The 57,671-nt window shown below is 71.5% G+C and carries 44 protein-coding genes, 2 tRNA genes and 1 pseudogene (2 of these 47 only partly in view); 25 read left to right on the top strand and 22 right to left on the bottom strand.

The window, feature by feature from the left end:
- From ABZ826_RS00480 to ABZ826_RS00440, 9 genes are all read left to right on the top strand, one after another.
- Positions 1 to 1,118 carry the 3' portion of a 6-phospho-beta-glucosidase gene (locus ABZ826_RS00480; protein ID WP_361439915.1) on the top strand. It extends 148 nt beyond the left edge of the window, so 1,118 of the gene's 1,266 nt are visible here — the last part of the coding sequence; the start codon falls outside the window, past its left edge; the stop codon is at positions 1,116 to 1,118.
- Entirely contained in the window at positions 1,109 to 2,083 is a 975-nt protein-coding gene (locus ABZ826_RS00475; RefSeq protein ID WP_361439912.1) for a BadF/BadG/BcrA/BcrD ATPase family protein, read from the top strand. Before ABZ826_RS00480 ends, ABZ826_RS00475 begins: the two co-directional genes overlap by 10 nt.
- Positions 2,084 to 2,496: 413 nt before the next feature.
- A complete protein-coding gene (locus ABZ826_RS00470; protein ID WP_361439909.1) occupies positions 2,497 to 3,786 on the top strand; it encodes a hypothetical protein in 1,290 nt (429 codons plus the stop codon).
- Positions 3,787 to 3,797: 11 nt separating this feature from the next.
- Positions 3,798 to 4,856, top strand: a complete 1,059-nt coding sequence (locus ABZ826_RS00465) for a glutamate ABC transporter substrate-binding protein (protein ID WP_361439906.1) — start codon at positions 3,798 to 3,800, stop codon at positions 4,854 to 4,856.
- A 102-nt stretch (positions 4,857 to 4,958) separates the two neighbouring features.
- Positions 4,959 to 6,284: a hypothetical protein gene (locus ABZ826_RS00460; RefSeq protein ID WP_361439903.1), complete on the top strand. Its 1,326-nt coding sequence runs from the start codon at positions 4,959 to 4,961 to the stop codon at positions 6,282 to 6,284.
- 61 nt (positions 6,285 to 6,345) lie between these two features.
- On the top strand, positions 6,346 to 9,102 hold the full coding sequence (locus ABZ826_RS00455; protein WP_361439900.1) for a tetratricopeptide repeat protein: 2,757 nt from the start codon (positions 6,346 to 6,348) through the stop codon (positions 9,100 to 9,102).
- Between the two features lie 2 nt (positions 9,103 to 9,104).
- Entirely contained in the window at positions 9,105 to 10,409 is a 1,305-nt protein-coding gene (locus tag ABZ826_RS00450) for a protein phosphatase 2C domain-containing protein (RefSeq protein ID WP_361439897.1), read from the top strand.
- A gap of 132 nt (positions 10,410 to 10,541) precedes the next feature.
- Positions 10,542 to 11,900 (top strand): VWA domain-containing protein, encoded by a 1,359-nt coding sequence (locus tag ABZ826_RS00445; RefSeq protein ID WP_361439894.1) that lies wholly within the window; start codon positions 10,542 to 10,544, stop codon positions 11,898 to 11,900.
- Positions 11,901 to 12,010: 110 nt separating this feature from the next.
- Positions 12,011 to 13,204, top strand: coding sequence for an FHA domain-containing protein (locus tag ABZ826_RS00440; RefSeq protein ID WP_361439891.1), 1,194 nt, complete (start codon positions 12,011 to 12,013; stop codon positions 13,202 to 13,204).
- A gap of 113 nt (positions 13,205 to 13,317) precedes the next feature.
- Here the strand turns inward: ABZ826_RS00440 and ABZ826_RS00435 are convergent, their stop codons facing one another.
- Entirely contained in the window at positions 13,318 to 14,244 is a 927-nt protein-coding gene (locus ABZ826_RS00435) for a methyltransferase domain-containing protein (RefSeq protein WP_361439888.1), read from the bottom strand.
- Between the two features lie 167 nt (positions 14,245 to 14,411).
- Between ABZ826_RS00435 and ABZ826_RS00430 the strand changes: the two genes are divergently transcribed.
- The 6 genes from ABZ826_RS00430 (at position 14,412) to ABZ826_RS00405 (ending at position 24,916) form a co-directional block, all read left to right on the top strand.
- On the top strand, positions 14,412 to 14,816 hold the full coding sequence (locus tag ABZ826_RS00430; RefSeq protein ID WP_361439885.1) for a globin: 405 nt from the start codon (positions 14,412 to 14,414) through the stop codon (positions 14,814 to 14,816).
- 172 nt (positions 14,817 to 14,988) lie between these two features.
- Complete coding sequence (locus tag ABZ826_RS00425; protein ID WP_361439882.1) at positions 14,989 to 18,306, top strand: ABC transporter permease; 3,318 nt, start codon at positions 14,989 to 14,991, stop codon at positions 18,304 to 18,306.
- Between the two features lies 1 nt (position 18,307).
- On the top strand, positions 18,308 to 21,115 hold the full coding sequence (locus tag ABZ826_RS00420) for an FtsX-like permease family protein (RefSeq protein WP_361439879.1): 2,808 nt from the start codon (positions 18,308 to 18,310) through the stop codon (positions 21,113 to 21,115).
- Positions 21,112 to 22,068 carry an ABC transporter ATP-binding protein gene (locus ABZ826_RS00415; RefSeq protein ID WP_361439876.1) on the top strand — a complete coding sequence of 319 codons (957 nt, stop codon included), beginning with the start codon at positions 21,112 to 21,114 and terminating at the stop codon, positions 22,066 to 22,068. Before ABZ826_RS00420 ends, ABZ826_RS00415 begins: the two co-directional genes overlap by 4 nt.
- A gap of 113 nt (positions 22,069 to 22,181) precedes the next feature.
- Positions 22,182 to 23,723, top strand: a complete 1,542-nt coding sequence (locus tag ABZ826_RS00410) for an alpha/beta hydrolase (protein ID WP_361439873.1) — start codon at positions 22,182 to 22,184, stop codon at positions 23,721 to 23,723.
- Positions 23,720 to 24,916, top strand: a complete 1,197-nt coding sequence (locus ABZ826_RS00405) for a serine hydrolase domain-containing protein (protein ID WP_361439870.1) — start codon at positions 23,720 to 23,722, stop codon at positions 24,914 to 24,916. The genes ABZ826_RS00410 and ABZ826_RS00405 overlap by 4 nt, the downstream gene beginning before the upstream one ends.
- A 66-nt stretch (positions 24,917 to 24,982) precedes the next feature.
- On the opposite strand, the gene ABZ826_RS00400 is transcribed toward ABZ826_RS00405, so the two are convergent.
- From ABZ826_RS00400 to ABZ826_RS00370, 7 genes are all read right to left on the bottom strand, one after another.
- Positions 24,983 to 25,672, bottom strand: coding sequence for a hypothetical protein (locus ABZ826_RS00400; protein WP_361439867.1), 690 nt, complete (start codon positions 25,670 to 25,672; stop codon positions 24,983 to 24,985).
- On the bottom strand, positions 25,669 to 26,091 hold the full coding sequence (locus ABZ826_RS00395) for a thioesterase family protein (protein ID WP_361439864.1): 423 nt from the start codon (positions 26,089 to 26,091) through the stop codon (positions 25,669 to 25,671). Before ABZ826_RS00395 ends, ABZ826_RS00400 begins: the two co-directional genes overlap by 4 nt.
- A gap of 5 nt (positions 26,092 to 26,096) precedes the next feature.
- Positions 26,097 to 27,761, bottom strand: a complete 1,665-nt coding sequence (gene ettA / locus ABZ826_RS00390) for an energy-dependent translational throttle protein EttA (protein WP_361439861.1) — start codon at positions 27,759 to 27,761, stop codon at positions 26,097 to 26,099.
- A 229-nt stretch (positions 27,762 to 27,990) separates the two neighbouring features.
- The gene (locus ABZ826_RS00385; RefSeq protein WP_361439858.1) at positions 27,991 to 29,400 is read right to left on the bottom strand and encodes an LAETG motif-containing sortase-dependent surface protein; all 1,410 of its coding nucleotides are present in this window, start codon (positions 29,398 to 29,400) and stop codon (positions 27,991 to 27,993) included.
- 272 nt (positions 29,401 to 29,672) lie between these two features.
- Positions 29,673 to 30,362 carry a single-stranded DNA-binding protein gene (locus tag ABZ826_RS00380; RefSeq protein WP_361439855.1) on the bottom strand — a complete coding sequence of 230 codons (690 nt, stop codon included), beginning with the start codon at positions 30,360 to 30,362 and terminating at the stop codon, positions 29,673 to 29,675.
- A gap of 100 nt (positions 30,363 to 30,462) precedes the next feature.
- Complete coding sequence (locus ABZ826_RS00375) at positions 30,463 to 32,427, bottom strand: GTPase (RefSeq protein ID WP_361439852.1); 1,965 nt, start codon at positions 32,425 to 32,427, stop codon at positions 30,463 to 30,465.
- Entirely contained in the window at positions 32,424 to 34,076 is a 1,653-nt protein-coding gene (locus ABZ826_RS00370) for a dynamin family protein (RefSeq protein WP_361440416.1), read from the bottom strand. Before ABZ826_RS00370 ends, ABZ826_RS00375 begins: the two co-directional genes overlap by 4 nt.
- Positions 34,077 to 34,404: 328 nt before the next feature.
- Between ABZ826_RS00370 and ABZ826_RS00365 the strand changes: the two genes are divergently transcribed.
- Positions 34,405 to 34,477, top strand: a tRNA-Arg gene (locus ABZ826_RS00365).
- A gap of 204 nt (positions 34,478 to 34,681) precedes the next feature.
- Here the strand turns inward: ABZ826_RS00365 and ABZ826_RS00360 are convergent.
- Positions 34,682 to 35,011: a hypothetical protein gene (locus ABZ826_RS00360; protein WP_361439849.1), complete on the bottom strand. Its 330-nt coding sequence runs from the start codon at positions 35,009 to 35,011 to the stop codon at positions 34,682 to 34,684.
- Positions 35,012 to 35,246: 235 nt separating this feature from the next.
- Here ABZ826_RS00360 and ABZ826_RS00355 point away from each other — a divergent pair.
- Positions 35,247 to 35,471: pseudogene (locus ABZ826_RS00355) on the top strand (hypothetical protein); the annotation flags it as partial.
- Positions 35,472 to 36,733: 1,262 nt separating this feature from the next.
- Here the strand turns inward: ABZ826_RS00355 and ABZ826_RS00350 are convergent.
- The 3 genes from ABZ826_RS00350 to ABZ826_RS00340 all read right to left on the bottom strand — a co-directional run bounded on the left by ABZ826_RS00350 (position 36,734) and on the right by ABZ826_RS00340 (position 40,809).
- A complete protein-coding gene (locus tag ABZ826_RS00350) occupies positions 36,734 to 37,195 on the bottom strand; it encodes a hypothetical protein (protein WP_361439846.1) in 462 nt (153 codons plus the stop codon).
- A gap of 1,089 nt (positions 37,196 to 38,284) precedes the next feature.
- The gene (locus ABZ826_RS00345) at positions 38,285 to 39,046 is read right to left on the bottom strand and encodes a hypothetical protein (RefSeq protein ID WP_361439843.1); all 762 of its coding nucleotides are present in this window, start codon (positions 39,044 to 39,046) and stop codon (positions 38,285 to 38,287) included.
- Between the two features lie 257 nt (positions 39,047 to 39,303).
- Positions 39,304 to 40,809, bottom strand: coding sequence for an FG-GAP and VCBS repeat-containing protein (locus tag ABZ826_RS00340; RefSeq protein WP_361439840.1), 1,506 nt, complete (start codon positions 40,807 to 40,809; stop codon positions 39,304 to 39,306).
- Between the two features lie 204 nt (positions 40,810 to 41,013).
- On the opposite strand from ABZ826_RS00340, the gene ABZ826_RS00335 reads away from it, so the two are divergent.
- Positions 41,014 to 41,223: a hypothetical protein gene (locus ABZ826_RS00335; protein WP_361439837.1), complete on the top strand. Its 210-nt coding sequence runs from the start codon at positions 41,014 to 41,016 to the stop codon at positions 41,221 to 41,223.
- 64 nt (positions 41,224 to 41,287) lie between these two features.
- Here ABZ826_RS00335 and ABZ826_RS00330 read toward each other — a convergent pair whose 3' ends face one another.
- The 4 genes from ABZ826_RS00330 to ABZ826_RS00315 all read right to left on the bottom strand — a co-directional run bounded on the left by ABZ826_RS00330 (position 41,288) and on the right by ABZ826_RS00315 (position 47,212).
- Positions 41,288 to 41,737, bottom strand: coding sequence for an anthrone oxygenase family protein (locus ABZ826_RS00330; protein ID WP_361439834.1), 450 nt, complete (start codon positions 41,735 to 41,737; stop codon positions 41,288 to 41,290).
- 184 nt (positions 41,738 to 41,921) lie between these two features.
- A complete protein-coding gene (locus tag ABZ826_RS00325; RefSeq protein WP_361439831.1) occupies positions 41,922 to 43,508 on the bottom strand; it encodes a von Willebrand factor type A domain-containing protein in 1,587 nt (528 codons plus the stop codon).
- 132 nt (positions 43,509 to 43,640) lie between these two features.
- Positions 43,641 to 44,516 carry an ABC transporter permease gene (locus ABZ826_RS00320; RefSeq protein WP_361439828.1) on the bottom strand — a complete coding sequence of 292 codons (876 nt, stop codon included), beginning with the start codon at positions 44,514 to 44,516 and terminating at the stop codon, positions 43,641 to 43,643.
- On the bottom strand, positions 44,513 to 47,212 hold the full coding sequence (locus ABZ826_RS00315) for an alpha/beta fold hydrolase (protein WP_361439825.1): 2,700 nt from the start codon (positions 47,210 to 47,212) through the stop codon (positions 44,513 to 44,515). The genes ABZ826_RS00320 and ABZ826_RS00315 overlap by 4 nt, the downstream gene beginning before the upstream one ends.
- Before the next feature lie 204 nt (positions 47,213 to 47,416).
- Between ABZ826_RS00315 and ABZ826_RS00310 the strand changes: the two genes are divergently transcribed.
- Positions 47,417 to 47,983: an AAA family ATPase gene (locus tag ABZ826_RS00310; protein WP_361439822.1), complete on the top strand. Its 567-nt coding sequence runs from the start codon at positions 47,417 to 47,419 to the stop codon at positions 47,981 to 47,983.
- A gap of 59 nt (positions 47,984 to 48,042) precedes the next feature.
- Here the strand turns inward: ABZ826_RS00310 and ABZ826_RS00305 are convergent, their stop codons facing one another.
- A complete protein-coding gene (locus tag ABZ826_RS00305) occupies positions 48,043 to 48,765 on the bottom strand; it encodes a DUF981 family protein (RefSeq protein WP_361439819.1) in 723 nt (240 codons plus the stop codon).
- Between the two features lie 123 nt (positions 48,766 to 48,888).
- On the bottom strand, positions 48,889 to 49,494 hold the full coding sequence (locus ABZ826_RS00300; protein ID WP_361439816.1) for a DUF4291 domain-containing protein: 606 nt from the start codon (positions 49,492 to 49,494) through the stop codon (positions 48,889 to 48,891).
- A gap of 398 nt (positions 49,495 to 49,892) precedes the next feature.
- Here ABZ826_RS00300 and ABZ826_RS00295 point away from each other — a divergent pair, with 398 nt between their 5' ends.
- The 6 genes from ABZ826_RS00295 to ABZ826_RS00270 all read left to right on the top strand — a co-directional run bounded on the left by ABZ826_RS00295 (position 49,893) and on the right by ABZ826_RS00270 (position 53,835).
- Positions 49,893 to 50,621, top strand: a complete 729-nt coding sequence (locus tag ABZ826_RS00295; protein ID WP_361439813.1) for a VC0807 family protein — start codon at positions 49,893 to 49,895, stop codon at positions 50,619 to 50,621.
- A gap of 318 nt (positions 50,622 to 50,939) precedes the next feature.
- Entirely contained in the window at positions 50,940 to 51,872 is a 933-nt protein-coding gene (locus ABZ826_RS00290; protein ID WP_361439810.1) for a helix-turn-helix domain-containing protein, read from the top strand.
- Positions 51,869 to 52,291 carry a hypothetical protein gene (locus tag ABZ826_RS00285; RefSeq protein WP_361439807.1) on the top strand — a complete coding sequence of 141 codons (423 nt, stop codon included), beginning with the start codon at positions 51,869 to 51,871 and terminating at the stop codon, positions 52,289 to 52,291. Before ABZ826_RS00290 ends, ABZ826_RS00285 begins: the two co-directional genes overlap by 4 nt.
- Before the next feature lie 119 nt (positions 52,292 to 52,410).
- Positions 52,411 to 52,501: transfer RNA gene (locus tag ABZ826_RS00280), tRNA-OTHER, on the top strand.
- Between the two features lie 117 nt (positions 52,502 to 52,618).
- Positions 52,619 to 53,620, top strand: a complete 1,002-nt coding sequence (locus tag ABZ826_RS00275; RefSeq protein ID WP_361439804.1) for a DUF2156 domain-containing protein — start codon at positions 52,619 to 52,621, stop codon at positions 53,618 to 53,620.
- A gap of 47 nt (positions 53,621 to 53,667) precedes the next feature.
- Entirely contained in the window at positions 53,668 to 53,835 is a 168-nt protein-coding gene (locus ABZ826_RS00270; protein WP_361439801.1) for an ABC transporter ATP-binding protein, read from the top strand.
- A gap of 352 nt (positions 53,836 to 54,187) precedes the next feature.
- Here the strand turns inward: ABZ826_RS00270 and ABZ826_RS00265 are convergent, their stop codons facing one another.
- The 4 genes from ABZ826_RS00265 to ABZ826_RS00250 all read right to left on the bottom strand — a co-directional run.
- Positions 54,188 to 55,309, bottom strand: coding sequence for an FkbM family methyltransferase (locus ABZ826_RS00265; protein WP_361439798.1), 1,122 nt, complete (start codon positions 55,307 to 55,309; stop codon positions 54,188 to 54,190).
- A 73-nt stretch (positions 55,310 to 55,382) separates the two neighbouring features.
- Entirely contained in the window at positions 55,383 to 56,201 is an 819-nt protein-coding gene (locus ABZ826_RS00260) for an AfsR/SARP family transcriptional regulator (RefSeq protein WP_361439795.1), read from the bottom strand.
- Between the two features lie 316 nt (positions 56,202 to 56,517).
- Positions 56,518 to 57,567 carry an acyl-CoA desaturase gene (locus tag ABZ826_RS00255; RefSeq protein ID WP_361439792.1) on the bottom strand — a complete coding sequence of 350 codons (1,050 nt, stop codon included), beginning with the start codon at positions 57,565 to 57,567 and terminating at the stop codon, positions 56,518 to 56,520.
- A gap of 38 nt (positions 57,568 to 57,605) precedes the next feature.
- Positions 57,606 to 57,671 carry the end of a beta-ketoacyl-[acyl-carrier-protein] synthase family protein gene (locus ABZ826_RS00250; protein ID WP_361439789.1) on the bottom strand. Its footprint extends 1,179 nt past the window's final position, so only the last 66 of its 1,245 coding nucleotides appear in the window; its start codon lies beyond the right edge, outside the window; it ends in the stop codon at positions 57,606 to 57,608.

The following is a 57,671-nucleotide window of genomic DNA, read 5'->3' as shown; positions in this document are numbered from 1 at the left end:
GGCGGATCTTCGCCAAGCAGGGCCACCCGGGGCGGATCGTCACCACCTCGGACCTCGACGCGGGCGTCGCCGACGCCGACGCCGTCCTGCTCCAGCTGCGCGTCGGCGGCCAGGCCGCCCGCAACCAGGACGAGACCTGGCCGCTGGAGTGCGGCTGCGTCGGCCAGGAGACCACCGGGGCCGGCGGTCTCGCCAAGGCGCTGCGCACCGTCCCGGTCGTCCTGGACATCGCCGAGCGGGTCCGCCGCACCAATCCGAACGCCTGGATCATCGACTTCACCAACCCGGTCGGCATCGTCACCCGGGCGCTGCTCCAGGCCGGGCACAAGGCCGTCGGCCTGTGCAACGTGGCGATCGGCTTCCAGCGGAAGTTCGCCCGGCTCCTCGACGTCACGCCCGCCGAGGTGCATCTCGACCACGTCGGACTCAACCATCTGACCTGGGAGTTCGGCGTCCGCCTCGGCGGCCCGGACGGCGAGAACGTCCTGCCGGGGCTGCTCGCCGAGCACGGCGACACCATCGCGGGCGATCTGCGCATGCCGCGCGCGATCGTCGACCGGCTCGGCGTCGTCCCCTCGTACTACCTGCGCTACTTCTACGCGCACGACGAGGTCGTACGGGAACTCGGCACCAAGCCGTCCCGGGCGGCCGAGGTGGCCGCGATGGAGAAGGAACTCCTGGCCATGTACGGCGACCCGGCGCTGGACGAGAAGCCCGCGCTGCTCGCCAAGCGCGGCGGCGCCTTCTACTCCGAGGCAGCCGTCGACCTGGCGTCCTCGCTGCTCGGCTCGGGCGGTTCCGCGGTGCAGGTGGTCAACACCCACAACAAGGGGACGCTGCCGTTCCTGCCGGACGACGCGGTGATCGAGGTGCAGGCCAGGGTCGACGGGACGGGTGCCACGCCACTCGCCGTACCCGAGCTGGACCCGCTGTACGCCGGTCTGCTCGCCAACGTGACGGCGTACGAGGACCTCGCCCTGGAGGCGGCGCTGCGCGGCGGTAGGGACCGGGTGTTCAAGGCGCTGCTCGCGCATCCGCTGATCGGCCAGTTCGAGTACGCCGAGGCGCTCACGGACAAGCTCATCGCGCACAACCGGGAGCACCTGGCGTGGGTGTGAACGCTTCGGTCCTCGCGATCGACGCGGGGAACAGCAAGACCGATGTGGCCCTGATCGGTGCGGATGGAACGATTCTGTCGACGGGCCGCGGCGGTGGCTTCCAGCCGCCGGTCGTCGGGATCGAGGCGGCCGTCGACGTTCTCGGTGCGGCCGTCGGACAGGCGCTGGAGCTGTCCGGCGTGCCGGCCGTTGCCGTCACGCATGTGTCGGCCTGTCTCGCCAACGCCGACCTCCCGGTGGAGGAAAAGCAGTTGGCCCAGGCGCTGGGGGCGCGTGGCTGGGGCGCCACGGTCGAGGTGCGCAACGACACCTTCGCGATCCTGCGCGCGGGGGTGGACGAGCCGCGGGGTGTGGCCGTCGTCTGCGGCGCGGGTATCAACTGTGTCGGCATGGTCCCGGACGGGCGGACCGCGCGCTTCCCGGCCATAGGCCGGATATCCGGTGACTGGGGCGGCGGTGCGGGGCTGGCCGAGGAGGCGATGTGGTTCGCCTCACGGGCCGAGGACGGCCGCGGTGAGCCGACCGAGCTGGCCCGTACGCTGCCCGGACACTTCGGCCTCGGCTCGATGTACGCGCTGATCGAGGCGCTGCATCTGGGGCACGTCGAGTTCGAACGGCGGCACGAGCTGGCTCCGGTGCTCTTCGCGACCGCGGCGGCCGGTGACCCGGTGGCGGGCGCGCTGGTGGACCGGCTGGCGCAGGAGGTCGTCGCGATGGCGTCGGTCGCACTGGGCCGGCTCGGTCTGCTGGACGAGGAGGCACCGGTGGTACTGGGCGGCGGGGTGCTGGCGGCCCGTCACCCGCAGCTGGACGGCAGGATCGCCGAACTCCTCGCGGTACGTGCCCCGAAGGCGGTGGTCCGGGTGGTGACGGAGCCACCGGTGCTCGGGGCCGCGCTGCTCGGCCTGGACCGCACCGGGGCGGGCGCCCCGGTGCACGAGAGGCTGCGTGCGCAGTACGGCTGATCCGGCCCGTCTCCTCCCAGGGGCGTCCGCGGCGTTTCGCGCCGCGGACGCCCCTGGTGCAAGGGAACCGATCAGTTGTCCCGGACGTGTTCATGAGTGGGGAGTTCGGTCCGCTCAGGGGATTGATCCGCCGATCGGCTTGATCGGCGGCGCAGGCCTTGATCGAATGCGAAGGGACGCACCGTGGATCGACGCGGGATCCAGGCGTTCCTGGTGTGGAGGTCGGTCCCTGCGGCCATACTTCTGGCCGGGTACCAGTCCTCCGATCGGCCGGGGGCCGGGCCACCGTCCGTGACCGAGGGGGAGGTCGAGTGACATACCCGCCGAATGTACGCACGGCGCCTGACCACGCGCGGTCGCAGCCGCCCGCGCCCGCGACCGCACCCGTTCCGCCCCGGCGCGGCGCCTGGTCCGTGACGTCCGAACGGCTCCGGGCCGCGGCGACGACCGAACCGGGCAGGCTCCAGATCATCGGGGCCGTACTGGCCCTGCTCGTCGTCGCGTTCGGGGCCGTGGCGGCGTTCGAGATCGCCGACCGGGCGGCCGCCGCCGACGACGTGGTGAACCGCAGCCAGCCGCTGAGCGCCGACGCGGCGGACATCTACCGTTCGCTGGCCGACGCCGACACCGCGGCGGCGAGCGGATTCCTCGCCGGGGCGCAGGAGCCGCGCGCCGTCCACGACCGGTACGACAAGGACATCAAGGAGGCCTCCCGGCTGCTGGTGAAGGCCGCGGCCAACACGGACGCCTCGACGACGTCCGGGCACGAGATCACCACGCTCAACGAGGAACTCCCCCGGTACACGGGGCTGATCGAGCGGGCCCGCGCCAACAACCGGCAGGGCCTGCCACTGGGCGGCGCCTATCTCCGGTACGCGAACCAGAGGATGACCGTCATCCTGCTGCCGGCCGCCGAACGGCTGTACACGGCGGAGACCGGCCGGCTGGACCAGGACAACGACTCGGCCAGGGCCTGGCCGTTCTTCTCGCTCGGGCTAGGTGTCGTGACACTGGGCGGACTGCTCTGGGCGCAGCGGCGCAACTACCGCCGGACGAACCGGGTCTTCAACCACGGGTTGCTCGTCGCGACGGCCGCGTCCACCGTGGTGCTGCTGTGGCTCGCGGTGGGGCACACGGTGGCGCGGTCCGAACTGCGAAGCGCCGATGTACACGGACAGCAGTCACTCGATGTTCTCAACCACGCGCGGATCGACTCGCTCAAGGCGCGCGCCAATGAGAACCTCACTCTCGTCGCCCGCGGCGCGGTGCTCACCCCGGACGGCAAAAACGACAAGTACGAGACCGACTACAACACGGGCATAAAGGCCCTCGGTGAAGAGCTGGGGAAAGCCAGGAAGCTCGCCGACGACTCCCAGGGGAGCGGGCCGGTGGCGAACGCCATCAACGGTGTCTCCGAGTGGCAGGGCCGCCACCGGACCGCCCGCACGACCGACGACAGCGGCGACTACGAGGGCGCGCTGAAGCAGATCACCGGACCGAAGGACTCGACGGGTGAGTCCTTCAACCGGGTGGACGAGGCGCTGAAGCAGGCACTCGCCCATGAGCAGGGCGAGTTCAGCCGAGCCGCGGAGAACGGGCGCGCGGCGCTGGGCGGGCTTCCGGCCGGGGCCGCCGCACTTGCCGCGCTGGGTGCCCTCGCCGCGATCGTCGGGGTCAACCGCAGGCTCTCGGAGTACCGGTGAGAGGGGGAGCGATGACCAGGAAGCGCACAGGCGTGAGGGCCCGTGCCGACTTTCCCGCCCGCGGCAGGCTGCGCGGCTGGGGCGGGGTGACGGGCATGGCCATGGCCTGTGCGGTGACGGCCTCGCTCACCCTGCTGCCGCTCTCCCACGGCGGCGCCGACGCCTTCCTCGGGGACACCCCGGGACCGGGTGCGGCACAGGCCGTGCAGACCCGGTCCGGCAACTGCACGGACCCGGAGGCGAGCCTGCCGCCGTCGAACGACAGCGGCCCGAGCATCGAGAAGATCAAGGCGCGCGGAAAGCTCATCGCCGGTGTCGACCAGAACAGCTTCCGCTGGGGATACCGCGATCCGGAGACCGGCAGGATCGAAGGCTTCGACATCGACCTGGTGCGGGCCGTCGCCAAGAACATCCTGGGCGATCCCGACGCGGTGATCTTCCGGGCCATCCCCACCAATCAGCGGATCGCCGCCCTGGAGAACGACAAGGTCGATGTCGTCGTCCGGACGATGACGATCAACTGCGCCAGGCTGGAGCAGGTCTCGTTCTCCACCGCCTACTTCCAGGCCGGGCAGCAGGTCCTGGCGCCGAAGGACTCGTCGATCACCGGGTTCGACACATCCCTGGCCGGCAAGCGGGTCTGCACCGCCGAGGGCTCCACCGCGTACGAGGCGCTGCAGAAGCAGTCGTTCGGCTCGGTCTTCAAGGACGAGCACGACGGCACCGACACGGACGAGGACCAGCTGACCGTCCCCAACCAGCTGGACTGCCTGGTACGGCTGCAGCTGGGTGAGGTCGACGCGATCGTCACGGACAACGCGCTGGCGGCCGGCCAGGCCGCCCAGGACCCGGCCGTCGAGCTCAAGGGCGACAAGCCGTTCACCACCGAGTACTACGGCGTGGCGACGAAGCGCGGTGCGAACGATCTGGTGGCCCGGGTCAACCAGGTACTGGTCGACTACCGCGGGGGTGGTGCGAACAGCAGCTGGATGAAGTCGTACCGGAAGTGGCTGGAGGCCGGTCTGCCGGGGATATCGGCGCCGCCGGCACCCAAGTACCGGAGCAACTAGTGCCGGGCCGGCCGGAGTGCGCGACGGCGCGGTCCCGGTCGGCGAGGCAGTGGCACTGATCCCGCCGGGCCCGTCCCGGCAGGAAGAGCGGAGAGGTGATCGATGGGCGTCGCGGGCCCCTTCCCCGGCCACGCGGGGAGGCTCCCCGGCCCGGTCATGGACCGGGACGAGGCGGACCGTGCGCTGGCCCGGCTGGGCGCGGAGCACGAGGCGATCGAGACCTCGCTCCTCGCCCTGCAGGACCACGCGGGCCGCCGGCTCCTGGAGGGCGCCGACCTGACCGGCGTCACCAAGGAACGCTGGGCCTCCACCGAGCAGTCGATCACGCTGCTGTGGGGGTATTTCGACGCCTACGCGGGTGCGCTGGCCGAGGCCCGCGCGGTGCGGGCCCGCCGACGCCACCCCAACCGGGACGACCTGGTGGCCCTCACCGAGCTGCTGCGCGGCCAGGGGGTCATCGTGGCGCACGCGGCCGGCCGCCCCGATCCGTCGGTCACCGGCCCGGCCAAGCTCTCCGAGCGGTTCACGCTGGAGGAGCTGGTCGCCCGGATGAACGAGCTGTACGCCCGCTCGCTGGACATGGTCGTCGCCTCCGACTCCGTGTGGTCCGCGCTGCCCGCGCGGATAGATCTGCTCGCCGCCGAGCTGCACCGCACCCGCTCGCTGGCGCACTCCGTCGGTGTGCGGCCCGGTGAGCACCCGGCGGGTGACGATCTGGAGGCGATCACCCAGGAGCTGACCACGCTGCGGGTGCAGGTGATCTCCGATCCGCTGGCCTTCTGGCTGTCGGGGCCCGGCAGTTCGGCGCCGGGCGGCGGACGCCCCGACACGACGCGATACGACCGGGCGGCCCGCGCCCTGGACGACGTACGCCGCGAGATCGAGGCGGTGCTCGCGGTCCGGCAGGACGCCGAACAGCGCCTGGTCCAGCTGCGTGACGTCCTCTCCCGCGCGGACCGGACCCTGACCGAGGCCCGGTCGGCGCGCGGCGAGGTGCTGGCGAAGATCGCCGCCTCGGAGGTGCCCGCGGTCAGCGGTCCGGCGACCGCGCTCCAGGAGCGGCTGGCCGCCGCGTCGGAGTACCGCAGGCATGCCCAGTGGCACCGGCTCTCCCCGCTCCTGGAGACGCTGGAGCGGGAGGCGGAGGAGGAGTTGTTGCGGGCCCGTGAGTCGTTGACCGCGGTCACGGCCCCGCTGGCCGTGCGGGCGGAGCTGCGCGGCAGGCTCGACGCGTACAAGGCGAAGGTCGCCCGGCACGGTCTGGCCGAGGACCCGCTGCTGATCGAGCGGTACGACGCGGCGCGCCGGATGCTGTGGAGCGCGCCGTGCGATCTGCGGGTCGCCGCGCAGGCGGTGCTGCGCTACCAGGAGGCGGCGGCCGAACTGCTGTCGCAGCGCCGGACCCCGGGACCGGAGGACCGGCGATGAGTTCAGGTGTGCGCAAGTCGGACGGGCCGCCGCGGCGGCGGGGCGAACAGGGGGACGGACCATGAGTACGCAGTGCCAGCGCCCCGCGTGCGAGGGCAGTTACGAGGACGTGGGCGGCGGTGAGCTGTACTGCGACACCTGCGGTCTGGCTCCGGTCGTCTCCCCGAGTGGCATGGTGAGTTCGCCGCCCACCGGGATCGCGGGCGGCGGCGCGAGCAGCAGGGGCAGCAGCAGCTCCCGGGCCTCCTCGCGGTCCTCGTCCCGTTCGTCGACCTCGCGGCGTTCCGTTTCGGGGCGGCTCTCGCGCTCGTTGTCCGGTGGCGCCACGTCCCGTTCGGTGTCGGTGCGTTCCTCCGGTTCGTCCTCGGGGGCGTCCGGCCGGGGCAGGCTGGGCGCGGGTCTGGTGCAGGTGCCGGACGTGCCGCGGCCCGATCCGCGCTCGGCGGTGATGGAGAACCCGGAAGTGCCGGAGCGGAAGCGTTTCTGTTCGCGTTCCGACTGCGGGGCCCCGGTGGGCCGGGCCCGTGGTGAACGGGCGGGCCGCACGGAGGGGTTCTGCACCAAGTGCGGCCACCCGTACTCCTTCGTGCCCAAGCTGCACGAGGGCGACATCGTGCACGGCCAGTACGAGGTCGCGGGCTGTCTGGCGCACGGCGGGCTCGGCTGGGTCTATCTCGCGGTCGACCGCGCGGTGTCGGACCGCTGGGTGGTCCTCAAGGGCCTGCTCGACACCGGTGACCAGGACGCCATGGCTGCCGCCATCTCGGAGCGCCGTTTCCTCGCCGAGATCGAGCACTCCAACATCGTCCGGATCTACAACTTCGTCGAGCATCTCGACCAGCGCACCGGCTCGCTCGACGGCTACATCGTGATGGAGTACGTCGGCGGCAAGGCGCTCAAGGAGATCGCGAACGAGCGTCGCACCCCGGCCGGGAAGCGCGATCCGCTACCGGTCGAGCAGGCGTGCGCGTACGGCATCGAGGCGCTGGAGGCGCTCGGGCATCTGCACAGCCGCAACCTCCTGTACTGCGACTTCAAGGTCGACAACGCGATCCAGACCGAGGACCAGCTGAAGCTCATCGACATGGGCGCGGTGCGCAGGATGGACGACGAGGAGTCGGCCATCTACGGCACGGTGGGGTACCAGGCGCCGGAGGTCGCCGAGGTCGGCCCGTCGGTCGCCTCCGACCTGTACACGGTCGCGCGGACGCTCGCGGTGCTCACCTTCGACTTCCAGGGCTACACCAACGTCTTCGTGGACTCGTTGCCGGACCCGGACAACATCGAGGTGTTCCGGAGCTACGAGTCGTTCTACCGATTGCTGGTGCGGGCCACCGACCCTGATCCGGCGCGGCGGTTCGCCTCGGCGGCGGAGATGGCGGAGCAGCTGACGGGCGTGCTGCGCGAGGTGGTGTCACTGCAGACCGGTCGGCCGCGGCCTGCGCTGTCGACGCTGTTCGGCACGGAAGTGCGGGTCACGGACACGCAGTTGTTCGCCGAGCTGACGGACGATGTGTCACGGCTGGGGGCGCGGGCCGCCGCCCCGGCGTCGTCCGGGCACTTCGGGCGGCAGCGGAAGGGGGCGGGGACCGGCGCGCAGCCGGGCCCGGCCCCCGTGCCGGGCGGTGGGCCCGGTGTGGGGCCGGGGCCGGGCACGCTGCCCGCGGGTGCGCCCGCCGTGCCCGGGTATCCCGCGGCGGGCGCGGCTGCGCCGACCGCGCCGCCCACACACCTGCGCTCCGGCAACGGGCCGGGCCCCGGCGGCGCGGCTCGCCCGTACGCGCAGACCCGGGCCGCGATTCCTGGCCCCCGCGTCCCGGTCGCCGATCCCGGTGCGCCGTCGGGGCCGTACGTCCCGGACGTACCCAGGCCGGCCGGGCTCGACGCACGGGCCACCTCGCTCGCGCTGCCCGTGCCCCGGGTCGACGCGAGCGACCCCAACGCGGGTTTCCTCGCCGGGCTGATGGCCACCGCTCCCGCCGAACTGATCGCCGCGCTCAACGCCGTACCCGCGGCGTCGCTGGAGACCCGGCTGCGTGAACTGCGCGCCCGTCTGGAGATGAACGACCTCGGGGCCGCGGGGCAGACCCTGGCGGAGCTGGAGGACCGGTTCCCGGACGACTGGCGGGTCGTCTGGTACCGCGGAATCACCTCGCTGGTCATCGGCGACAACGAGAACGCGGCGCTCTCCTTCGACGCGGTGTACGACGCGTTTCCCGGTGAGCCGGCGCCCAAGCTGGCGCTCGGGATCTGTGCGGAGGTGCTGGGCCAGCTGGACAACGCGGCCGAGTACTACCGCCTGGTGTGGACGACCGATCCGAGCTTCGTCAGCGGCGCATTCGGCCTGGCCCGGGTGCAGATCGCCGCCGGGGACCGTGCCGCGGCCGTGCGGACGCTGGAGTCCGTGCCGGAGGCGTCGATCCATTACACGGCGGCCCGGGTGGCGGCGGTGCGGGCGCGACTGCGTGAACGGGCCCCGGACGAGCCGCTGATCGCCGATCTGACGGCCGCCGCCGAACAGATCTCGGGACTGGCCGGTTTCGGCCTGGACGCGGTGCGCCGCGAGCAGTTGTCGACCGAGGTGCTGGGGAAGGCGCTCGACTGGGTGCTTTCCGGGAGTCCCGCGGCTCCGCAGTCGCACGCGCCTGCCGGGTCGAACGGGCCGAGAACGCTGCTCGGCAGTGAGGTGAACGAGCGCGGCCTGCGTTTCGGGCTGGAGCGCTCGTACCGGATGCTCGCCCGGCTTGCGGAGCCCGGCGACGAGAGGATCGAACTGGTGGAGCGGGCCAACCGTTTCCGCCCCCGGACGTGGGTGTGAAAATGTCGCAGAAGCCCCAGGAGACGGCCCTGTCGAAGTGCCCCGGCTGCGAGGAGCCGCTGGAGCCGGGGGACCTGTTCTGCGGTGCGTGCGGGTACGACCTCTCGGCCGTGCCCGCGCCGCCTCAGGACCGCCCGACGATCGCCATGACCGCGTCGGCGGAGAACGGCGCGGCGGCCCGCCCGCCCAAGGCCCGGTCCGACGAGCCGGGCGGATCGGGCGACTTCGAACTGGCCGCACCCGGGGCGGCGCCCGCGCCCGCACCGCTTGCCGGGGCATCGGCGCCCGCGTCCGCACCGGTCGCACAGGCCTCGACGCCCGCGCCGGACCCCCGTACGTCCGCCGCCGACCTGTCCGCACCGCCGCCGGGCGGCACCAAGCTGTGCGTGGCCTGCCGCGCCGGCCGGGTCGACACCGACGGCTACTGCGAGAACTGCGGTCATGCCCAGCCGCGCGAGCGCGACCACATGGAGCAGGAGCTCGGTTCGGTGGCCGCCGTCAGCGACCGGGGTCTGCGCCATCACCGCAACGAGGACTCGTTCGCGGTGTCGACCACCGCCCTGCCCGACGGTTCGCCGGCGGTCGTCGCGATCGTCTGCGACGGTGTCTCCTCGGCGAGCCGCCCCGACGAGGCGTCGGCGGCGGCCGCGAGCGCCGCCAACGAGGCGCTCCTGGAGTCGCTGCCGCGCGGCACCCATCCGCAGCAGGCGATGCACGAGGCGATCGTCGCCGCGGCCGAGTCGGTCAACTCCCTGGCCCAGGAGCCCGGTCGGGCCAAGGAGCACGATCCGCACCGCCATCAGAACGCCCCGGCGTGCACCCTGGTCGGCGCGGTCATGGCGGCCGGTCTGCTGGTCGTCGGCTGGGTCGGCGACAGCCGCGTCTACTGGGTGCCGGACGACCGCACCAGTCCGCCCGCCCGGCTGACCGAGGACGACTCCTGGGCCGCGCAGATGGTGGCGGCGGGCCTGATGAGCGAGGCCGAGGCGTACGCGGACGAGCGCGCCCACGCCATCACGGGGTGGCTCGGCGCCGACGCGTACGAACTGGAGCCGCACACCGCGTCCTTCAAACCGGACCGGTCCGGTCTCGTGGTGGTGTGCACGGACGGGCTGTGGAACTACGCGGAGTCGGCGGCGGAGATGGCCGCGGCGGTGCCCGCCGACGCGCAGTCGCGGCCGCTGCACGGCGCCCAGGTGCTGGTGGGTCACGCGCTCGACGGTGGGGGCCACGACAACGTAACAGTGGCTCTGCTGCCGTTCGCCGTGCCGCCGCAGGGGGCAGGATCGGCCTGCGGCACCACATGAGTCCCGTTCCGTAACGCTTGGTTCCAGTTCCGTCCGCCCCTTCCGTCCACGCCGCCTTCGACCGCCTTCACCCGCTTTTCTTCTCTCACAGCTGTCTTCATCTGACACCTGGAGTCTCAAGGAGCCGCTCAGATGGCCAACTTCTCCAAGTCGAACGTGCCCCAGTTCTCCGTCGAGGTGTACCAGAACGAATATCTGCCGGAGGGTGGTCGCGAGGTCAACGCGATCGTCACGGTCACCTCGACCGGGGGCGGCACCACCGGCGGTGTCCCGCTGTCCGGTGCGGCGGCGAAGCCCACGCGCGTACCGGGGCAGGCACCGGACGCCGCTGTGGTGATCATGGTCGACTGCTCCGGCTCGATGGACTATCCGCCGACGAAGATGCGCAACGCCCGCGACGCGACGGCCGCGGCGATCGACACCCTGCGCGATGGCACCCGGTTCGCCGTGGTCGGCGGTACGCACGTCGCCAAGGAGGTCTACCCGGGCAACGGGAGGCTCGCCGTCGCCGATGCCCGGACCAGGGCCCAGGCGAAAGACGCCCTGCGCGCGCTCAGCGCCGGTGGCGGCACGGCGATCGGCACCTGGCTGCGGCTGGCCGACCGGCTGCTCGGCGCCACCGATGTGGAGATCCGGCACGGCATCCTCCTCACCGACGGCCGCAACGAGCACGAGGCGCCGGAGGATCTGCGGGCCGCGCTCGAATCCTGCGCGGGCCGCTTCACCTGTGACGCCCGCGGTGTCGGCACGGACTGGGAAGTGAAAGAGGTCACAGCCGTCGCCTCCGCGCTGCTCGGTACGGCCGACATCGTCGCCGACCCGGCGGGGCTGGCCGCGGACTTCACGCAGATGATGGAGAACGCGATGGGCAAGGAGGTCGCGGACGTCGCACTGCGGCTCTGGACGCCCGTCGGGGTCGAGATCAAGTTCGTGAAGCAGGTGGCCCCGACGGTCGTCGATCTGACCGGCCGCCGCACCGAGGCGGGTCCCCGCGCCGGGGACTACCCCACGGGTTCCTGGGGCGACGAGTCCCGCGACTACCACGTGTGCGTACTGGTGCCGGAGGCCGGGATCGGGCAGGAGATGCTGGCGTCCCGGGTCTCGCTGGTCCTCCCCGACCCGTCGGGCGGGGCACCGCGGCCGCTTTCGCAGGGCCTGGTGCGGGCGGTGTGGACCGAGGACATGGTGGCGTCCACCTCGATCAACCCGCAGGTCGCCCACTACACCGGCCAGGCCGAACTGGCACAAGTCATCCAACAAGGGCTCGATGCCCGCAAGTCGGGAGACTTCGACGGCGCGACCGCGAAACTGGGCCGCGCGGTGCAGCTGGCGTCGGCGTCCGGGAACGAGGACACTGCGAAACTGCTTTCGAAGGTGGTGGACGTCGTCGATGCCGCGACCGGTACTGTGCGACTGAAGGCGAAGGTCGCGGAGGCCGACTCGATGACACTCGAAACGCGCTCCACCAAGACCGTCCGCGTCAAGAAATAACCGCACAGCCGCACCGTCGGGCCGCCCGGCCGAAGTGATCTACCGGGTGGCGAAGAGCAACAGCGAACGACGGCCCCCGGGGCCGGACGAGGAGAGGAGGAAGCGCCGACATGCCGACCTGCCCGAACGGACACCAGTCGGGTTCCGATGACTGGTGCGAGGTCTGTGGCCATCGCATGGCCGGGACGGGCGCGCCTGCGGGTGCAGTCCCCCCGCCGCCTCCCCCGCCGCCCGCTGCCGGTTACGGCCGGCCGCAGGGCCCCGGCCCGGACGCGACCCAGCAGGCCGAGCTCTGCCCGCAGTGCCGCACCCCGCGCGAGGCGATGGCGCCGTTCTGCGAGGAGTGCCGCTGGAACTTCCTCACGAACACCGCGACGTCGTACACGCCGCTGGCCCCGTCCCACAGCGTCACCGGCCCTCCGCCCGGCCTCAACCTGCCGCCCGGCTTCCAGGCGCAGCAGCCGCCGGGCCCGCAGCAGCAGCGCGATCCGTTCGAGTACCAGGCATCGCGGCCCTCGCAGGTGAACCGCCCGGCCGAGCCGCTCTCCCCCGAGCCGGGAAGCCGCCCCGGCCCCCCGGCGCCGGGTCCGCAGTCGCCGCCGCCGCCGTTCCAGCAGCAGGGTCCGCCGCCTGTACCGTCCTTCCAGCAGTCGGCGCCGCCCTCGCCGTTCCAGCAGCAGTCCGCACCGCCGCCGTTCCAGCAGCAGTCCGCACCGCCCTCGTTCGAGCGGCCGGGTCCGCCCGCGCCGCCCGCCCCGCAGCCGCCCGCTCCGCAGGGGCCGCAGGCCGGTGGCGACGACGACTGGATGCTGTCGCCGCCCTCCCACACCCAGGCTCCCCAGCCATCGGGCCCGCAGCAGCAACCGCCGTTCCCGGGCCGGGAGCAGAACGAGCCGCCCGCGAGCTGGACCGTGGTCATCGCCCCCGACCGCGAGTACTTCCTGGCGATGATGCAGCGCAGCGGTCCCGAGGCGACCGGGCTCAATCTGCCCGCGTACTCCCCGGAGCAGCAGCTTCCGCTCACCGGCAGCCAGGTCACCGTCGGTCGCCGCAGGCAGAGCACCGGCGAGTCCCCCGACATCGATCTTTCCGTGCCGCCGGAGGACCCGGGCGTCTCGCACCAGCACGCCATGCTGGTGCAGCAGCCCGACGGCGGCTGGGCCGTGGTCGACCAGAACTCCACCAACGGCACCACGCTCAACGGTGCCGAGGACCCGATCCAGCCCTATGTCCCCGTCCCGCTCCAGGACGGCGACCGGGTGCATGTCGGGGCGTGGACGACGATCACGATCCGCCGGGACTGAGAGACTGTCGGGCGACCGCTGATCGGCGGACGTCACCCGACAGTCTCCGAGCCGCGCTATCCGTCGGGCAGTGGCCAGGCGTACGGCCCCTCGGGGTCGTCCAGCCAGGCCCACTACCGCCCGTCCCGGACCGTGATGCCGAACCTCTCCCGCTCGGGGCGCCGCTCGCGCTGCCAGAGGGAGAGGGCCTCGCGGGGGTCGAGGGTGGCCTCGGTCAGCGTCAGCAGGAACCGGAAGAGCTCGTTCTCGCTGACGCGCCTGCGCAGTGCGCCGGTGTGCGGGCGTCGTACGGCTCCCGGTGGTGTGCCGCGCAGCGGCACGAAGTACGCGGACGTGTGCAGGAACCGGCCCTCGGCGTACTTGCCGTGCGCCGACTCCTGTACCCGCAGCACGATCAGCCCGGTGGCGAACGGCGCCAGTATCAGTGCGCCCGGCGTGCACTGGTCCAGCCAGGCCTGCGGTACGCACGGCAGGGTGCAGGTCACGATGATCCGGTCGTACGGTCCGCGCGGGGGCCAGCCCCGTGTGCCGTCCCCGGTGATCACGGCCGGGTGGTATCCGGCCGCCGTCAGGTGCCGGCGGGCCGACTCGGTGATCTCCGGGTCGAGGTCGACGGTGGTCACGGCGTCGTCACCGAGCCGGTGCGCGAGCAGTGCCGCGTTGTAGCCGCTGCCCGCGCCGATCTCCAGGACGCGCTGTCCGTCCCGTACGTCCAGCTCTTCGAGCATCCGGGCCATCAGCGACGGCTGGCTGCTCGACGAGATCAGCTCGCCGTCCCGGATCCGGGTGGCCAGCGCCCCGTCCGCGTACGCCCCGTGCAGCCACTGGGCCCGCCTGACCGGGTCGGGGTCCTCGCACCACAGACGGTTTTGTCCGCCGCCCACGAAGTAGTACGGCACGAACAGATGCCGCGGCACCTCCTCGAACGCGGCCAGCCATTCCGGGTCGCCGAGCGCCCCGCCGGCCACGATCCCGCGCACCATCGCCCACCGCTCCTCGGCGGCGGACGCGGCGAACGGGTCCGGCTGCGCGTCGTGCATACCTCCACCTTCCTGCGCCGGGGGCCCCGGGGCCAGGAACCGGGCCGGGTCCGGGCCGTGTGCCGCCGGACACCGCACGGTGGGCGACAGCCCGGCGGCAGCCCGGCGAGAGGACCGCGGGACCTAGGACCCCGGTCCTCGGCCGGTGCGTCTGCGACCATGGACGGGTGACTGAGATTCCGCGCGACACGCTGCAGGAGCAGACCTTCTACGAGCAGGTCGGCGGCGAGGAGACCTTCCGGCGCCTGGTGCACCGCTTCTACCAGGGGGTTGCCGAGGACCCGCTGCTCCGGCCGATGTACCCGGAGGAGGATCTGGGACCCGCCGAGGAGCGGTTCAGGCTGTTCCTGATGCAGTACTGGGGCGGTCCCCGTACCTACAGTGAGCGGCGCGGACATCCGCGGCTGCGGATGCGGCACGTTCCGTTCCAGGTGGACCGGGCGGCGCACGACGCGTGGCTGAGCCATATGCGGGTCGCCCTCGACGAGCTCGGACTGGCGCCGGAGCACGAGCGGCAGCTGTGGGACTACCTCACCTACGCGGCCGCCTCGATGGTGAACACCGACGGCTGAGAACGCCCGTTGTTCCCCCGCGCCGGGTACGAAATGCGTTCCCCCGTCGCCGATTAACGGTCACGATCCCATCAAGGTGCAGGTGCAAGCGGTTTCCAACAGCATGTGTGTCCTGACAACATCCGTAATACGCCGGGGGGCGTGTGTGCGGTGAGGGTTCAGGGGGGCACGTGTGACGGGGTTCGTCTTTCTGCGGGTGAGGGCCTACCGGCTGCTGCTCGCCGCCGCTGTCCTCGCCATCCTGCTGACCACCTCGGTGCTCGCCGCGCTCACCGCGTTCTCCGGTTCCATCGGCGATGCCGCGCTGCGCCACTCCCTCGCCCATCGGTCGGCGTCCGCCGCCTCGCTCGTCGTGTCCGCCCAGGTGGCCTCCGCGCAGCGGGACGCGGCCGACGCGGCCGTCCACAAGAGCGCCCGTGACACCTTCGACGGCCTTCCCATGACCGTCCGGACGCTGGAGACGTCGGGTTCGTACGCGCTGCCGGAGGGTCTGCGGGCTCCGGGCGTCCGGGGCGGCGACCCGGACCTCACCCACTTCGCCTCGCTCGACCGCAGCCGCGTCCGGCTGACCGCGGGCCGTATGCCGGCGGCCGGGAGCGGACGGGCCGGCGATCCCGTCCAGGTCGCCCTGCCGCACACCGCCGCCGGAGCCTTGAAGCTGAGGCCGGGCTCACGGCTCACCCTCACCGACCGGCTGGACGACAAGCCGGTGCGCGTCCTGATCACGGGCGTGTACGAGGCCTCCGACCGGACCGACCCGTACTGGCAGTTGGACGAGCTCGGCGGTCGCGGCATCCGCACGGTGGCCTTCACCACCTACGGTCCGCTGCTCGCCGACCCTGCGGTGCTCGGTTCGGGACGAGTGAGTTCCGGCACGGTGTCCTGGTTGGCCGCGGCCGATTTCCGCTCGGTCACCACAGGGCGGATGGACAGCCTGCACGACGCCGCCACGGCTGCTCCGAAGAAGCTGCGGACCGTCCCCGGGTTCGACAGCGGGGCCACCGTGCGGACCTCGCTCCCCCAGGTGCTGGAGCAGATCGACCGGGCGCTGCTGGTCTCCCGCTCCACGCTGTTGATCGTGGCCGTCCAGCTGGTGATGCTCGCGGGTTACGCGCTGCTGCTGGTGGCCCGGCTGCTGAGCAGTGAACGCGACGGGGAGACCCGGCTGTTGCGGGCCCGCGGCGGATCGCGCGGCCGTATCACCGGATTCGCCGCGATCGAGGCGCTGTTGCTCGCCCTGCCCGCCGCCCTCCTCGCCCCGCTGCTCGCCGGGCCGCTGACCCGGCTGCTCGCGAACAGCGACGCACTGTCCCGGATCGGGTTGCGGCTCAACACGGGCGCGAGCGCCACCGTGTGGCTGGTCTCCGCCGCCGCCGCACTGACGTGTGCGCTGGCCGTCGTGGCGCCCGCGCTGGCGGCCGGTGCCGGGGAGCGTCGCTCCCGCCGTGCCGCGGCGCTGCCCGCGCCGCTCCGGGCGGGCGCCGACATCGGCCTGCTGGTGATCGCGGCGGTGGCGTACTGGCAGCTCGACCGCCAGACCACGGGCTCCGGCGGCGGTGCGCTGAGCGGTGACCGGCAGGGCGGTCTCGGCGTCGATCCGCTGCTCGTCGCGGCCCCCGCCCTGTTGCTGCTCGCGGGCACCGTGCTGACGCTGCGTCTGCTGCCGCCCGCGGCCAGGCTCGCGGAGCGCCGCGCGGCGGGCGGCCGGGGGCTGGCCACGGCACTGGCCGGCTGGCAGTTCAGCCGGCGTCCGCTGCGCAATGCCGGACCGGTGCTGCTGCTGGTGCTGTCGGTCGCCATGGGCATGCTGGCGGTCGGGCAGCGCGCCTCCTGGGACCGTTCCCAGGGCGACCAGGCGGACTTCAGGGCCGGCGCGTCGGTGCGCGTGGTGGGCAGTGTCGAGAACGATCCGGCGCGGGCGGGCGCGTACGCGCGGCTGCCGGGCGTGCGGGAGGCGGCGCCCGCGTTCCGTACGACCTCGGACCTCTCCGATGAACGCACGGCCGAGATCCTCGCCCTGGACACCGCGCACGCCGATGAGCGGATGCTGATGCGCGGCGACCTCGGTGACCGACCGCGGGAGCGGCTGTTCGACTCGCTCGCCCCGCCGAGGACCGCGCGGGCCGGACTGCCGTTGCCGCGGCTCGCCGAGAAGGTCCGGTTCGACGTGCGGATCACGGCGGCCGGGGCGCCCGCGCGGACGTCGCCGTCCGGCGCCGCGCCGCTCGTCACCGTGCTGCTGGAGGATCGTTACGGCTTTCCGTACCGGGTACCGGCCGGAACCGTCCCGGTCGACGGGAGAACGCACCCGTTCACGTTCGCCGTGGCGGCCGGGGGCGATCCCGCGGTGACCGGGTTCGAGCTGGACGGCAATCGGCCGGCCGCCCGGAGCGAGTCCCACCGGGTCGAGATCAGCGCCCTCAGGACCGTGTCGGCCGACGGCACCGAGCAGGAGGTCGCGGTGCCCGACGGGTTCGGCTGGGACGCCACCCGGACCGCCACCGGATCCGGTGAGGCGGGCCCCGGCGATCCGGTGGACGCGAGGGTCTCCGCGACGAGTCTGCTGGCCTTCGGATACGACACCGGAGCAACCGCGGACCTGGAGGATTCGACGCCTTCCTTCTCCGTACGCGCCGCCGCGCCCCGTCCCCGGGCTCCGGCGCTGAACGCGGTGGCCACCGACGCGTACCTGCGCGCCGCCGGGGCGAAGGAGGGGCAGAGCGTCGACGTCACGCTGGCCGGCGAGACGGTCCGGGTGAAGATCGTGCGGGCGGTGCACCGCCTGCCGACCACGGGCCCCGGTAGCGGGCCCGACGCCTCCGTCACCAGTGCCGACCGGCAGCGGGACGGCGGCGCCCTGCTGCTCGACCTCAGGGCTGTCGGCCAGGTCCTCGCCGCGCAGCGCCCGGGGGCGGTGCTGACCCCCGTCGAGTGGTGGCTGAGCACCGCCCCCGGACAGGCCGGAAAGGTCGCCGCCGCGCTGCGGGCACAGCCGTACACCGATCCGGCCCAGGTCCTGGTGCGCGACGAGATCGCGCAGGAACTGGTCGGCGATCCGCTGGGCGCCGGGCCGCAGTCCGCGCTGCCCGCGGTGGCGGTCGTCGCCGCGGCCCTGGCCGCCGTCGGCTTCGCGGTGAACGCCGCCGGCGCGCAGCGCGAACGGTCCGCGGAGTTCGCCGTGCTGCGGGCACTGGGGACGCCGCGGCGACGGCTGACCCGGATGATCGCCGCCGAGCAGGGCGTGCTGATCGCGATCGCGCTGCTGGTCGGGACCGCGCTCGGGGCCGTACTGAACCGTGCCGTCGTGCCGCTCATCGTGCTGACCGGACAGGCCACCGCGCCGGTGCCCTCGGTGCTGGTGCAATTGCCGGCCGGCCAGATCGCCGCGCTGCTGGCGGGAGTCGCCGCGCTGCCGCTGCTGATCGTCGTGTCCCTCGCCTGGCGCGGCGCCGACCCCGCCACCTCGCTGCGCCACCAGGGGGACAACTGACATGAGTCCGCGCTCCGTTCGAGACCGTCGTGCCACCGCGGCCTCTGCGCCCTGGGTCCGTACCCGGCTGCGTACCGCTCCCGGCACGGCCTGGGCGCTCGGGCTGCTGGTGCTGCTGACGGCGTTCCTCGCCGCCGCCTTCCCGCGTGCCGTCGACCGTTACGAGAACGAGGGACTGCGCCGTGACATCGCCACCGCGGACCCCCGGCTCAGCGTTCTGGAGCTGAGCGCACCGCAGCCCGGTCTGCAGGTCTCCCAGCCGCTGCGCGAGGAAGCGGTGCGCGCGCAGTCGCTGGCGTCCGTCCATCGCACGGTGCTGTCCGGGCTGCCCGACGTGATACGGCCCGACACCGCCCAGTCCGCGTACGGTTTCCGCACCGGGATCCCGATCTCCGCCGAGGAGAGCTGGCTGCCCCGGCCCTATCTCATCGACCCCGAGCTGACCTACTCGACCCTGTCGGCCCTCCCGGACCACGCCACCCTGCGCGCCGGGGCGTGGCCCGCCGTCCACGGCACGGTCACGGCGGACACACCGCAGGTGGAGGGAGCGGTCACCGAGGAGACGGCGAAGGCGCTGCGGATCAAGGCCGGCTCGACCGTCTCCGTACCGACTCAGGACGGCACACCGCTGACCGTTCGCATCACGGGCATCGTCGCCCCTCAGCGCCCCGAGGCCGCCTACTGGTCGGCCCAGCCACTGCTCCGGACCCCGTCGCTGGTGGCCGAGCCGAGGGCTGTCGACCCGCGATACTACTGGATCGCGGCCGTCGTGCTGCCGCCGGACGCCGCGCCCGCACTGCTCGCCACCGCCGGTCAGCCGGAGGCGTTCTGGCGGATCGCGCCGGACGCCTCCCCTCTCACCGCCACCGACGTGCCGGCGCTGCGCTCGTCGATCGCCTCGATGGAGGGCGGTCCCGGGCTGGTGGACATGCGGGGGGTGGCCGGCGAGAACGCCACGCTCAAGACCGACCTGGACACGATCCTCAGCAGGTACGACACCCTGCGCGAGGCGATCGGCCCGGTCGTCACGGTCGCCGCCGTGGGCATCGGAGCGGTCGCCGCCGTCGTCGTACTGATGACGATCGGGCTGACGGCCGGGCGGCGCCGCGGCGAACTGGCCTTGCTGCGTGCGCGCGGCGGATCGCTGCGCGGCATCGGCGGTCGACTGCTCGCCGAGACGGTGGTGACCACGGTGCCCGCGGCGGCGCTGGGTCTGCTGCTCGCCGTACTGACCATCGGGGACGCCCGGCTGTGGCCCTCGGTCACCGGCGCGGTCGCCGTCGCCGCGTTCGTCTGCGTCGCCCTGCCGCTGCGTACGGCACTGAAGCACCGCAGGCCGCAGCCGCATGGCGCCCGCGACGACCTGATGAACGCCCGCCCGTCGCGGCGGCGCACGGTCGCCGAACTCACCGCGCTGGTGCTGGCCGTCGGCGCGGTCGTCGCCCTGCGCCGGCGCGGTACGGGCTCCGGCGACGGCGACCTGCTGATCAGCGCCGCCCCCGTGCTGGTCGGTCTGATCGCCGCGCTGGTCCTGGTTCGGCTGCTGCCGGTGCCGCTGCGTCTCGCCCAGCGCTCCGTCGCCCGGCGGCGCGGCGCGATCGGTTTCCTGTCGCTGGCCCGTGCAGGGCGCACCTCGGCCGGCGGCGCGCTGCCGCTGCTCGCGCTGCTGCTCGCGCTGACCACGACGGCGTTCGGCGGCTCGGTGCTCGCGGGCATCGCGGACGCGCGGGACGACGCGGCGGTGCGTGCGATCGGCGCGGACGCCCGGATCAGCGGCCCCGGCGGCTCCGTGCCGCTGCGGGACCGCCTGGTCCGGGAGGTGCGGGAAACGGACGGCGTGCGGGAGGTGGCAGCTGTGGGGATCGAGTACGACGTCTTGCTGCCACTCGACGGGACCGGGGACCAGCACACCAAGAACGCCACCCTGGTGGCCGTCGACCCGGCGACGTATGCCCGGCTGGCCCGCTCGATTGGCCTGGGGGCGTTCCCCGCCGACCTGTTGAAGGCCTCCGCCCCCGCGGCACACAAGGCACCGTCGCGGGACCGGGTGCTGCCCGTCATCGCGTCGCCGTCCGTCGCCCAGCGGCTCGGTGACCGGCCGCACGACTTCTCCGCGGCGGCCGGGACCTTCAGCGCGCAGGTGGCGGGTGTCGTCGCCCGCACTCCCGCCGTTCCCGGCAGCGACTTCCTGATCGTCGACGCCGCGTCGCTCAGCCGCCCGGTGACCACCACCCTGCTGGTCACCGGCGGCTCCCTGGACACGAAGGCGCTGCGCACGGCGGCACACCGCGCGGGCAAGGAGGTCACCGTGCGGCTGCGCACCGAGGAACGCGGGACGTTCGTCGACACCCCCGTGCAGCGGGGGGCCGGGGAGATCTACGCGGCGGCGATCGTGGCGGGGGCGGGCTACGCCCTGCTGGCCGTCCTGCTGTCGTTGTTGCAGACCGCCCCGGAACGCACCGCCCTGCTGGCCCGGCTGCGGACCATGGGCGTCACCTCCCGGCAGGGCAGGCGGCTCCTCGGACTCGAAGCGATGCCTCAGGCGCTGCTGGCGGCCGTCGGCGGGCTGCTCGTCGGCTGGGCGACGGTCGCCCTGCTGGCGCCGGGCATCGACCTGGTGGGCCTCGCACTCTCCACCGGATCCGCAGCCGCCGCACCCGACACCGTCCCGCTGCGGACCGACCCGTGGTCGCTGATGCTCCCGGCGCTCGGCGTGGTCGTCCTCACCGCCGCGGTGGCCGCCGTCCAGGCCTGGTGGACGGGCCGCCGCGGATCGATCACCGAACTCAGGGCAGGAGACCCCCGATGACGTCGCCGTCGACCGACACCACACTGGCCGAACTCGAACAGCGGGCCGCCGCCCGCCGCGACCGGCCCTCGTACGGGCACGACGCGCTGATCGCCTGCGACCGCCTGGTCCGGATCTTTTCCTCGGACGGGGTCGAGGTGCAGGCCCTCCAGGGCCTCGATCTGCTGGTCACCGAGGGCGAGTTGATGGCCCTCGTCGGCGCGTCCGGCAGCGGCAAGTCGACCCTGATGAACATCCTGGCGGGCCTCGATGTGCCCACGGCCGGGTCGGCGAGGGTCGCGGGCTGCGATCTGCTGTCGATGGGCCCGAAGGAACGGCTCCGCTACCGCCGGGACATCGTCGGGTTCGTCTGGCAGCAGACCGCCCGCAATCTGCTCCCGTACCTCACCGCCGTACAGAACATCACCCTGCCGATGCAGCTGCGCGGCCGGGGCCGTGAACGGGCCGAACGCGCCGAGTCGTTGCTCCGGATGCTGGGGCTGGAGGAGTGCCGCGACCGGCGCCCGCAGCAGCTCTCCGGCGGCCAGCAGCAGCGGGTGGCGATAGCCGTCGCGCTCGCCAACCGTCCTTCGTTGCTGCTCGCCGACGAGCCGACCGGCGAACTCGACTCGGCCTCCGGCGAGCAGGTCTTCGCCGCGTTCCGCCGTGCCAACGAGGAACTCGGCACCACGATCGTGATCGTCACGCACGACCAGGCGGTGGCGGGCGAGGTCCGTCGTACGGTCGCCATCCGGGACGGCCGTACGTCCTCCGAGGTGCTGCGCCGCACCGAGGTCGACGCGTCGACGGGCCTGGAGTCCCAGGTGGCGCGCGAGTACGCGATGCTCGACCGCGCGGGCCGCCTGCAACTGCCCGCCGACTACACGGAGGCGCTCGGGATGGAGCACCGCGTGATGCTGGAGCTGGAGCAGGACCACATCGGGGTCTGGCCGGACGACCAGCCGCGCCCGTGAGGGCAGTTGGTGGTGCCAGCCCCAGGTGGCTTCGACCGGCTGGCCCGATGTTCCCGTGCCGGGCAGGCCCCTAGCGTCGTACGGGAATCATCCGCCTGATCCCGAGGAGCACGATGCGCGGCACCGCACTGGCCACCGCCGGCCTGGGCCTGACCTGTTTACTCGCGGGCACGGTGCCCGCGTCGGCGGTCCCTGCCACCCCCACTCACCAACGGCTCGTCTGGGGCCCCTGCTCGCCGCAGCAGCGGGAGCTGAACGAGGCGGGCGCGCAGTGCGCGAAGGTGACCGTCCCCCTCGACTACTCCGATCCCGGCGGACCGACGATCCGGATCGCCGTCTCCCGTATCAAGGCCGGTACCGGGCACGGGAAGCGGCGGGGCATCCTGCTGTCGAATCCGGGCGGACCGGGCGGCACCGGGCTCGCCGACACTCTGCGTCTGCGGCCCGCTTTGAAGGACGTGGCCGACCGCTACGACCTGATCGGCTTCGATCCCCGTTTCCTCGGCGAGTCCACCCCGCTCGCCTGCGACCCCGCCGCCCCGATGCCCGCGCCCGGCCCGACCACGACCCGCCGCGAGGACTTCGAGCGGTCGGTACGGTCCGCCCGCGACACCGCACGCCGCTGCCGGGAGCACGGGGACAACGCACGGCTCCTGCCGCACGCCACGTCCCGGAACGTCGCCCGCGACATGGACGCGATCCGCTCGGCACTGGGCGAGCGCAGGCTCTCGTACTACGGCGTCTCGTACGGTGCCGACCTGGGTGCCGTCTACACCCAGATGTTCCCCCGCCGCGCCGACCGCATCGTCATCGACTCCTCGACCGACCCGTCGGCCACCCAGTACGAACTCTTCCAGCGGGCGGGCAAGCCGCTCGAAGAGGCCCTGGACGCCTGGGCCGGGTGGGCCGCCCGGCACCATGACACCTACGGGCTCGGCAGCACGCCCGCCCGAGTGCGCTCCAGCGTCCAGCGCTTGCTCGACGGGGCCGAGCGGCGCCCGGTCACCGTCTCGGGCGTACGGCTCGACGCGCCGTTGCTGCGGCTGGTGCTGAGGCAGCTCATCCAGCACGAGGAGTACGATCCGGCACTCGCCGGTACGGTGCGCGACCTGGCCGACGCCGCCGCGGGTCGGCCGGTCGAACCCGGCCCCGAGCTCGCCGCCATGCTGGAGCTGCTCGCCTCGCCCGAGCTGGCGGACAGCATGCTGGGCGGGGCCCTGTTCATGTGCGGTGACAGCGGCTGGCCGGCGGGCGGCTGGCCGGAGAACCCGGAGACGTACTGGCAGAACATGGAGCGCAGCCGCGCCGCGCAGCCCGTCTTCGGCCCGCTCGTCAACGGCATGATGGCCCCGTGCGCGTTCTGGCCGAGCACGTCCCGCGAACCCGCCACGGTGATCGGCAACGACGTGCCCGTCCTGATGCTCCAGGCCCGGCGCGACAACAACGTCCCGTACGAGGGAGCGCTGGCGCTGCACCACCGCCTGACCGGTTCTCGACTGGTGACGGCGGACATCCGTTCGCACGGGGTGTACGGGCGAGGACTCGACGGCCTCACCCCCGTCCCCTGCGCCGACGAAACCGTCGACGCCTATCTGCGCGACGGCACACTGCCCGCCGCCGATCTGCTCTGCCCCCGTGCCGGGGAGGAACGTTGATCAGCAGACGTACGGGCCTGGCGGCCACGGCGGCGGCCCTGTTCACCGCGGCGTCCGGCCCGGCGGCGACGGCCGCCGCACCCCGTCACGACCCCGGGCTCCGCAGCCGTCTCCAGAGCGATGTGGACGCGATCCTGGCCACCGGGGCCACCGGCGTACTGGCCGAGGTGCAGAGCGCCCACGGCCGGACGACCGCCCGCGCCGGCTCCGCCGACCTGCGGGCCCCGCACCACCCGGTCCCCCGGAACGCCTACTACCGGATCGGCAGCGACACCAAGACCTTCACGGCCACGCTCGCCCTCCAGCTGGTGGGCGACGGGCAGCTCGCGCTCACGGACACCGTCGAGCGGTGGCTTCCCGGCGCCGTGCGGTGCAACGGCAACGACGGCCGCAGGATCACGGTCGCCGATCTGCTGCGCCAGACCAGCGGGCTGAACGACTATCTCGCCGTCTCACCGGACGCGGCCGAGGCGTTCACCCCGGCCGGCTACCGCCGGTCGCGGTTCCGCACCACGCCCCCCGAGGACCAGCTGAAGGCGGCCGTGAGCCGACCGCCCCTGTGGGTGCCGGACACCGGACAGCCCGCCGGGGAACGACGCTGGGGCTACTCCAACACCAACTACGTGGTGGCGGGCCTGATCATCGAGCAGGTGACCGGCCACTCCTGGGCGCAGGAGATCCACGACCGGATCATCGAGCCCCTGGGCCTGCGCCACACCTTCACACCGGGCACCTCGCCGTACGTCCCCCGGCCCACTGCCACCGCGTACACCTGGTTCCCCGGCCGCACCCGGCCGACCGACACGACGACGGCGTCCGGCGGCGGGGCCGACGGCTCCGTCATCAGCACCACCCATGACCACGGCGTCTTCCTGCGCGCCCTGATGAGTGGCCGGCTGCTGCGCCCGGCCCAGCTGGCGGCAATGAAGGAGACGGTCGCGGCCGAGGACTGGATTGCGGCGCCGGGGGTTCGTTACGGACTGGGCATCGCCTGGCGCCCGGTGGCCGGGAGCGACGGCGGTATCTGGTTCCACGGCGGAACCCATCTGGGAATCGTCTCCGAGAGCGGGGTGACGCCGGACGGCTCCCGGGCCGCGACCAGCGCCACGTTCACCCTGCGCATGGGCGACCCGGCCCAGGACGCCCAGGACGCGGCCGCGCTACGACTGGTGGACAGGGCCCTGACCGGTTAGGTCCTGTCGGTCTGTCCGGACGGATCCGTCGGCCTGTCCGGACAGGGCCTGTCGTCGGGCCGTCGCTCAGCCCGCGCCCACCGTCACCGCGAGCGTGCCGAGTCCGCTGCGCGGACCGCGCAGGGCGATCGAGCCGAACGGGGTACGCAGCCGCAGCCAGGACCCGGCCGCGAGCAGGGCGACGGGGAAGTCCGGCGCCGGGCGGAGGAAGCCCAGGGACTGGGCGGCGTGGACGGCCCTCAACGGAAGCTCGGTGGAGCCGACCGTGCGCGACCAGATCTCGCGGCCGATCAGGTCCCGCTCCACCCGGGTGCGGCGGCCCTCGGGCAGTGCCTCGTCGCGGGAGCGGAACTCCGCCACCGCCCCGGTGACCGCCGTGCGCAGGGAGACCGGGTCGGGCAGGCCGGACACTTCGTGCCAGCCACCGCGGGGCGGCAGGACACCCGTCCACGGCGGTCCGGTGACCGGTGCGGGCAGGGCGCCCGAACCGGCTGCCACGCCCTCGACGTCGAGGGATTCGAGGAGCTCACCGGCGGACACCGTGACGTCGAAGTCGTGCGATCCGGCCAGCCGCGCCGCCCGGATCGCCAGCACCTCGAACGACGGCGGCCTGCCGAACACGGCCAGCGCGCCGCCGCCCGCCTGCATCCGCACGGCGGCGGCCCGGTCGTAGTGGAGCAGCCGGCCGAGGAAGGCCGCGAGATCCGCGGCCTCCCTCGTGTCGGCGAACTCCAGCGACCTCACGGGCACCGTCATGCTGCGGCAGGCTCCTCGGCCAGGTACTGCTGGAGGAAGAGCTTCTCCTCGGCGGAGATCCGCCGCGGCCGCTCCTCCGCCAGGTCGTACGGCACGACGACGGTCGTGGCGCGCACGTACACCTGGTCCGGGTCCTTGATCTCGTACGCGATCGTCAGCGACGCAGCGCCGATCTTCGTGACCCAGGACTCGACGGTCACCGGCTCGTGCCGGTGGACCAGCGGCCGTACGTAGTCGATCTCGTGCCGGGCCACGACGGACCCGCCCGAGAAGGACGGCGAACCGTCCCCCGGCGCCAGCCGGAACATGAAGTCGATGCGCGCCTCCTCCAGATAGCGGAGGAAGACCACGTTGTTGACGTGGCCGAAGGCGTCCATGTCCGACCAGCGCAGCGGGCAGTTGTAGATGTGACGTGCCAAGACGATCAGCCTCGCGTGAGCTTCTTGTACGTGGCACGGTGCGGACGGGCCGCGTCCGCGCCGAGGCGGTCGACCTTGTTCTTCTCGTACGACTCGAAGTTGCCCTCGAACCAGTACCACTTGGAGTCGCCCTCGTACGCCAGGATGTGCGTGGCGACGCGGTCCAGGAACCAGCGGTCGTGGGAGATGACCACCGCGGCGCCCGGGAACTCCAGCAGCGCGTTCTCCAGCGAGGACAGGGTCTCGACGTCGAGGTCGTTGGTGGGCTCGTCGAGGAGCAGCAGGTTGCCGCCCTCCTTGAGCGTCAGCGCGAGGTTGAGGCGGTTGCGCTCACCACCGGACAGGACGCCGGCCGGCTTCTGCTGGTCCGGGCCCTTGAAGCCGAACGCGGAGACGTAGGCCCGCGAGGGCATCTCGACCTGGCCGACGTTGATGTAGTCCAGCTCGTCCGAGACGACGGCCCAGAGGGTCTTCTTCGGGTCGATGTTGGCACGGGACTGGTCGACGTAGGAGATCTTGACCGTGTCACCGATCTTGATGGAGCCGGTGTCCGGGGTCTCCAGGCCCTGGATCATCTTGAACAGCGTGGTCTTGCCCGCGCCGTTCGGCCCGATGACGCCGACGATGCCGTTGCGCGGCAGCGTGAACGACAGGTCGTCGATGAGGACCTTGTCGCCGAAGGCCTTCGAGAGGTTCTCGACCTCGACGACGATGGAACCGAGCCGCGGGCCCGGCGGAATCTGGATCTCCTCGAAGTCCAGCTTCCGCATCTTGTCCGCCTCGGCCGCCATCTCCTCGTAACGGGCGAGACGCGCCTTGGACTTGGTCTGCCGGCCCTTGGCGTTGGAGCGGACCCACTCCAGCTCTTCCTTGAGCCGCTTGGCGCGCTTCTCGTCCTTGCGGCCCTCGACCTTGAGGCGGGTGGCCTTCTTGTCGAGGTACGTGGAGTAGTTGCCCTCGTAGGGCAGGGCACGGCCGCGGTCGAGTTCGAGGATCCACTCGGCGACGTTGTTCAGGAAGTAGCGGTCGTGGGTCACCGCGACCACGGCGCCCGCGTACTTCGAGAGGTGCTGCTCCAGCCAGTTCACCGACTCGGCGTCGAGGTGGTTGGTGGGCTCGTCGAGGAGGAGCAGGTCCGGGGCCTCGATCAGCAGCTTGCAGAGCGCGACGCGGCGCTTCTCGCCACCGGAGAGGTTGCCGACCGGCCAGTCGCCGGGCGGGCAGCCCAGGGCGTCCATGGCCTGCTCCAGCTGGGCGTCCAGGTCCCACGCGTTGGCGTGGTCCAGGTCCTCCTGGAGCTTGCCCATCTCCTCCAGCAGCGCGTCGGAGTAGTCGGTCGCCATGAGCTCGGCGACCTCGTTGAAGCGCTTGAGCTTGCCCATGATCTCGGCGGCGCCGTCCTGGACGTTCTCCAGGACCGTCTTCGACTCGTCGAGCTTCGGCTCCTGCATGAGGATGCCGACGCTGAAGCCGGGCGACAGGAACGCGTCACCGTTGGACGGCTGCTCCAGGCCCGCCATGATCTTCAGCACCGTGGACTTACCGGCGCCGTTGGGGCCCACGACACCGATCTTCGCGCCGGGCAGGAAGTTCAGGGTGACGTCATCGAGGATCACCTTGTCGCCGTGCGCTTTGCGCGTCTTGCGCATGGTGTAGATGTACTCAGCCAAGAGAAACCGTCCGGCTATCGATGTGTGGGCAGATACACCCCATCTTGCCTGACGGCCGTCCCGGGACGGAAACCAGTCCGGTCCGCGGTACGCCTTCCGCGGCTCATGGCACGCGCCGCTTCCCGTGTCCCGGCGTGCGTCGGCCCCGGTACGCCGTCGCGCACCGGGGCCGAGGTCGGGCGGGTGTGACGGTCCGCCCACCCTTCGTCACTCCGTGGTCAGCCGCTGATCACTGGGCGGGGGACTGCGTCTTGCGCTTGCGGAGCATGAAGACCGCGCCGCCGCCGACGACGACGAGGGCGATCGCGACGCCCGCGATGACCGGGGTGGCGCTGGAGCCACCGGTCTCGGCGAGGTCACCCGAGCCACCGGTCGAGCCGCCACCGGTCGTGGCCGGGGCGGGCTTGTCACCGCCGGTCTGGGTGTCGGTGCCGCCGGTGCCGCTGCCGCTGGTCTTGCAGTCCAGGACGCCCTTGAACGTCTTGCTGAAGCCACCGGGGCCGGTCACCGTGATGTCGTACGCCTGGTCCTCGGCGACCGGGACGGTCACGGTCTCGGACTTGCCCGCCTCGACGGTGTGCTCCGCCCCGGCCAGCTCGAAGGTGAACGCCTCGTCGCCCTGGTTGGTCGCGGTGACGTCCACGCCGCCCTTGGCGCAGTTCTTCTTGGCCGACACGGCCGGGATCGCACCCTGCTTGGCCCAGGTCGCGTTGGCGGTCGCGGAGACCGTGGACTCGCTGGAGCCGGCCAGGATCATGGTCTGGCTCTTGGTCACCCCGGCGAAGACCCGGCCGACCGGCACCGACGTGGTGGCCTGGACGGTCAGCGAGGCCGAGCCGTCGGCGGCGCCCGCCGGAACGTCGAAGTAGAGCTGGGCACCGTCGGCCGCGGCCGTCACGGGCTTGCCGGCCTTGTCGGTGACCTTGACACCGCTGGCGGCGTCGGCGGGCGGGGTCACGGAGACCTGACCCGCGTTGGTGTGGACGGTGATCGGGCCGAGCCGCTCACCGGACCGGCCGGAGACCGCGGCCGGGTCCAGGGCGAGGGACGCCTTGGGCTCGGCCTGGTCGGCGGCGTTCTGCTCCAGCCAGTCGGCGAGCTTCTCGGCCTGGCTGTCGGCCGCGTCGACATCGGCATCGTCCGAGTAGCGCCAGATCGCGACCTGGGTGCCCGCCGCCGCGGTCTTCTCGGTGAGCGGTCCGGTGCCGGCCTGCTCGGCGAGCGCCGCGAGGTCGTCGACCTGCGGGTAGGAGTGCTCCAGGATCCAGCGGATCTTGCCCGCGTTCTTGTTGCTGCCGAGCGAGGTCTGGTTCCAGGGGGTCTCCAGGTACTTCGCCTGGTCCTGGGTGGGGTTGTTGATGTCGATGCAGTACGTCTTGAGCTTGCCGCCGCCGTCGACGGTCATCTCGAAGAGCCCGGCGGGCACCGGCTCGTTCTTGCCGTTCACGTGGATCACGGCACGGTCGTAGGTCTTCAACCCGTCCAGGACCGCGGCCGCGCCACCTTGATGCTGCGGCGCCTCGTCGGCGACCGCGCCGCCGGCGCCGACAAGGGTGCCTGCCATGACCAGACCGGATGCCACCACCGACGCGGCCAGCCGGGCCATGCCCCGCCGTCGTGGAGTACGGGTCGTCTCCATGGACGACGAAACGGTCGCTGAAGAAGCAGAAAACACAGAATTCCCCTCCGGGCGAGACCTTCCGCGCCTGATGCGCGTGTGGGGACTGTCTCGCCAGTCGACTCAAGTACCCCGTGAGTACGGGGGAATCCTAAGGAGGAAGAGATGAACAATCCCCCCTCATACCGTCGTACAACCATTCCGAATCGGAATCGTTATCGCCGGTATCGCGCGCGGCGCCTCGACGCCCCTCGATCCAACTCATCGTCAGATCCACCCTCGCTCCGGCCCGGTCACGACATCGACGCCAGCTCCTTACCGCGCTTCTGACGCACCGTCGGCCGCCGCACCCGCTGTCGGCCGGTCCGTTCAGCCTGTTCGGCTCGCTCGGCCTGTTCGCCCCCCTCGGCCCGCTCGGACTGTTCACCCTCTCCCTCCCGCTCGTCCCCCTCGTCCCGTGACGCTTCGCGCGAACCACCCGGCCGCACCTCGCCCACCTCCCGTGCTTCCCGTGTCTCCCGCGCCGGGCCGCCCGACCAGTCCGGCTCGTCCGAGCGCCCCGGTCCGTCGCCCTGGTCCACCGCGCCGTCCGCACTCCCCCGGCGTGCCACCGGCCCCGGCTCGCTCCTCATCACCCGCCGGAACGCGGCCGTCCCCCGTGTCAGATCGTGTCCCACGGCAACCGCCTCGATGTCCACGAACGTCCGGCGCCGGCCCTCCCGTTCCTCCTCGCGGACCTTCAACCTGCCATGCACGACAAGTGGTTCTCCGACCGAGACGGAAGCGGTCAGATTCGACGCCAGGGTCCGCCAGGCCCACACGGTGTAGAAGCTGGTGTGCCCGTCCGTCCAGAGCTGTTTCTCGCGATCCCAACGGCGTGGTGTCACCGCGAACCTGAATCGCGCCATTCCGCCGGTCGCGGTCTCCCGGAACTCCACGCCCGTCGCCGCGTTTCCCACCAGTGTCACCAAGGTGTCGTTCATGACTCCGCCTCCCCTTCGGCCTTCGGCTCCAGCGACCGCACCCGCGCGGTCACCGGTCCCAGGTTGAAGGGAAGGCGGAAATGCCGCTGATGCCTGTGGACTACCGGACAGTTGTGGAAAACTCCGTCACCGCCACGTACCGCTCCCGCACCTCGCGGTAGCGCACGAGTTCCGCGGCCACCGGATCGAGCACCCGCGCCCGTCCGCAGGCCGCCGCCGCCTCGCGCAGTTGCCGCTCGGCCTCCTGTCCGTACCGTCGCGCGGGCCCCCGGGCCGCGGCCGCGCACGACCACTCCACCAACGGGCCTCCGACGACCCCGGCCAGCATCACCAGGGCGGGCGTGAGGAACCCGGGTGCGAGCACACCGACGATCTGGCCGACCAGCCAGAGTCCGCCGAAGATCTGCAGCAGCGTCATCGACGCCTGTGCCAGCACGGCGGCGGGCCACCACCTGGGCCGCGGCGGCCTCCCGCCCACGCGACCGCTGTGCGCCACACCGGAGGCCCCGGCCACCCCGGTCGCCACGACCGTCGAACCGCCCGGACCCGCCGCACCGCGCACGCCACCCGCCTCACCGGCGCCGCCCATGTCCCCGGCACCGCCCGTCGGCCGCCCGCGCCCGTCCGCGGCGCCAGTCCTCTCCGCCAGTTCGTCGAGCGCCTCCGGCAGCCCCTCGGCACCCTTCACCGCGGCCTCGCGGACCGCCTGGGCCCAGGGGCCGGGCAGCCCGTCGGCGGCCCCGTCCGCCACCGTCCGCACCGCCTGTTCGACGCGTTGACGGGCGGTGAGCCGCTCCTCGGGGGGTGCGGGCCGCGCCGGACACTCCAGGCTTCCCGGCCGCCGGGTGGACTCGTACCAGCGCCACAGCCGCAACCACGGCGTGCCGCACGCCCGTCCGGCGTTCCTGCGCCATTCGCGCTCGGCCGCCTGGCCCGCCGCGCCCGCTCCGACGGCTTCCGCGAGCCGGTCGGCGAACTCCTCGCGGGCGCGCTCGCCCAGACCGGGGCGCCCCTCCGCCACGTACAACGGACGCAGCCTGGCCGCGGCGGCGTCCACGTCCGCGGAGAGCCTGCGCGCGGCGGCCGTGCGCTCCTGGACGAACCGGCCGAGCACCTCGCGCAGTTCGCCCATGCCTTCGCCGGTGAGCGCGGACAAGGACATGACGGTGGCGCCCGGTTCGCCGTGTTCGCCGAGCGCCATGCCGTCCTCGTCGAGCAGCCTGCGCAGATCGTCGAGGATCTGGTCGGCGGCGTCGCCGGGCAGCCGGTCGATCTGGTTCAGAACGACGAAGGTGATCTCGGCGTGCTCGGCAAGCGGCCGCAAGTAACGCTCGTGCAGGGCCGCGTCCGCATACTTCTCCGGGTCGACGACCCAGATCACCGCATCGACCAGCGCGAGCACCCGGTCGACCTGATCACGGTGCCCGGTCGCCGCCGAGTCGTGGTCGGGCAGGTCGACGAGGACGAGCCCCTGCAGCGCCTCGTCGGCGTCCGGACCGCCCTGCTGCGGCCTGCGCCGGAGCCGTCCGGGGATGGCGAGCCGGTCCAGCAGTCCGGCGGCCCCGTCGGTCCAGGAGCAGGCGATGGGGGCGGCGGTGGTCGGCCTGCGCAGCCCGGTGTCGGAGATCTGGACGCCCGCGAGGGAGTTGAAGAGCGTCGACTTGCCGCTGCCGGTCGCTCCGGCGATGGCGACGACGGTGTGCCGGGAGGAGAGCCGCCGCCGGGCCGCCGCTTCGTCGAGCACGCGCCCCGCTTCGGCGAGGGTGGCCCGGTCGAGCCTGGCCCTCGACAGTCCGACGAGTTCACGCAGCGCGTCGAGCCGCGGCCCGAGCGGACCGCCGGACGGTACGTACGCCTCGACCTGCGGCGGACGTACGTCCTCGTCCAGGACGGCACCGGGCTCGGAATTCGCCGCCTTGACGGCCGCGCGCCGGGCGATGAACCCGTCGTTCCAGTCGCCGCGCGCCTGGGGCGCCGGGCCCCGGGCCGGGCGGTCCTGATCACGGTCCTCGTGAGAAGCGGGACTCTCGCCCCGGCCGGGCCCCTCGTCAATGACGGCAGTCATCGCTGCCACCTCTCCTTCTGCAGTACGGACAGGGCGGCGATCAGTTCGGCCTGCGGCTCCGGCGCCACGTCGAGCGCGTCGAGCGGCGCGAGCCGCCGGTCGCGCTCGCCGTCCAGCACCCGGTCGAGGCAGTCGGTGAGCAGGACCCCGCCCTTGTCGCGCAGCCGCAGCGCACCCTGGGCACCGATCCGTTCGGCAAGCTGTTCGCCGGCGCCGCGGGTGCGCCGCCCGCCGAGCAGTGCGGCGGCCAGCAACGCCGTCACGGTCTCGGCGTCCGGCGCGGCGCTGCGTTCGAGTCGGCGCACCTCTTCCTCGGCGAGTTCCTCCAGCACCCGCCACCAGCGTCGTACGGCCATGGAGATCCGGCCCCGGATGTCCTCGGCGGGCCCCCACCCCCCGGCCTCCCGGCCGACGTCCTCGAAACCGAAGACCCCGGCCGCGGGCTCGCGCCGCCAGGTCGTGCGGATCTGTTCGTCGGCGGCTGCCACGGCGCACTGCAGTAGTGCGGCGAGACTCTCCACCAGCGCTTCGAGGAGTTCCTCGGAGGTGCTGTACAGCGGGTATCCGCGCCATCGGGTGCGGGCGTCCCCGGCGAGCACACCGCCGTTGGCCAGGCGCCGCCGGACCCGGGCGCCCTCCGTGAGGTACGCGTCCTCGACCATACCGGTCAGCCGCACGGCGGCCGCGTGCTGCGCCGCGACGGCTCCGGCCAGCGCGGGCATCCGCACGCCCAGCGAGTCGATGACCCCGGCCGCCGTGCGCCCGACCGCCTGCTGACGGGCCGCCGGGTCCTGGGCGCGATGGGTGAGCCAGGCCCGCAACGGGGCGACCGCGGTGGTGGGAAGCAGCCCGCTGCCGCCGCCGGCCGATTCGGGCAGTTCGGGGATGGTGAAGCGGGGCACCTCACCGAGGCCCGCCTTGGTGAGCAGCGCCCCGTACTGCCGCGAGACCTCGGCGATCACCTGGTGCGGCACCCGGTCGAGGACGGTGACGAGCGAGGCGTCGTACTCCTTGGCGGTACGCAGCAGATGCCATGGCACCGCGTCCGCGTACCGGGAGGCCGTGGTCACCATGACCCACACGTCGGCGGCGGAGATCAGCTCGGCGGCCAGCACTCGGTTGCGTACCACGAGCGAGTCGATGTCGGGCGCGTCGAGCAGCGCGAGCCCGCGCGGCAACCCGTTGGCGGTCTCGACGCGCAGCACGGTCCCGTCCTCGTCCTCGCTCCCGTCGAGCCCGTCAAGGTCGTCGCACCGGCCCTGATACCCCGACTCCTCCGGCGGCAGCCAGACCCGGGTGAGCTGTGGCAGCACACGGCCACCGGCGAACCAGTGGTGATCATCCGGATGACAGACGAGCACGGGTGTCCGCGTGGTCGGCCGCAGCACCCCGGCCTCGCTGACCAGCCGTCCCACCAGCGAATTGACGAGGGTCGACTTCCCGGCCCCGGTGGAGCCGCCGATGACCGCGAGCAGGGGTGCTTCAGGATCCCTGAGCCGGGGAAGCAGATAGTCGTCGAGCTGGGCGAGCAGCTCGCTCCGGGTCTGGCGAGCGCGTGGGGCGCCCGGCAGCGGAAGTGGAAGACGCACGGCAGCGACACGGTCGCGCAGGGCGGAAAGTGCGTCGATGAGCTGAGGCCGTACGTCCAAGGTCACCACATGCGAAGAATGCCCAATTTTGAAGCCTTTTTGAAGCGTATAGCCGCCTCTGCGCGCCGGTTCTCCCCTTGGGACGGAGTCCGGACAGAGGGGACGAGTGGGGCGCAGGCATAACGAGTGCACAACACCCGGGGCGCGAGGCGTCAAAAGCGATGCGCGAATCCCACCTACCTGCGATTATCGGTTCGCTTCACCGAACCTCCACATCGTGCCACGCAGGTGAAGCAACCGGGTCGAGGCGATCGGAGCCCTATCCTTGTCCCGGCAGGTCACCGACCGGCCCGGCCCCAGGGCTCCAGGCCGCCGAGGCCACCATCCGGCCCCCGTAGCTCAGTGGATAGAGCAGGCGCCTTCTAAGCGCTTGGCCGCAGGTTCGAGTCCTGCCGGGGGCGCACAACCCGCACGATCAGGAGGCCCTCCGCATCGGAGGGCCTTTTCGCTGGTCGGAGGCACGCTAGCGAGCGCGCCGTAGTGGGACTCTGTCCAGCGGACACGTTGGGCTCCACCCGCGCTCCGGAACGCGATGCGACGTCGCACAATGAGGGCACCCGCCGCCCGACAGAAGCACGGACAGCCGTAGGGGCGGCCCGCCGAAGTCACGGCTCCAGTTCGAGGCACAGCCCGACTTGGTGCCCACCGGCACGAGCCTGCAGACCGGGGCCATCCGCCACGCCAGAGGGCACCGGCTGCGCTGTGACGCCTGTCGTCACCAGAGCGTAGGCACGGGCCAGTTCCTCCAGCGCACCGGATGCCTGCCCCGGGTGCTTGGCGGTGACCGCCCGGGCTTCCGCGGCGATAGCCTGCAGGAGACTCTCCCGGGCCTCAGCCGCCGCCGGCACCTCCCGCAGGCGGATCACAGCCGGGATTTGCGGGACCGCGCCAGCCTTCAGATCCTCGTCCGGCGTCGTCTGCTCTTCGTTACTCACGTACTTCCTCTCGGGTATCCCGGTGGATCTGCACCGCCAGGTTATGGGGTTCACTGGTCCGCATCAGGACAGGAAACTGATAGCTGAGGCATATAGTCCCCTGACTGGCCTGCGGGCTGTCAGGGGGCGCCTTCGCGCGTTCGGAGGCACATGACGCAGATGCCGTTGACTGCGGTCTGCTCCTCGGGCGACCGGCCGTGGAACCCCGTGCAATCCACTCGGAGGGGGAACCACCATGGCTCTGCATTTCCTCGGGATCGACTCTGAGAGCCCAACTGATGAATCGCCCACCATCTGGCGTGACGACGTCACCGGCGACCTGATCATCCAGTCGTATGTGGCGGACGCCGACACCATCGAGCAGGCGAAGGAAGTCGGCTCCATCCCGGGACACTCCACCAACATCCCGCCGAACGAGACGATGATCCGGCTGCCCGCCGCGATGCTGCAGTACATCCCCGCCCGGACCGAGGCGACTTTGCAACCCCCAGCACGTGAGGCGCTTGCACGAGCTCAACGAACCGCGGTGCACCTGGAGTTGCGCGACAGCTACACCCTCGACGGCCCCGGTTCATTGCGTGGCAGCGCGGGCAGCGCCTCGACTTGGCATGCTCCGAGGCGTTCGAGTCCGCTTGGCAACGCGCGATCCCTCACGCGGAGTACACCCCCTGCCTGATGGTTGCCCCTTCGTCAACCAGCGCTCAACAGGCCCGACGGGTTCTTGCCGACCGGCTCGGCGAGATCCGTAGGGGCGCCGACCTGTCCGTTTCCTGGCAGTCCGGCGATTTCGCAGCGATCCCCAGCGGGGCGCTGTGGCTCGTCGCCGAGGCGTCGCTGACACGGACCGTTGGCGCAATGCAGTTACTCCCCGCGGACGCGCTCGGCCCAGTGCCCGCGCATCCGTTGGGGAATGTGGCTTGGTGGCTCGTGCCGCCAGAATTCGTGGCCGAGCTGTGGCCCGTACGGCAGTTGACGGTCTATCCGGCGGGGTGGCCTCTGTGCTGTCCGCCAGTCACGCGCCCCGCTGCAGGCAGGGTGCGGCTGGAGAAGCCCGACGGGTCCGGCCGGCCTTCCGATCCGGCCGCCCTCTGGGCTGCTATTGATCCGGGCGGGTTCCCGCACCTTCCTGCCGAGGCGTTCCGCCCCCGGAATCCTTCGGAAGCTGCCGCCCGTCGAGTCGCTGTCGTCGCACCAACAGCGCGGTGCCAACTGCGTCTGGTGCGCGGCACCTTTATCCAACGCGGCGGCATGCGACCTGACCGACGCCCTCAGCACCTCTGCCTGTTGGTTCCCCCGCTGCTGTTCCACCCGCTGGAAGGGCTGCCAATGATCGCCTTGACGAAGCGCATGCTCGCGTCCGACGCCGCGTATCGGACGCTCATCGGCCACACCTACCACTGCACCAACTGCAAAGCCGGACCGCCGTGCCCAGTCGCCATCCGGCTCGGCCGCGTGTGGCGGGATGTCCGCCGATGATCTGCATCGACTGTGATCGCGGAATCATTGGCCCCTATGTCGTCGCCTCATACGGCGACTCGGGGCTCGGCCGGACGCGTACGCGCACCCGCCTCCGACTTCGGCGCGTGGGCCTGTGGTTGTCTGGCGGCGGGCTGCTGCCTCTGGTCCGCCCGGCGATCCAAACCGAGGTCCAGTCTCAGCGGTCCACCCGACGGAGTGCCGGGTGGACCGCTGCCCGCTCATGTATGAACGGTGGTCAACCTGCTACGCCAGCAGGTCGATGGCGTAGACGGCCGAGTTCGCGGTGTCCAGCCGCCAGCCGCCGGCCCCTGGGCCGCAGACCACGGTCGTGTCGGCGGTGTTGGAAACCCTGGTGCCCGTGTTGAACCGCGTGTTCGCCGTGTTGGGCAGCAGGTTGGTGTAGAGGCTGGTGCCGTTGTTGTAGACGCACTGGTGCAAGTTCAGGTACCTGCCGCTGACGCCGGTCAAGTCTGCGGTGTAGAGCGCAGAGTTCACGGAGTTGAGCGGCCAGCCGCTGGGGCGGCCGCATTCCAGGGCCGTGTCCGCGGTGGTGGAGATGCTGGTGCCGGTGTTGAAGGTTGCGTTCTTCGTGTTCGGCAGCAGATTCGTGTAGTGGGTCGAGCCGTTGTGGTACACACACTGGTGCAGGTTGAGGTACCTGCGGCCGCTGCCGAACCGGTCGCCGTTGTACACAGCGGAGTTCACTGGCCTGAGTGTCCAGCCGCCGGCTCCTGGGCCGCACGTCACCGTCGACTCGTCATCTTTGGAGACCTTGGTGCCCGTGTTGAACCGCGTGTTCGCGGTGTTCGGCAGCAGATTCGTATAGATCCTGCTGCCGTTGCCGTACACGCACTGGTGCAGATTCAGGTAACCGCTCGACCCTGCCGCCGCCCCGGGGGCCAACGCGGGAGCGGGCGTCGTCACCGACACCGACAGGGCACACGCACCGGCAACAGCCAGCCCGACCGACTTCCACGCACGGCTTACCTTCGAACGATCCACTCTGTTCCTCTCGCCCCTCCCTCACTGCTACGGCGGCGCCGGGCAGCACTAGGAGACAGCAACAGAAGATCACGACCACTAACAGTCTGTAGCGAGACAAGCGCATATGACACCCGAATGAGGGGCCTCCCTCGCCGGGCTGACGTTCTTTCGATCGATCGGCTGCTTGACTGCGCGAGAAGGAGTGGTCGCTCGCCCGGGTGGTTGCGTGGCATATGCCGTTGCCGGGAGATGGTCGCTACCTCCATCGTGTACGGCTGTGTACCCCCGCGCGAGGTACACCGATCCGTCCAGATGACGGGCCGCGCCCTGGCTGCTCCGGAGCGCCCTACGATGGGTCCCGGGGCAGCCCTCATTCGAGGGATCGAGTTACCGCCAAATTCAGGGGAGAGATAGGCCAAGCGCCTTTCCCTGGATTGGTCCGGCGCCACCTGCGTATTCGCAGGTGAGCACATCGCTAAGGCTCGCACACCTTCTAAGCGCTTGGCCGCAGGTTCGAGTCCTGCCGGGGGCGCTCTGCCCGTACGACGTCAGGCCCTTCCTCGGGAGGGCCTTTTTTTGCGGCCGGAGGCACGGTAGCGAGCGCGGCGTAGTGGTGGCGTAAGACTTTGCGGACGTGCTGGTGGGGGTGTGGTCCGCCCCACCGCCCGGCCTCGATGGTCTCGCCCCGGGGGCCGTCGGCGGCAGGCGTCGGCAACCGACGGGGCCGCGCCCGTGGTCGTTCCCGCAGTCCCGTGCGCGAGGCCGGCAGGCGCCGACCCGGCCGCGGGCCGCAGGGGTTCGGCCCCGGATTCAGCGCTTGAGGCTCGACATCAGGTCGCGCATATCACTGATCATGGCCGACTGGTACGGGGAAAGGTCCGTGTTGTCCGGACCGCCGACGGCCGTGCCCTCGCCGTCGTCCTCACCGTGGCCGTCGCCCAGGTACTGCGTGAAGGAGGAGAGGCTCAGCGAGAAGACCGCTCCGCCCTCCAGCACCCGCAGCTCCGCGTTGCCGTCGTCCCCGGTCAGCAGGTACGCCTTGTCGCCGAGGTCCGGAACCGTCTCCAGCTTCGCTTCGGGATCGAATCCGAGATCGGTCACCTGTCGCCGCGCCTCGAATTCGGCGCCGGGGTCGGTCTTCTTGTGCAGCGCCACCGTGATTCCGACGGTGTAGTGGAGGGACCAGCCCTTCGCGTTCCGCTCCGCCCCGGCCCGGGAGCGAAGAGGAATGAAGCACTGGGTCTGATCGAGGACGGCGTGGTGCAACACCTCCGAGTCGGGAAGGGCGGTGCGCTCCCTCGGTGCGATCGCCGCGCCGATCGATTTCAGCCGCAGGGACGGGCAAGGGTCCCGGTCCAGCCGGTACCCGTGCGTGTCGGGGGCTCCATCGCCCTGTCCGTACAGGAACAGCGCCGCCGCCCAGAGGCCCGACGCCGTCACCACCCCGCCCAGCGCCCACAGCCACGGTCTTCGTGGCCGACGGCCCCCGGCGAGCTCCCGGTCGAAGCCGCCCATCACCTCTCGGGTTTCGACCGAATCGAACTCCCCCGCCATCTCCGGCTCAGAAATCACCGTGCCCCCTCGGCTGTGCCTTCCGCCTGCGTCGCCATGCTCGCAGGCTCGGGACGCGGCGGCCACGGTCATGGGCGAGACGTACCCGGGGCCGGGCGCCACGGCCGGCCCGGCGATGGCCTTCTCCTCCGTCGCCGTGAACGGCCTCGCCGCATGGGGCCGGGCCCTGCCGCCGGACGGCATACGGCATGCGGCGGTCCGACGGCAGGGACCGGCCGGCCCCCCGCCGTGGTCGCGGCGCGCGCGACACGGCCCGGTCAGCGGTTGAAGGAGGAGCCCAGCTTGGCGGCCTTCGCCACCGTGCCCAGCGCGCCGTGGCCGAACGTGAACGAGCCCTTGGCCGTCACACCGGAGGCCGTGGCCGGGAAGACCCACAGGGAGCCCGCGTCCGCGTTCTCTCCTGGGGCGCCGACGACCAGTTCGGCGCGACCGTCGCGGTTGGCGTCGACCAGCTTGACGGCTCCGCCGAACTGATCGTTCGCCTCCGCCACACCGGGGACGCTCGGCGTGTCCTGGTTGAAGCCCACGGTGCCCTTCCCGGTGGGCCCGGACGCGGTGCCGGGCAGGACCAGGACGGAGCCGGCGTTCTTCGTCCTGCCCAGGTCCTCGTAGGGGACGCCGACGGCGATGTCGCCGTAGCCGTCGCCGTTCACGTCGCCGATCGACAGTGACGCGCCGAACCCGTCGTGGACTTCGGCAACGCCGGGGACACCGGCGGTGTCCTGGTTGAAGACCTTGGCCCGGTCGCCCCGCGGTCCGGTCGCGCTGCCCGGTACGTAGGTGATCATGCCGCCCAGGGCGAGCGGATAGTCCAGGTCGCTGTCGTAGCCCTCGATCGTGCGGCCCACGACGAGGTCGGCGTACTTGTCTCCGTTGATCTGCCCGGCCGCTATGGTCTCGCCGCCCTGGAGGCGGTAGCCGTTCGGCCGGTTGACGACGGTGTACTTCTCGGCGAGGCCCTTGGCTCCGCCGTTGCGGATGTGGATGCGCCGGGCGTCGAACTCGTCGCCGTCGTGGACGACGGCGGCCAGGTCGTCGCGGCCGTCGCCGTTGAAGTCGCCTGCGGCGAAGTCGAGATGACGCAGATCGTCCATGTCCCGGATCACCCGGACGGGGGCCGCGGCACTGCCATCGCGCTTGAACGGGCCGGACAGGACGTGGAGGTCGCCCATGCCGAGGGTGACGATGTCCATGGCTCCGTCGCCGTCGAAGTCGCCGACGACGGTCTTGGCGCCGATCCCCGCGTACCGCTCGTCGCCGGTCAGCAGGGTCGCGCCGCCGGACAGCCCCTGCGGGCCGCCCCAGATCACGGTGAGCGAACCGGCGGCGTCGGCCGTGCCGGCCTTCTCGGTCCCGGCGCCGACCACGAGGTCGCTGTACCCGTCCCGGTCCAGGTCCGCGGAGACCATCGAGCTGCCGAACGCGTCACCGGCCTCGGCGGTGTCCGGGACTCCGGGCGAGTCCTGGGTGAAGACCTGCTTGGTGGAGGTCTGCGGACCGGTCTTGGAGCCGTACACCACACCCACGTACCCGGCTCCGGCCTTCCCGCCGACGGTGGCACCGGGTGCGGTGAACGCCACGTCCGGGTAGCCGTCCCCGTTGAAGTCGTCACGTCGCGGGGCCGGGGCGGGCACGGCCCCCGCGGGGGACGCCGAGGCCGTGACGGGGGCGGGCGTCGACGCCTGGGCGGTGGGGAGGGTGATCACGGCGGTCGCCACGGTGATGGCGAGGACCACGGTGGTTCCGAGAACACGGTGTGCCACGTGGACTCCTTCGTTCGTTCAGGGATGGGGGGTGTGCGGTGCACTGGGCACTGTGCAGACTCAGACCGGCGCGCGCGGCCAAGGGTTGCGTTCCCGGCATCGACCGTCACAGCTCCTCCACGCCCAGGGAGTTGACGGACGGAACCGACCGGATGCGCCGTCGTCGCCGAACAGGCCCGACCGCCGACTCTCGCGCGGGCGTCGGTGACCCTGCGGGACGGGCGGCTCCTCACCAAGGGGGAGGCGCTGGAGGTGCCGGCCGAGTCGGGGGCGCCCGCCGAGGTCGTCGCCGACATCCACCGCCGCCGCTACGGCGCCGACCCGCGCCCGGCCTCCCCGAAGTGGCGCGTCCAACGGGGGCGCCTCGCACGTTCCTTCGTCCGGGCGGGCATCGAGCGGACGCCGGCGCAGTGACCGAAGGCCTGGCGGGCCCTTGACAGGAAGGGACCGGTCCACCGTCCCGCACAGGACCCTCGTCCTACGCGGCGGCCACGGCCAGCAGCGCGAACGCGGCGAGGGACAGGGCCGTCCGGATCCGGTGGAGGTTGTTCCAGCGGGCCTCGAACGCCGTGCGGGCCGCGCTGTCGTCGCCGCCCTCGGACTCCGCGAGCTGTTTGTTCAGCGGGATGTTCCCGGCGATCGTGATCAGGTGGCTGCCGGCCGCGCAGACCAGCGCCGCCACGGCGAGCAGTCGGCCGGTGCCGCCGTCCCCTCCGACGACCGCGGCGGCCGGGAAGGCGATCACACCGAGGAAGAGGACCAGGAAGACCGGTCCGGGCACCTTCTCGTTGAAGCGGCGCATCGCGGCCGTGAACCGTTCGTCGGGCAGTACCGCGATGCCGGGCATGATCGCGATCAGGAACGTCAGCAGGAATCCCGCGTAGAGGCCGGTCGTGATCACGGCGAGCGCCAGAAACAGGGAGGACATGGTGCACATCATGGCGTCGGCGGGCGGGCCACACAGCCGACTTTCGCTGGTCTGTGCGACCGGCCCCGCTCCGGACAGCCCCTTTCCCGGTCCCTGCGGCCTTTCAGCAGGCCGGAAGAGGCCGTGGTCTCCCCCGGTCCGTACGGCCGTTCAGCGGGCCGGAAAGGGCCACCGCCTTCCCCGGTCAGTCCATCTCGCCCTCCCGCGCGCCCCCGGACCCGTTGCCGTCCGTGCCGCCCTTCAGCCGGTCCGCCTGTCCGATCGCGGTCGCCAGCTTCCGTACCGACTCGTCCTCGGTCGCGGAAGCCAGTTTGTCCGCCCGCGCGGCGAGTTCTCCGAGGCCGGGCGCGCCCGGCAGCCCGCCGCCGCGCAGTGCGTCGGCGAAGTAGGCGGCGACCGCGGTCACTTGGAGCCGCTTGCTGTCGCCGCCCCACAGCGGACCGTCGATCGCGTTCGTCCCGACCGACCCCGTCCGCTCGTGCGGTGCCCGGGACTTGGGGTCCAGCCAGCGCACGGTCGCGGTCGCCACATGCCCGTGGGCACCGTCCCGGAGGTGTACGGCGTAGAGCGCCGTCACCGCGTGGCCGGGACCGACCTCTCCGCCGTCGACGCGGTCGTTGCGGAAGTCCTCGTCGGCGACCTTCCGGTCCTCGTAGCCGATCAGTTTGAACCGCTCGACGGTCTCGGGGTCGAAGGCGACCTGGGCCTTGGCATCGCGTGCCGTCAGTTGGAGATGCGCGGGCAACTGGTCGACGAAGACCTTCCGGGCCTGGGTCTCGTCGGCGATGTACGTGGTGTGCCCGTCGCCCTTGTTCGTGAGCTGCTCCATCAGCGCATCGCCGTAGTCGCTGCCCACGCCGACTCCGAAGAGGGTGATGCCGTACTCGCGGCGGGCGGTGCCGATGCGTTCGAGGATGGCTTCGGCGCCGGTCGCACCGGCGTTGGCGAGGGCGTCGGAGAGCAGGACGACCCGGTTGTTGGCACCCTCGACACGACCGTGGACCGCCTCGTCGTACCCACGGCGGACGCCCGCTTCCAGGTTGGTGGAGTCGGTGGGTTCCATGGAGTCGACCCGGTCGCGGATCGTGCCGCGGCGGTCTCGCAGCCGGGTCATCGGCAGTAGTGTCGTCGCCTTGTCGCTGAAGGTGACCAGGGAGACCGAGTCGTCGTCGCGGAGTTCGTCGGTGAGGATGCCCAGGGACTTCTTCACCAGGTCGAGGCGGCCCGGTTCGGCCATCGAGCCGGAGATGTCGACGACGAAGGTGAGCGCGGCGGGCGGGCGTTCGGCACGGGCGGGGGCGGCCCGGGTGGCCAGGCCGACCCGTACCAGCGACCAGCCGTCGGCCCTGGCGCGGGCCCCGTCGAGATTCACGGTGAAGCCGTTGCCGGCCGGGCGCCGGTAGCCCTGGCGGAAGCTGTTGACGAACTCCTCGGGCCGCACGGTGCCCGGCTCGGGCAGGTTGCCGTCGGCGAGGGTGCGCCGCGCGTAGCCGTACGAGGCCGTGTCGACGTCCAGGGCGAAGGTGGACAGGTAGTCAGGGGGAGCGGACTCCCGCAGCCCGTCCCGCCTCTTCGCGCCGTCACGGTCGGCGGCGCCGCCCGACGCGGCGGGTGCCGGGACGGGTGCGCCCCGGCGGTCGGCGGCGGCATGCTGTTCCGTCGACGTGCCCGAGCACCCGGTGAGCAGCACCCCGCCCACCAGCAGCCCACCGAGTGCCCGTTGCCATGTCCGTACGTACTTCACCGCGTACTTCCCCGTCCGGCGTTCCATGTCCAGCCCCCAACGTCGTCGTGTCAGCACTGGTGAATGTGACGTGCGAGACGGTGCCGAGGAGCAGACGAAGACGTTGCGGATGAATCTCGATGCGGCAACGGAGTCCGGGGAATCGGCGGAATGTCGAGCTCAGGACACGATGTCCTTACGACTGAACCCCCGGAAGGCGAACGCGAACAGGATCAGGGCATACGTCACCGAGATCGCCGCGCCCTTCGCCATGCCGCCCCACTCCAGATCGGGCTGGAGCGCGTCCGCCCAGGCGAACTGCCAGTGCGCGGGCAGGAATTCGCGCCAGGAGCCGAGCGCGGTGACGGCGTCCAGCACATTGCCGACGATGGTCAGTCCGACCGCGCCGCCGACCGCGCCCAGCGGGGCGTCGGTCTTCGTGGAAAGCCAGAACGCCAGCCCGGCGGTGACGAGTTGGGAGACGAAGACGAACGCGACGACGAGGGCGAGGCGCGGCACGGTGGCCGAGGTCGCGAGCGCGCCGCCGGTGGGGAGTTCGAGCGGCCCCCAGCCGTACGCTGCGGCTCCCGCGGCCAGTGCGACCAGCGGCAGCAGCACCATCGCGGCCAGGCTGAAGCCGAGCGCCACGACGAGCTTGCTCCACAGCAGTCTGGCCCGTGGCACGGGCGCCGCCAGCAGATAGCGCAGCGACGACCAACTGGCCTCGGAGGCCACGGTGTCCCCGCAGAACAGTGCCACCGGTACGACGAGCAGGAACCCGGCGGACACGAACAGGCAGGTCGCGGCGAAGTTCGCGGCGGACGCGGTCGCGGTGTCCATCAGCGTGATCCGGTCGCCGCCGCCGCGTGAGGACGGCGTGCCGCCGATCGCGAACGCGGTGATCAGGATGAACGGCAGCGCGGCCAGCACCCCGCCCATGAGCAGGGTGCGGCGTCTGCGCAGCTGACGTACCGCCTCGACGCGCAGCGGCAGGGTGCGCCGGGCGCGGTAGCCGGGGGCCTCGGCGGCGTCGGCGAGATCGGCTGCGGCACTCATGCGGAGCCTCCGGAGATCAGGGTGAGGAACGCGTCCTCCAGGCGGCGATGGGGGCCGACACCGGTCAATGGCACGTCCAGTCGGACCAGTTCGGCGATCAGCTCGGACGAGGTGGCGCCGTCGAGCCGGACGAGCAGCCCGCGGCCGTCGCCCGTGCGGACGGCCGAGCCGATCCCCGGCAGCGCCGCCACCTTCTCCACGAGGGATTCGGCCAGGTCCTGCGCGCTGGTGACGAGCAGCATGTCGCCGGAGCCGGTGATCTCGGCGACGGGGCCCGCCCGGACGAGCCGGCCGCGGTCCATGACCACGAGGTGGGTGCAGGACTGTTCGACCTCGGAGAGGAGGTGGCTGGAGACGATGACGGTCCGGCCCCCGGCCGCGTACCGGATCATCACGTCGCGCATCTCGCGGATCTGGGGCGGGTCGAGTCCATTGGTCGGTTCGTCGAGGATGAGCAGGTCCGGCAGGCCGAGCATGGCCTGGGCGATGGCGAGCCGTTGCCGCATGCCCTGCGAGTACGTACGGACGGCACGGGCCAGGGCGTCGCCGAGACCGGCGATCTCCAGGGCCTCCTCGATGTGCGCGTCCTCGGCGGGGCGCCCCGTGGCCTGCCAGTACAGCTCCAGGTTGGCGCGTCCGGACAGGTGCGGCAGGAAGCCTGCGCCTTCGACGAACGAGCCGACGCGCGACAGCACGGGCGCGCCCGGCCGGATGGCCTGCCCGAAGACGCGGATCTCGCCGCCGTCGGGCGTGATGAGGCCCATCAGCATGCGCAGGGTCGTGGTCTTGCCCGCGCCGTTGGGTCCGAGGAGCCCGAGCACCTGCCCCTTCTCGACCCGGAAGGACAGTTCCTTCACGGCGAATGGGGCCTCCCCTGCTCGAACGAAGCTGAGAGCTCGGGGAAGGTCGGCGGACCTGGCGTACTTCTTCGACAGGCCGGTGATCTGGAGAGGCACCTGCGCGAGCGCCGGGTCGGGTGCGGGGGTGGCGGTACGGCGGCGGGCGGTGAGCAGCAGCAGGGCGGCGATCACGACGGCGGCGGCCGGGAGCCCCCAGGTCCACCAGGGCAGGGTGGCCGGTGCGGTCTTCAGGGCGGGGTCGGTGGGGACGGTCAGCGGACCGAGCGCGGTCACCTGGTACGTCGTCGGCTCGGCCGGTGAGGCGTAACCGAGGTCGGTGGCGGAGAGGACCAGGCGGAGCCGGTGTCCCGCGTCGAACGCGTGGTCGATGGCGGGCAGGGTCAGGGTCACGGGTCCGCCCTGGCGGTCCGGGGTGATCCGGAAGGGCGCGACCAGCTGGGACGGCAGCACCTGCTGTCTGCCGTCCGGCGACACGTCGTACACCTTGCCGAACAGCACGGCGTCGCCGCGCCCCGCATCGACGCGGACCCGCACGGTCGGGGAGCCGGTGACGCGCAGGGACGTGTCCAGCGGGGCCGAGTCGAAGCGGGCGAACTGTCCGGGGAAGTCGAGCGAGAGGCCGACGCCGAGGGAGGACAGCCGGGAGAGCCCGCCGCCGATACCGGGAACGGCGGAGACGGCGGGCGGGTTGGCCCCGGCGGGGTTACGGAACGTCTGGGTCCGATGCCCGAGGTCGAAGGTCTCCGCGCCGCCGGTCAGCCCCGGGTACGTATCGCTGGTGGCCCCGCGGGTGAGTACGGCCCCGTCGGTGGAGTCGACACCGCCGGTCCGGGTGACACGGAATCCGGGGCCGGTGTCGACGCCCTTGTCGCCCTTCAGGTAACGGTCGAACCACCCGCCGATCCGCTGCCGCACCCGGTCGGTCTCCGTCTCACCGCTGTCGTGCCCGCCGGCGATCCAGTCGACGGCGACCGGTGCGCCGTTGCCACTGATCGCCTTGGCCATGGCGTCGGCCTGGCCGAGCGGGAAGAGGGAGTCGCTCTGGCCCTGGACGATGAGCGCGGGCACCTTGATGCGGTCGGCGACGGCGCTCGGGGAACGCTCGGTCAGCAGCGCACGCGCGGCGGCGTCCGGCTTTCCGTCGGTGGCGACCCGTTCGTACATCGCGCAGAGCTGCTGCTCGAACTTCTGGCAGCCGCCGCCGGTGGTGATGAAGACTCCGGCCCAGAGCTTCTTGAAGACCCCGTCGGGGAACAGCGCGTCGGCCAGGTTCCAGTAGGTGATCTGCGGTGCAATGGCGTCGACGCGCTTGTCGTACCCGGCGGCGAGGAGCGAGACGGCTCCGCCGTAGGAGGCCCCGGTGACCCCGACCCGTGGGTCGCCCTTCGCGTCGAGCTCCACCTCGGGCCGGTCCGCCAGCCAGTCGATCAGCCGGGACACGTCCTTGACCTCGCGGTCGGGGGCGTTGAGCGAGATCTTCCCGCCCGACTTCCCGAACCCGCGTGCGGACCAGGTCAGCACGGCGTATCCGGCACCGGCCAGCTGCTCGGCCTGCACCCGCACATCGTTCTTGCTGCCGCCGAACCCGTGCCCGATCAGTACGGCCGGCCGGCGTTCCGTGCCCCCGGTGGTGAAGTACGAGGTGTCGATGGACACCCCGTCGACCCGCATCATCCGGTCCTGGCGGTGCACGGCGGGCCCGCCGCCGTCGGCCACGGAGGTCCAGACCCCCGCACCGGCCAGCACGACGAGCACCACGAGTGCCGCGGCCCATCGGCCGCGGTGACGGGGCGGCGGTCGCCACCACCGGGACGTACGCGCATCAGGGGTCTCCATGGTTCCCGACTCTAAGCGGGCGTCCGCCGTATGCGGGCAGCCGCCAGGGGGAACTCTCCCGCCCGCTTGGGGCGTACGGCGTCCATCCGCCGTACTCCGTACGCGGTATGCCGCACCGCTCGGGCGGGCGCGTTCGGGCGGCCCCGCCCGGCGCGCCCGCGCAATCGGATCGCGGGAGACCGCATGGGCTGGCACCCTGCCGACATGGATCACGCAGAGGTACTGCTCATCGGCGGGCGCGCGGGCGTAGGCAAGTCGACGGTGGCCTGGGAGGTTTCGGCTCAGCTTCGGGCCGTCGAGGTGGCGCACGCGGTCGTGGAGGGCGATTTGATGGGCCAGGTCCATCCCGCGCCGGGGGGCGATCCGCACCGGGCGGGGATCACCGAACGCAACCTGACGGCGGTCTGGTCCAACTTCGCGGACCTCGGCTACCGGCGCCTGATCTATACGAACACGGTGAGCGTGCTGCCGGAGTCGGCGGCGATGTTCGAGCGTGCGATGGGTGCGGACGTACGGATCGTCCGGGTCCTGCTCACCGCCTCCGACACCACGACGTACGGCCGGCTCGCGGGGCGCGAGATCGGCTCGGAACTCGACCGCGAGGTGGCGAACAGCGTCCGCAAGGCTCGTCTCCTGGACGAGCGTTCACCGGCGGACACGGTCCGGCTGGCGACGGACGGCCGGAAGGTCACGGACATCGCGCGCGAGGTGGTGGCCGTGACGGGATGGGCGAATCCGGCGGGGGCGGCCGGGACGGTGTTCTCGCCGTGAAGGCGCCGCCCCGCAGGCCCCTGCTCGCTCCCCGCTGGCCGAGCAGCATCCGGGGCGGTTCACATGGTGTTGACGATGAGTCCGATGTGGGTGAAGTAGTTCAGCCCCCCGAAGAGCAGGAACGCCAGTCCGGCCAGGCCCCAGACGACCCCGACGACCGGGCTCATCCAGCTTCTGGGGCGACGCAGCGCGAACGGGAACAGGAGCGCGCCGATGCCCACCAGGACGTAGAGCCCGGACATGAAGCTCGCTTCCAGCATCGGCCACTTCGCGAACTCCCCGGAGATGGGTTCCTCGGGCGGCGCGGCGAAGAGCGTGTACTTCCAGCCCGCGGCGGCGATCCCGAAACAGGCGAGCCCGAGGCCGAACACGAAGACGGAGATGGGCGAGGCGACGCGGGCCGTGCGGACGATGCGATCGGCGCTGTTGAGCTCGGCGCCGCGTTTCCAGAGGTAGAAGCTCGCGGCGAGAAGGAAGACGCCGAAGGCGAGTGCCGGTTCGCCGAAGATGACGTTGTCGAACGGGAAGCCCTGTCCGGCGAGCGGCCAGGTCAGGGTCATGTGGAGGCCGGTGGTGACCAGGGTGAAGCCGATGGCGCCGAAGGCCAGCACCCAGCCGTCGGGGGTGATGACGCGTCCCGGCGTGAGGAGCTGACGCCCCAGCACCACCACGAGCAGCAGCCCGGCACCGGCGGCCACCGACATGATCGTGTCGTACGTCGGCATCCTGGCCCAGTCGATCTTCAGGCCGGTTGCCGCCAGGGAGATGGCATGGTGGATCATGCGCGGAGCGTATCGTCAGATATGCCCCTTATCGGGCATTAACTCTTCTGTCCGGGTCTCGGGGTCAGATCTCCGGCCGCGCCCACCCCGAGCCGGCCGAGGAGCCTCCGCCCGGGTCTCGGGTCAGATCGCGGCCCCCGCGAGGAGCGGGGCGTCGGCCGACGGATACGGCGACTCCGGCGGCAGGAGTCCTGCCGCGTCGTCGAGCCGCCCGGCCGACACCCGTTCATGGATCCGCCGGGCGAGCGGGGTGACGTCGGTGATGGACACCGTCCACTCGTCCGCGTAACGCCGCGCCGCCTCGCCGGAGAGCCCGAGCTGGAGGGAGCGGTACGGGAGCCGGTCCAGGCGGAGGTCGCGCTCGGGGTCCCACTGGACGCGGGCCGGGCTCCGGCGCAGGCTGTGCTGCCAGGCGACACGGTCGGGGTGAACTTCCCCCGCGTAGTGGGACAGTTCGGATTTGGCCAGGGCCCAGTCGAAGCCCTCACGGATGATCTCGACGGCCAGGACGGTCTCCTGGCCCTCCTTCGTGGCCCAGCCGCAGCGGTACATCATCCACAGGAAGCTCGGCTTGATCCATGTCATGCGGTCGCGCTTCCATACGTCCGGGAAACGCCCGTCGCGCGCGGCAGGACGGCCGATGTGCGGGGCGTACGCCTGGTAGACGGTGATGGTCGTATCCGTGTGCTGGGCGCGGATCTCGTACTGCGGCCTGGTCGGGGCGGTCATGACCCCATCACAGCATCGGCCGGCCGGGTACGGCGAGCGAGTTACCGCGCCGTGCGCGCGGCAGCCGGGCCCCCGTCACCGGGACCTTGGGTGCTCTCGCGCCCCGGCGCGCCCCGCGCGGGCCCGGCCGGGGACCCGCCGCTTACTGCGTCGACACGCACATAAGGAAGTCACCGCGGGACGGGGGCCGCGGTGGCTGTCGCGCGCATGCCCTGGGGCGGTCGCACCCCGCCGAGTGAGCCGCGTCGGCCGGCGGTCGTGTCATCGGCGACGGCTGACATTCGTCATACGGACCTCGGTACACGCGGCTCTGCCGGGCAACGGGGCCCGGCGGCCAGTCTGTACGTATCGAGAGCGGGGCCGCGAAGGCGCCCGCCGATGCGGGAGAGGAACCCGTCATGACCAGCCCGGCCGCCACAGCCACCGCCCCTGTCGCAGACGCTCCGGTCGCCGCCCATTCTGTGAGCTCCTCCGAGGCGCTGCTGGACAGCATGATGCCGCTGCTCGTGGATGTGGGGGTGCCGCTCGTCTCGTACTACGCGTTGAAGGCGGCGGGCACGGGCACGTTCGCCGCGCTGGCCTGGAGCAGCGTGCTGCCGGCCGTGCGCACCGCGTGGGGAGTGGTGCGCAAGCGTCGGCTCAACGGGCCGGCGGCGCTGATGGTGACGGTCAACACGGTCGGGCTGCTGACGAGCCTGGTGGTCGGTGACCCCCGGCTGATGCTCGCCAAGGACAGCGGGGTGAGCAGCATCATCGGGATCGTCGTCCTGGTGACCGCGTTGAAGGGGCAGCCGATGATGAGCGCCGGCATGCGGCCGTGGCTGGTCAAGGGTGACGCGGCCAAGGACGCCGCCTGGCAGCGGCTTTCGGTGGAGTCGGCGGCGTTCCGGCGGGCGGAGGTGCGGTTCTCGGCGGTGTGGGGCGCGGCGCTGCTGGGTGAGTGCGTCGTACGGACCGTGGGCGCGTACACGGTTCCGGTGGACACGATGGTGTGGCTCGGCACGGTGGTCATGGTGGCGACCCTGGTGTTCGCGTTCCTGGTCTCGGGGCGGTTCGGCGCCGTCCCGATGGAGCGGATGATCGACGAGGCGGTCGGCGCCGGGAGGGCCACGGACGTCGCCCGGTGACACGGTGGGACCGAGAGGGGGAGCCGTTTTCGCGGCTTCCCTTTTTCTGTTGTTCCCCGACCGATTTCCAGCCGCTTTCCGGCTGCTTTCCGGCTACGGCGAGCGGGCCCGCCACCGACCGCGAGCCCATCACCGCGAACAGGCCCGCTCCCGCGTGTTCCGGCTCCGGCCATGGCCGTACGAGGCGGCACGATCCGGCGAGGGAGCGACGAACCGGAGCCGGTGCCGCCGAGCCGGTCCGAACTCCCTCGACCGAGCGGGCGACGATTACCTGAGAGGTAATTGAGATGGCCGCGCGCCGGTCATTACGGTCCCTGTATGGGCATGCGTTCCTCCGAAGACGACGGCGTCCTGGGGCTGCTTCTGCGTGACCTGCGGCGCCAGAAATCGCTCAGCAAGCAGATGCTTGCCGAGCGGGCCGGTTTTTCCCTGAACCATCTGAGGCGAATCGAGGCCTGCGAGCAGACTCCCGACGCCGAGACGGTTCTCCACATCGCCCAGGCGCTCGGGCTGCCGCCCGCGCACCGACAGCAACTCGTCGCCCGTGCGACCGCGGCGGGAAGGCTGCGCTGGTACGCCAGCGTCCCTCCGCTGCCGGATGACGTCCGCCCGGTTCTGGAGAAGGTGCTGACCGGTCATGAACCGTATCCGGCCATGGTCACCGACAGTTGCTGGAACATCGTGGCCCTCAACAACACGATGGAAATGCTGATGAGCGATGTGCCGGGCCACCTCCTGGCACCCGCCAATTTCCTCCGCATCATTCTCCACCCGGATGGGCTGGCGCCGCACCTGACCAATCTCGCCCAGGTTCGCTACCACGTCATACGTATGCTCCGACGCTGGAGCGAAATCACCGGGGACGCCCGCCTGTGGGAATTGGAAGCGTCCATAGAAGGCCTTCTGGAGACACGGGACACGGAATTCTCCACCTCCGAGGAATCGGAATTCACCGATTCCCGGGAGGCGGACGCTCTGCTTCTGCCCATCGAACTGAACCGGGAGGGGCACCTCCTGACCTTCTTCCACATCGTCACCTCGTTCGGCGAGCGCCCCGGCACCCTGTTCTCCGATCTCCCCTGCGGCCCGCTGAGCGGCATCGCACTCGAATCGTTCCTTCCGGCGAACACCGAGACCCGGGTCCTCCTCGGCTCGCCCACCCCGGTGTTCTCCGACGCCGGGGGCACGGCCGGCTCCACCCTGCACACACCTCCGGATCAGCAGCACGACAACGAAAGGAAGACCTCATGACGTCGTCCCAGAACGCGGGTACGGTCCCGGCGACGGGCGCCGCCCGTTCCGACAGCCTCCTGCGGTTCGCCCTCGTGGCGGACGTGGTCCTCACCGGTGCGAACGGCATCGGCTACCTCGCACTCGCCACGGTCCTGGACTCGTTCCTGGGCGTGCGCCTCGCGGTGCAGTACCCGGTGGGCGTGTTCCTCACGGTGTACGCCCTGTGGGTGCTGGTCGTCTCCCGCCAGGAGAACATCAGCCGCGGCGCGGTCTCGGTCATCATCACCATGAACGTGGCCTGGGCCGTGCTCAGCGTCGCGACGGTCGCCATGGACTCGCTGAGCGCGACGGGCATCGGCAACGGATGGATCGTGTTCCAGGGCCTGGTGGTGGCGGCCATGGGTGCGCTCCAGTACGCGGGCCTGCGGCGCATGTGAGGGTGTGCCGGGCCGGGGCGGACCGGGTCGGCGCACCATCAGCGGGACGTCAGGGCCATGTCAGGACCCTCTGGCAGACTCTTCACTGTGAACGGGACGGGAGACCGGACCGGGAACACGGAGAGGTGCCCGGAGTGGTTTATCGGGGACCGCGCGCAAGCAAGGTCGGGCCCGCAAAGGTCCACGCAGGTTCGAATCCTGCCCTCTCCGCAGCACGCAGCAATGGATCCGGCCCTGCACTCCACCAGGAGCAGGGCCGGATCTGTCTGACTTCCCGCTGCGCGGCGGCAGACCGCATTACCCGTCTATTCTCGTGGGGCGTGCAGGATGACTTCCAGTGTCACAGCAGACAGCATCGACTTCGACAACACGCTCCGTGCCGTGGCGGAGTTCAGCGACAATCCCAGCGCGTTCCTGGCCCTCAGCAGCGGTAATTCCCGTTTCTCACTGCCGGGTGTGCCCGGAGTGATCGTGTACCGGACCTCCGGTCCCTATCTGGTGCAGTTCGGCGGCCCCTTCTCTCCCCCGGACGCCGCGAGCCGGCTGCTGAAGGGCTTTCTGGAGTTCGCCGCCGCGCAGGATCGTCTGGTCGTGTCGGTCCAGCTCCAGCGGGCGGAGACCGGGCTGTACGCCGAGCACGGCTTCACCGTGAACCAGGTGGGCGCGTCGTACGCCATCGGCCTGGCCGACTTCAGCCTGCGCGGCACACGCTTCATGCAGCTGCGGAACAAGATCGCCCGTTCGTTCCGGGCCGGGCTCACGGTGACGGAGAGCCCCCTGGCGGACTGTGCGGAGGCGGTGGCGGAGGTCGACCGCGCCTGGCTGGGCAGCAAGGGCGAGCACGCCAAGCCGCTGGAGTTCCTGGTGGGTGAACTGGGCGGCGAGGCGCAGGCACTGCGCCGCCTCTTCGTGGGCCGGATCGACGGCAAGCCCGTCGGGTACATCTCCTACTCCCCCGCCCACGGCAGCCGCAGCGGCTGGCTGCACGACCTCAGCCGCCGGCTTCCGGACAAGGTGCCGGGCATCATGGAGGCCATCAACAGGACGGCCATCGACACCTTCGTCTCCGAAGGGGCCGACTGGCTGCACTTCGGGTTCACGCCGTTCACCGGGCTGGACGAGGAGTACGAAGTGCCGGGCGCCAGCAAGGGGTTCGCCTGGTTCATGCGGTGGCTGCTGGCCAATGGCGCGGCCGTGTACCCGGCTCAGACGCAGCTGGCCTACAAGCAGAAGTGGGCGCCGCTGGTACTGCCGGAGTACGTGGCCTTCCAGGGCGAGGCCCGGCTGAGCGGACTCCTGCACATCTTCAAGGCGGCCAACGCCGTCTGAGGCGGTGCCCCATCCGTCCGACCCGAACCGAGACCCGGGAGCTTGCCATGGGACCGACACCGGAGCAGCTGGAAGCCGCCGAGGGCCAGCTGCTGAACACCTTCTTCGGCCTGGCCGGCGCCCCGGACAGCGCCTCCGCCGCCGCCGCGGCGGACCTGGCACTGACGGAGCTGGACGCCCTGCTGGCCACGGCGCCCGAACGGGCCACCGCCTGAAGAACCACGGCGCCCGAACGGGCCGCCGACCGAAGAACCACCGCCGGACGGTCACCCCTCGCCGTCCGCAGGACCCCCTGGACCCACCGTCCCGGGGGTCTTGCGCGCTGTGCGCACCGTGTCCCGCCCGGCACCCGGCCGTGCGGGCACGACGGACAGACACGACAGACAGCGGGCGACGGGCAGGGGGCACGACCGACAACGGGCTCGACGGACAACAGGCAACGGACAGCGGGCGACGGACAACGGACACGGCGAACACGCACATCGAACTGCGGGCATGACGAACAGGGACCCGCCGTATCCGGTCCGGCGGGCCCCTGCGTGATGTACGGGCGTCGGCCCGGGTCGCTCAGTCCTGCGGCGGCAGGCCGTCGACCAGCACGATCTCGTCCGGAACCGGTCCGGCGGGCCGGTGCTCGGCCAGCCAGTCGAGGATGGCCCGGGGGTCGAGGCGCGGCTTGCCGGAATCGGCCGAGGCCACCACCGGCCGGGGATCGTCCGCGTACTCGGGGCGAACCGCCTGTACGGCGTACCGGCCGGTGCCGCGCAGCAGGTCCTCCTCGGCCACGGCGGCCCGGAAGCCGTTCGCGGTCAGCAGGTCCGTCACGAGCTGTACCCGGCCTTCGGTCGGGGTGCCCTTCTCGTCGTGGACCTCCATGCTGATCTGCTGGATCACGGGCCAGTGACGCTCGTCGACGCCCCGCAGGACGTCCAGCTCCGCCCGCTGCACATCGATCTTCAGCAGATCGATGCGCTCCACTCCGGTCTCCTCGATCACATCGGACAGCGCCCTCAGCCGGCAACGCCGTTCGGTGAGTTCGAAGTCCTTGGCGACCAGGGCCTCCACCTGGGCCAGGTGGTCGTCCCGGCCCGAGGCGCCGGCCTCCCGGGTGTTCGCCACGTACTGCTTGATCAGGTCGACCTCGTTGTCCAGGTCCGCGTAGTCACTGCGGCACGACATGATCGAGATGCCCGGATAGAAGTTGAAGACGATCTCCTGCTCCCGGTCGGACAGTCCGAAGGGCAGCAACCGCGCGAAGACTCCGTGCCGCTCGACGTTGCTGCGCAGCACGTCGAAGACGTCGGGCACCGGTTCGTAGGCGAAAACGCTTGCCGAGGGGCAGCGGGCACCGACGAAGAGGCTGAACATTCCGATATTCGCGCCCACGTCGAAGACCACGGCGTCCTCGCGGAGAGTGATGCCGCCCTGCAAGTAGGATTCGGCGGAAAATATCTCGTCGTAGAGAAAGCGCGTTTCGTGCGGATTTATCTCGGCGAGTTCGCTCAGCGGCCCGGCCGGTGAGAGGTCATTCGCGTTGTCCCAGCCCTGGACGCGCGCGGTCAGCCGGCCCGCGGCCGTCCGCTCCAGTCGCGCACGGGCGACGCCGGGGCAGCGCAGAATCAGATCGCGCACATCGTCGAGTTCCGTCGTCGGCGCATCCGGTGAAGTGGACCGGTCGGGCTTCGTCACGAGAAGTTCCTCCGTCATCGACAATCGCTTTCCGGGGTGCGTGGAGCGGGGAGCGGTGTGCCGGGGCGTCGGGTCAGGACGCGACCGCGGTACCGCACAGCGGGGTACGTGCCACCACGAGCCGTTCGGCGCCGCCCAGCGCCGGGTCCTGGTTGAGGATCGCCATCATGCAGCTCTTGACGCTCGGCGAGGGCTCCATCCCGAACTCCTCGACCAGGCGGCTGCGCAACTGGTTGTAGGTCTGTATGGCCTCGGCCTGACGGCCGAGCCGGTAGAGGCACACCATCAACAGCTCGAACAGCCGCTCCCGCCAGGGGGCGAGATAGGCGAGCATCTTCAACTCGCTCACGGCCTGCGCGTATCCGTCGATCGCGATGTCGAGCTGTATCCGCGTTTCCACGGCCGAGAGCCGGTTCTCCTCGAACTGCGCGGCGGCACTCTGGCAGATCGGGCCGCCCGTGACGCCCTCCAGCGGCGCACCGTGCCAGAGCGACAGGGCCCGGTCGAACAGCTCCCTCGCGGCGACCGGATCGTTCCGCGTCAGCCCGCGCGCCTGTTTTGTCAGGGAGCCGAAGAGGTGGACGTCCACCTCCAGCGGATCGATGTCCAGCACGTAGCTGGACGGGCGGGTGATGAGCCGCCGGCCGACGAACTCGTCGCCGAGCTCGGCGCGGAGCACCTTCCGCAGCCGGGCCACCTGGGCCTGTAACGCGTTTCCGGGCTGACTCGGTATTCCTTCCTCCCACAGCTCCTCGAAGAACTGCTCCTTGGTCACCGGCTCACCCGCCTTCAGGAGCAGCAGCGCGAGCAACGTGCACTGACGGGCACCCCGTAAAGCGGTCAGGCCGGTTCCGCTTGATATTCCAACTGAGCCAAGAACCCTGAATGTCACGAATCCCCCCGCGTCCAATCGTCCGTTGACCGTCGGGAAGGGCCGCCACTCGTCGAATGTTTATCGAGCATGCCCCTCGCTCGACCAACTGTGCAGGAGGGCATTTGGCAAAGTCCATTACCCACTCAGTAATTGACGACGCACCGGGGCCGTGATAAAACCCATTCTCGGCGGGATGTGCAAAAAAAGAGCCAAGAATACCTGTGCGTCGGCGGGTACGACCGAGCGTCCGCGTACCATCCGGCACACGGGCCCGGCGGCACCCGGAGCCGCGCGGCGACGCGCGGTCCGGCACCGTCGGACCCGGCCGTGACACTCACGCAGCCTGCGGTTCCGCGCCGTTGCGAGCCTCGTCGCTGACCTGCCCGAGGAAGGCGGCCACCTCGCGGTACGACGCCCAGACCGACACTTCGCGGTACGGGATGGTGTGCTCCGCACAGTAGTCGATGACCATCGGCCGCACATGCCGAAGATTGACACGGGGCATGGCGGGGAACAAATGATGCTCGATCTGGTAATTCAGCCCCCCGTACATGAAGTCGGTCAGCCGGCTGGACCGGATGTTCCGTGACGTCAGCACCTGACGGTGGAGCCAGTCGAGCTGGACATCGCTGCGGTAGACCACCATGCCCTTGTGGTTCGGGGCGAAGACGGCTCCCAGATACAGTCCGAACACCGCCTGGTTGAGGAGCACGAACACCACGCCGGTCAGTGGTGACAGCACGGTGAACACGGCGGCCAGGCAGACCACGGCGTGCGCCCCGATCAGCCCGAGCTCCAGGACGGGGCGGCGCAGCCCGCCCGCGCGCGCGGCCTTGAAGCCGGACGCGTGCAGCCGCCAGGCCTCCTGTCCCAGCAGCACGAAGAACATCACCGACTGGAAGCGGATGACGAACCGCTTGAAGCCGCTCGTCGCCTTCGCCGGCATCTCGTCCACGTCGAAGATGACCTGACGGCGCATCGTGTCCGGGTCGCGGTCGAGGTTGTTGGGGTTGCTGTGGTGCCGGTTGTGGTGGTTGATCCACCAGCCGTACGCGGTGCCCATCAGCAGGTTCATGTGGATGGCACCGAGCACCTCGGAGGGCACCTTGGCCTTGCTGATCTGCTTGTGGCCCGTGTCGTGCGCGATGAAGCCGGTCTGCACGAAGGCCAGTCCCAGCACGACCGCCGTCACCAGCTGCCACCAGGTGTCCCCGAACCAGAACAGGGCCGCCCAGCAGGCCCCGAACAGAACGAGGTTGGAGATTATCTTGAAGGTGAAGTAGTCCTTCCGGGGATCCATCAGCCCGGCCTGCTTGACCTGTTCGGACAGTTCCTCGAAGGAGCCTGTCGGCGAGATGGTCAGCGAGTCCTGTCGGGCAGGCATGAGCGTTCTCCTTCATGTCGAGCCGAATGGCGCCGCGGTCAGGCCGCGGTGAACACGAGCACGGCGTTCTGCCCCCCGAATCCGAAGGAGTTGCTCAGCGCGAC

This window comes from Streptomyces sp. NPDC047515 (genome assembly GCF_040643055.1).
Classification (GTDB): Bacteria; Actinomycetota; Actinomycetes; order Streptomycetales; family Streptomycetaceae; genus Streptomyces.
The sequence above is the reverse complement of the archived record's forward strand: the minus strand, read 5'-3'. Positions and strand labels throughout refer to the sequence as shown.

Coding starts and splice junctions, on each gene's coding strand:
- ABZ826_RS00380 (WP_361439855.1), bottom strand. CDS start 30,362: ATGAACGACACCTTGGTGACACTGGTGGGAAACGCGGCGACGGGCGTG.
- ABZ826_RS00270 (WP_361439801.1), top strand. CDS start 53,668: ATGGGACCGACACCGGAGCAGCTGGAAGCCGCCGAGGGCCAGCTGCTG.
- ABZ826_RS00435 (WP_361439888.1), bottom strand. CDS start 14,244: ATGCACGACGCGCAGCCGGACCCGTTCGCCGCGTCCGCCGCCGAGGAG.
- ABZ826_RS00385 (WP_361439858.1), bottom strand. CDS start 29,400: ATGGAGACGACCCGTACTCCACGACGGCGGGGCATGGCCCGGCTGGCC.
- ABZ826_RS00410 (WP_361439873.1), top strand. CDS start 22,182: ATGCGCGGCACCGCACTGGCCACCGCCGGCCTGGGCCTGACCTGTTTA.
- ABZ826_RS00290 (WP_361439810.1), top strand. CDS start 50,940: ATGGGCATGCGTTCCTCCGAAGACGACGGCGTCCTGGGGCTGCTTCTG.
- ABZ826_RS00285 (WP_361439807.1), top strand. CDS start 51,869: ATGACGTCGTCCCAGAACGCGGGTACGGTCCCGGCGACGGGCGCCGCC.
- ABZ826_RS00275 (WP_361439804.1), top strand. CDS start 52,619: ATGACTTCCAGTGTCACAGCAGACAGCATCGACTTCGACAACACGCTC.
- ABZ826_RS00455 (WP_361439900.1), top strand. CDS start 6,346: ATGAGTACGCAGTGCCAGCGCCCCGCGTGCGAGGGCAGTTACGAGGAC.
- ABZ826_RS00325 (WP_361439831.1), bottom strand. CDS start 43,508: ATGGAACGCCGGACGGGGAAGTACGCGGTGAAGTACGTACGGACATGG.
- ABZ826_RS00440 (WP_361439891.1), top strand. CDS start 12,011: ATGCCGACCTGCCCGAACGGACACCAGTCGGGTTCCGATGACTGGTGC.
- ABZ826_RS00310 (WP_361439822.1), top strand. CDS start 47,417: ATGGATCACGCAGAGGTACTGCTCATCGGCGGGCGCGCGGGCGTAGGC.
- ABZ826_RS00315 (WP_361439825.1), bottom strand. CDS start 47,212: ATGGAGACCCCTGATGCGCGTACGTCCCGGTGGTGGCGACCGCCGCCC.
- ABZ826_RS00450 (WP_361439897.1), top strand. CDS start 9,105: ATGTCGCAGAAGCCCCAGGAGACGGCCCTGTCGAAGTGCCCCGGCTGC.
- ABZ826_RS00420 (WP_361439879.1), top strand. CDS start 18,308: ATGAGTCCGCGCTCCGTTCGAGACCGTCGTGCCACCGCGGCCTCTGCG.
- ABZ826_RS00330 (WP_361439834.1), bottom strand. CDS start 41,737: ATGTCCTCCCTGTTTCTGGCGCTCGCCGTGATCACGACCGGCCTCTAC.
- ABZ826_RS00305 (WP_361439819.1), bottom strand. CDS start 48,765: ATGATCCACCATGCCATCTCCCTGGCGGCAACCGGCCTGAAGATCGAC.
- ABZ826_RS00445 (WP_361439894.1), top strand. CDS start 10,542: ATGGCCAACTTCTCCAAGTCGAACGTGCCCCAGTTCTCCGTCGAGGTG.
- ABZ826_RS00460 (WP_361439903.1), top strand. CDS start 4,959: ATGGGCGTCGCGGGCCCCTTCCCCGGCCACGCGGGGAGGCTCCCCGGC.
- ABZ826_RS00400 (WP_361439867.1), bottom strand. CDS start 25,672: ATGACGGTGCCCGTGAGGTCGCTGGAGTTCGCCGACACGAGGGAGGCC.
- ABZ826_RS00320 (WP_361439828.1), bottom strand. CDS start 44,516: ATGAGTGCCGCAGCCGATCTCGCCGACGCCGCCGAGGCCCCCGGCTAC.
- ABZ826_RS00465 (WP_361439906.1), top strand. CDS start 3,798: ATGACCAGGAAGCGCACAGGCGTGAGGGCCCGTGCCGACTTTCCCGCC.
- ABZ826_RS00375 (WP_361439852.1), bottom strand. CDS start 32,427: ATGACTGCCGTCATTGACGAGGGGCCCGGCCGGGGCGAGAGTCCCGCT.
- ABZ826_RS00300 (WP_361439816.1), bottom strand. CDS start 49,494: ATGACCGCCCCGACCAGGCCGCAGTACGAGATCCGCGCCCAGCACACG.
- ABZ826_RS00295 (WP_361439813.1), top strand. CDS start 49,893: ATGACCAGCCCGGCCGCCACAGCCACCGCCCCTGTCGCAGACGCTCCG.
- ABZ826_RS00255 (WP_361439792.1), bottom strand. CDS start 57,567: ATGCCTGCCCGACAGGACTCGCTGACCATCTCGCCGACAGGCTCCTTC.
- ABZ826_RS00415 (WP_361439876.1), top strand. CDS start 21,112: ATGACGTCGCCGTCGACCGACACCACACTGGCCGAACTCGAACAGCGG.